Origin of the sequence: Pelagicoccus enzymogenes (assembly GCF_014803405.1) — a bacterium.
Classification (GTDB): Bacteria; Verrucomicrobiota; Verrucomicrobiia; order Opitutales; family Opitutaceae; genus Pelagicoccus; species Pelagicoccus enzymogenes.
In genome coordinates this window covers 346,030-401,858 of record NZ_JACYFG010000007.1, presented here as the reverse complement: position 1 = coordinate 401,858, position 55,829 = coordinate 346,030, and the positions used below count along the sequence as shown (strand labels likewise).

The 55,829-nt window shown below is 56.4% G+C and carries 58 protein-coding genes (2 of these 58 only partly in view); 17 read left to right on the top strand and 41 right to left on the bottom strand.

Annotated elements, in window-relative coordinates; translation table 11 throughout:
* Both purD and IEN85_RS07725 read left to right on the top strand, forming a co-directional pair.
* Nucleotides 1-804, top strand: partial view of a phosphoribosylamine--glycine ligase gene (gene purD, locus IEN85_RS07730; RefSeq protein ID WP_191616508.1) — the 3' portion only. It extends 489 nt beyond the left edge of the window; the window shows 804 of its 1,293 coding nt (coding positions 490-1,293); the start codon falls outside the window, past its left edge; it ends in the stop codon at nt 802-804.
* Nucleotides 805-958: 154 nt separating this feature from the next.
* Nucleotides 959-2,347 (top strand): hypothetical protein, encoded by a 1,389-nt coding sequence (locus tag IEN85_RS07725; protein WP_191616507.1) that lies wholly within the window; start codon nt 959-961, stop codon nt 2,345-2,347.
* Between the two features lie 69 nt (nt 2,348-2,416).
* On the opposite strand, the gene IEN85_RS07720 is transcribed toward IEN85_RS07725, so the two are convergent.
* From IEN85_RS07720 to IEN85_RS07695, 6 genes are all read right to left on the bottom strand, one after another.
* A complete protein-coding gene (locus IEN85_RS07720) occupies nt 2,417-3,250 on the bottom strand; it encodes an HAD-IIB family hydrolase (RefSeq protein WP_191616506.1) in 834 nt (277 codons plus the stop codon).
* Between the two features lie 41 nt (nt 3,251-3,291).
* A complete protein-coding gene (mpgS, locus tag IEN85_RS07715) occupies nt 3,292-4,494 on the bottom strand; it encodes a mannosyl-3-phosphoglycerate synthase (protein WP_191616505.1) in 1,203 nt (400 codons plus the stop codon).
* A gap of 155 nt (nt 4,495-4,649) precedes the next feature.
* Complete coding sequence (locus IEN85_RS07710) at nt 4,650-5,075, bottom strand: GNAT family N-acetyltransferase (RefSeq protein ID WP_191616504.1); 426 nt, start codon at nt 5,073-5,075, stop codon at nt 4,650-4,652.
* Nucleotides 5,076-5,077: 2 nt separating this feature from the next.
* Nucleotides 5,078-5,743 (bottom strand): esterase/lipase family protein, encoded by a 666-nt coding sequence (locus tag IEN85_RS07705; protein ID WP_191616503.1) that lies wholly within the window; start codon nt 5,741-5,743, stop codon nt 5,078-5,080.
* A 6-nt stretch (nt 5,744-5,749) separates the two neighbouring features.
* Complete coding sequence (locus tag IEN85_RS07700; protein ID WP_191616502.1) at nt 5,750-6,955, bottom strand: energy transducer TonB family protein; 1,206 nt, start codon at nt 6,953-6,955, stop codon at nt 5,750-5,752.
* Nucleotides 6,956-6,967: 12 nt separating this feature from the next.
* Nucleotides 6,968-7,543 carry a Maf family protein gene (locus IEN85_RS07695; RefSeq protein ID WP_191616501.1) on the bottom strand — a complete coding sequence of 192 codons (576 nt, stop codon included), beginning with the start codon at nt 7,541-7,543 and terminating at the stop codon, nt 6,968-6,970.
* 297 nt (nt 7,544-7,840) lie between these two features.
* Between IEN85_RS07695 and coaD the strand changes: the two genes are divergently transcribed.
* Together coaD and IEN85_RS07685 are read left to right on the top strand one after the other, a co-directional pair.
* Entirely contained in the window at nt 7,841-8,320 is a 480-nt protein-coding gene (coaD, locus tag IEN85_RS07690) for a pantetheine-phosphate adenylyltransferase (RefSeq protein WP_191616500.1), read from the top strand.
* A 21-nt stretch (nt 8,321-8,341) separates the two neighbouring features.
* On the top strand, nt 8,342-9,499 hold the full coding sequence (locus IEN85_RS07685) for an iron-containing alcohol dehydrogenase (RefSeq protein ID WP_191616499.1): 1,158 nt from the start codon (nt 8,342-8,344) through the stop codon (nt 9,497-9,499).
* A gap of 73 nt (nt 9,500-9,572) precedes the next feature.
* Here the strand turns inward: IEN85_RS07685 and recF are convergent, their stop codons facing one another.
* Genes recF through queC form a run of 4 tightly spaced genes read right to left on the bottom strand, consistent with a single transcriptional unit; the run spans nt 9,573 to nt 12,599 of the window.
* Nucleotides 9,573-10,649, bottom strand: a complete 1,077-nt coding sequence (recF, locus tag IEN85_RS07680) for a DNA replication/repair protein RecF (RefSeq protein ID WP_191616498.1) — start codon at nt 10,647-10,649, stop codon at nt 9,573-9,575.
* Nucleotides 10,650-10,659: 10 nt separating this feature from the next.
* Nucleotides 10,660-11,355, bottom strand: coding sequence for a 7-carboxy-7-deazaguanine synthase QueE (locus IEN85_RS07675; RefSeq protein ID WP_191616497.1), 696 nt, complete (start codon nt 11,353-11,355; stop codon nt 10,660-10,662).
* A 13-nt stretch (nt 11,356-11,368) separates the two neighbouring features.
* Nucleotides 11,369-11,818 (bottom strand): 6-pyruvoyl trahydropterin synthase family protein, encoded by a 450-nt coding sequence (locus IEN85_RS07670; protein WP_191616496.1) that lies wholly within the window; start codon nt 11,816-11,818, stop codon nt 11,369-11,371.
* A 49-nt stretch (nt 11,819-11,867) separates the two neighbouring features.
* Entirely contained in the window at nt 11,868-12,599 is a 732-nt protein-coding gene (gene queC / locus IEN85_RS07665; RefSeq protein WP_191616495.1) for a 7-cyano-7-deazaguanine synthase QueC, read from the bottom strand.
* Between the two features lie 128 nt (nt 12,600-12,727).
* Here queC and IEN85_RS07660 point away from each other — a divergent pair, with 128 nt between their 5' ends.
* Entirely contained in the window at nt 12,728-13,693 is a 966-nt protein-coding gene (locus IEN85_RS07660; RefSeq protein ID WP_191616494.1) for a hypothetical protein, read from the top strand.
* Nucleotides 13,694-13,711: 18 nt separating this feature from the next.
* Here the strand turns inward: IEN85_RS07660 and lepB are convergent, their stop codons facing one another.
* The 6 genes from lepB to lysS all read right to left on the bottom strand — a co-directional run bounded on the left by lepB (nt 13,712) and on the right by lysS (nt 20,147).
* The gene (gene lepB, locus IEN85_RS07655) at nt 13,712-14,407 is read right to left on the bottom strand and encodes a signal peptidase I (RefSeq protein ID WP_191616493.1); all 696 of its coding nucleotides are present in this window, start codon (nt 14,405-14,407) and stop codon (nt 13,712-13,714) included.
* A 102-nt stretch (nt 14,408-14,509) separates the two neighbouring features.
* On the bottom strand, nt 14,510-15,682 hold the full coding sequence (lpxB, locus tag IEN85_RS07650) for a lipid-A-disaccharide synthase (protein WP_191616492.1): 1,173 nt from the start codon (nt 15,680-15,682) through the stop codon (nt 14,510-14,512).
* A 15-nt stretch (nt 15,683-15,697) separates the two neighbouring features.
* On the bottom strand, nt 15,698-16,630 hold the full coding sequence (locus tag IEN85_RS07645) for a Gfo/Idh/MocA family protein (RefSeq protein ID WP_191616491.1): 933 nt from the start codon (nt 16,628-16,630) through the stop codon (nt 15,698-15,700).
* Between the two features lie 27 nt (nt 16,631-16,657).
* The gene (locus tag IEN85_RS07640) at nt 16,658-17,335 is read right to left on the bottom strand and encodes an ABC transporter ATP-binding protein (protein ID WP_191616490.1); all 678 of its coding nucleotides are present in this window, start codon (nt 17,333-17,335) and stop codon (nt 16,658-16,660) included.
* A complete protein-coding gene (locus tag IEN85_RS07635) occupies nt 17,328-18,557 on the bottom strand; it encodes an ABC transporter permease (RefSeq protein ID WP_191616489.1) in 1,230 nt (409 codons plus the stop codon). The genes IEN85_RS07640 and IEN85_RS07635 overlap by 8 nt, the downstream gene beginning before the upstream one ends.
* A 123-nt stretch (nt 18,558-18,680) precedes the next feature.
* Complete coding sequence (gene lysS / locus IEN85_RS07630) at nt 18,681-20,147, bottom strand: lysine--tRNA ligase (RefSeq protein ID WP_191616488.1); 1,467 nt, start codon at nt 20,145-20,147, stop codon at nt 18,681-18,683.
* Nucleotides 20,148-20,289: 142 nt separating this feature from the next.
* Here lysS and lipA point away from each other — a divergent pair, with 142 nt between their 5' ends.
* The 7 genes from lipA to IEN85_RS07595 all read left to right on the top strand — a co-directional run bounded on the left by lipA (nt 20,290) and on the right by IEN85_RS07595 (nt 26,799).
* Nucleotides 20,290-21,171, top strand: a complete 882-nt coding sequence (lipA, locus tag IEN85_RS07625) for a lipoyl synthase (RefSeq protein WP_191616487.1) — start codon at nt 20,290-20,292, stop codon at nt 21,169-21,171.
* 39 nt (nt 21,172-21,210) lie between these two features.
* On the top strand, nt 21,211-21,672 hold the full coding sequence (locus IEN85_RS07620) for a RidA family protein (RefSeq protein WP_191616486.1): 462 nt from the start codon (nt 21,211-21,213) through the stop codon (nt 21,670-21,672).
* A gap of 539 nt (nt 21,673-22,211) precedes the next feature.
* Nucleotides 22,212-22,988 (top strand): DUF3450 family protein, encoded by a 777-nt coding sequence (locus tag IEN85_RS07615; protein ID WP_191616485.1) that lies wholly within the window; start codon nt 22,212-22,214, stop codon nt 22,986-22,988.
* A gap of 38 nt (nt 22,989-23,026) precedes the next feature.
* The gene (locus IEN85_RS07610; protein WP_191616484.1) at nt 23,027-24,424 is read left to right on the top strand and encodes a MotA/TolQ/ExbB proton channel family protein; all 1,398 of its coding nucleotides are present in this window, start codon (nt 23,027-23,029) and stop codon (nt 24,422-24,424) included.
* A 93-nt stretch (nt 24,425-24,517) separates the two neighbouring features.
* Nucleotides 24,518-24,925, top strand: a complete 408-nt coding sequence (locus tag IEN85_RS07605) for an ExbD/TolR family protein (protein WP_191616483.1) — start codon at nt 24,518-24,520, stop codon at nt 24,923-24,925.
* Nucleotides 24,926-24,937: 12 nt separating this feature from the next.
* Nucleotides 24,938-25,348 (top strand): ExbD/TolR family protein, encoded by a 411-nt coding sequence (locus IEN85_RS07600; protein ID WP_191616482.1) that lies wholly within the window; start codon nt 24,938-24,940, stop codon nt 25,346-25,348.
* Nucleotides 25,349-25,383: 35 nt separating this feature from the next.
* A complete protein-coding gene (locus IEN85_RS07595) occupies nt 25,384-26,799 on the top strand; it encodes a tetratricopeptide repeat protein (RefSeq protein ID WP_191616481.1) in 1,416 nt (471 codons plus the stop codon).
* A gap of 125 nt (nt 26,800-26,924) precedes the next feature.
* Here IEN85_RS07595 and uvrB read toward each other — a convergent pair whose 3' ends face one another.
* The 8 genes from uvrB to IEN85_RS07555 all read right to left on the bottom strand — a co-directional run bounded on the left by uvrB (nt 26,925) and on the right by IEN85_RS07555 (nt 35,089).
* On the bottom strand, nt 26,925-28,928 hold the full coding sequence (uvrB, locus tag IEN85_RS07590; protein WP_191616480.1) for an excinuclease ABC subunit UvrB: 2,004 nt from the start codon (nt 28,926-28,928) through the stop codon (nt 26,925-26,927).
* A gap of 27 nt (nt 28,929-28,955) precedes the next feature.
* Complete coding sequence (locus IEN85_RS07585) at nt 28,956-30,224, bottom strand: dicarboxylate/amino acid:cation symporter (RefSeq protein WP_191616479.1); 1,269 nt, start codon at nt 30,222-30,224, stop codon at nt 28,956-28,958.
* A gap of 95 nt (nt 30,225-30,319) precedes the next feature.
* Entirely contained in the window at nt 30,320-31,720 is a 1,401-nt protein-coding gene (locus tag IEN85_RS07580) for a hypothetical protein (RefSeq protein WP_191616478.1), read from the bottom strand.
* 9 nt (nt 31,721-31,729) lie between these two features.
* Nucleotides 31,730-32,332, bottom strand: a complete 603-nt coding sequence (gene cysC, locus IEN85_RS07575; protein WP_191616477.1) for an adenylyl-sulfate kinase — start codon at nt 32,330-32,332, stop codon at nt 31,730-31,732.
* 55 nt (nt 32,333-32,387) lie between these two features.
* On the bottom strand, nt 32,388-33,134 hold the full coding sequence (locus tag IEN85_RS07570; RefSeq protein ID WP_191616476.1) for a tetratricopeptide repeat protein: 747 nt from the start codon (nt 33,132-33,134) through the stop codon (nt 32,388-32,390).
* Nucleotides 33,124-33,942 carry an ABC transporter permease subunit gene (locus IEN85_RS07565; RefSeq protein WP_191616475.1) on the bottom strand — a complete coding sequence of 273 codons (819 nt, stop codon included), beginning with the start codon at nt 33,940-33,942 and terminating at the stop codon, nt 33,124-33,126. The genes IEN85_RS07570 and IEN85_RS07565 overlap by 11 nt, the downstream gene beginning before the upstream one ends.
* Nucleotides 33,939-34,802, bottom strand: coding sequence for an ABC transporter ATP-binding protein (locus IEN85_RS07560; protein WP_191616474.1), 864 nt, complete (start codon nt 34,800-34,802; stop codon nt 33,939-33,941). The genes IEN85_RS07565 and IEN85_RS07560 overlap by 4 nt, the downstream gene beginning before the upstream one ends.
* A 2-nt stretch (nt 34,803-34,804) precedes the next feature.
* Nucleotides 34,805-35,089, bottom strand: coding sequence for an acylphosphatase (locus tag IEN85_RS07555; RefSeq protein ID WP_191616473.1), 285 nt, complete (start codon nt 35,087-35,089; stop codon nt 34,805-34,807).
* Nucleotides 35,090-35,272: 183 nt separating this feature from the next.
* Here IEN85_RS07555 and IEN85_RS07550 point away from each other — a divergent pair, with 183 nt between their 5' ends.
* Entirely contained in the window at nt 35,273-35,926 is a 654-nt protein-coding gene (locus tag IEN85_RS07550; RefSeq protein ID WP_191616472.1) for a hypothetical protein, read from the top strand.
* 62 nt (nt 35,927-35,988) lie between these two features.
* Nucleotides 35,989-36,801 (top strand): hypothetical protein, encoded by an 813-nt coding sequence (locus tag IEN85_RS07545; RefSeq protein ID WP_191616471.1) that lies wholly within the window; start codon nt 35,989-35,991, stop codon nt 36,799-36,801.
* On the opposite strand, the gene IEN85_RS07540 is transcribed toward IEN85_RS07545, so the two are convergent.
* The 15 genes from IEN85_RS07540 to IEN85_RS07470 form a co-directional block, all read right to left on the bottom strand.
* Complete coding sequence (locus IEN85_RS07540) at nt 36,798-38,537, bottom strand: response regulator (RefSeq protein WP_191616470.1); 1,740 nt, start codon at nt 38,535-38,537, stop codon at nt 36,798-36,800. The two genes, IEN85_RS07545 and IEN85_RS07540, sit on opposite strands and share 4 nt — an antisense overlap.
* A 132-nt stretch (nt 38,538-38,669) precedes the next feature.
* Complete coding sequence (locus tag IEN85_RS07535) at nt 38,670-39,518, bottom strand: universal stress protein (protein ID WP_191616469.1); 849 nt, start codon at nt 39,516-39,518, stop codon at nt 38,670-38,672.
* A gap of 12 nt (nt 39,519-39,530) precedes the next feature.
* On the bottom strand, nt 39,531-40,811 hold the full coding sequence (locus IEN85_RS07530; RefSeq protein WP_191616468.1) for a glucose-1-phosphate adenylyltransferase: 1,281 nt from the start codon (nt 40,809-40,811) through the stop codon (nt 39,531-39,533).
* A gap of 277 nt (nt 40,812-41,088) precedes the next feature.
* Entirely contained in the window at nt 41,089-41,433 is a 345-nt protein-coding gene (locus IEN85_RS07525) for a hypothetical protein (protein WP_191616467.1), read from the bottom strand.
* Between the two features lie 141 nt (nt 41,434-41,574).
* Complete coding sequence (locus tag IEN85_RS07520; RefSeq protein ID WP_191616466.1) at nt 41,575-42,861, bottom strand: sulfate adenylyltransferase subunit 1; 1,287 nt, start codon at nt 42,859-42,861, stop codon at nt 41,575-41,577.
* A gap of 46 nt (nt 42,862-42,907) precedes the next feature.
* Nucleotides 42,908-43,813 carry a sulfate adenylyltransferase subunit CysD gene (gene cysD / locus IEN85_RS07515; protein ID WP_191616465.1) on the bottom strand — a complete coding sequence of 302 codons (906 nt, stop codon included), beginning with the start codon at nt 43,811-43,813 and terminating at the stop codon, nt 42,908-42,910.
* Nucleotides 43,814-43,868: 55 nt separating this feature from the next.
* Nucleotides 43,869-45,131 carry an aminotransferase-like domain-containing protein gene (locus IEN85_RS07510; RefSeq protein WP_191616464.1) on the bottom strand — a complete coding sequence of 421 codons (1,263 nt, stop codon included), beginning with the start codon at nt 45,129-45,131 and terminating at the stop codon, nt 43,869-43,871.
* 82 nt (nt 45,132-45,213) lie between these two features.
* Nucleotides 45,214-47,244: an ATP-dependent zinc metalloprotease FtsH gene (gene ftsH, locus IEN85_RS07505; protein ID WP_191616463.1), complete on the bottom strand. Its 2,031-nt coding sequence runs from the start codon at nt 47,242-47,244 to the stop codon at nt 45,214-45,216.
* Nucleotides 47,245-47,275: 31 nt separating this feature from the next.
* Nucleotides 47,276-48,712 (bottom strand): tRNA lysidine(34) synthetase TilS, encoded by a 1,437-nt coding sequence (gene tilS / locus IEN85_RS07500; RefSeq protein WP_191616462.1) that lies wholly within the window; start codon nt 48,710-48,712, stop codon nt 47,276-47,278.
* Nucleotides 48,713-48,730: 18 nt separating this feature from the next.
* Entirely contained in the window at nt 48,731-50,002 is a 1,272-nt protein-coding gene (gene serS, locus IEN85_RS07495; protein ID WP_191616461.1) for a serine--tRNA ligase, read from the bottom strand.
* Nucleotides 50,003-50,099: 97 nt separating this feature from the next.
* Nucleotides 50,100-51,053: a glycosyltransferase family 9 protein gene (locus IEN85_RS07490; protein WP_191616460.1), complete on the bottom strand. Its 954-nt coding sequence runs from the start codon at nt 51,051-51,053 to the stop codon at nt 50,100-50,102.
* 2 nt (nt 51,054-51,055) lie between these two features.
* Complete coding sequence (locus IEN85_RS07485) at nt 51,056-51,520, bottom strand: TrmH family RNA methyltransferase (protein WP_191616613.1); 465 nt, start codon at nt 51,518-51,520, stop codon at nt 51,056-51,058.
* 4 nt (nt 51,521-51,524) lie between these two features.
* Nucleotides 51,525-52,439, bottom strand: coding sequence for a homoserine kinase (locus IEN85_RS07480; RefSeq protein ID WP_191616459.1), 915 nt, complete (start codon nt 52,437-52,439; stop codon nt 51,525-51,527).
* 39 nt (nt 52,440-52,478) lie between these two features.
* Nucleotides 52,479-52,967, bottom strand: coding sequence for an SsrA-binding protein SmpB (smpB, locus tag IEN85_RS07475; RefSeq protein ID WP_191616458.1), 489 nt, complete (start codon nt 52,965-52,967; stop codon nt 52,479-52,481).
* A 107-nt stretch (nt 52,968-53,074) separates the two neighbouring features.
* On the bottom strand, nt 53,075-53,272 hold the full coding sequence (locus IEN85_RS07470) for a DNA-directed RNA polymerase subunit omega (protein ID WP_191616457.1): 198 nt from the start codon (nt 53,270-53,272) through the stop codon (nt 53,075-53,077).
* Between the two features lie 130 nt (nt 53,273-53,402).
* Between IEN85_RS07470 and cutA the strand changes: the two genes are divergently transcribed.
* Together cutA and IEN85_RS07460 are read left to right on the top strand one after the other, a co-directional pair.
* Nucleotides 53,403-53,744 (top strand): divalent-cation tolerance protein CutA, encoded by a 342-nt coding sequence (gene cutA, locus IEN85_RS07465; RefSeq protein WP_191616456.1) that lies wholly within the window; start codon nt 53,403-53,405, stop codon nt 53,742-53,744.
* Nucleotides 53,745-53,762: 18 nt separating this feature from the next.
* The gene (locus IEN85_RS07460) at nt 53,763-53,918 is read left to right on the top strand and encodes a small basic protein (RefSeq protein ID WP_191616455.1); all 156 of its coding nucleotides are present in this window, start codon (nt 53,763-53,765) and stop codon (nt 53,916-53,918) included.
* A gap of 140 nt (nt 53,919-54,058) precedes the next feature.
* On the opposite strand, the gene IEN85_RS07455 is transcribed toward IEN85_RS07460, so the two are convergent.
* Together IEN85_RS07455 and IEN85_RS07450 are read right to left on the bottom strand one after the other, a co-directional pair.
* On the bottom strand, nt 54,059-54,964 hold the full coding sequence (locus IEN85_RS07455; RefSeq protein WP_191616454.1) for a M23 family metallopeptidase: 906 nt from the start codon (nt 54,962-54,964) through the stop codon (nt 54,059-54,061).
* 97 nt (nt 54,965-55,061) lie between these two features.
* On the bottom strand, nt 55,062-55,550 hold the full coding sequence (locus tag IEN85_RS07450) for a hypothetical protein (protein WP_191616453.1): 489 nt from the start codon (nt 55,548-55,550) through the stop codon (nt 55,062-55,064).
* A gap of 75 nt (nt 55,551-55,625) precedes the next feature.
* On the opposite strand from IEN85_RS07450, the gene IEN85_RS07445 reads away from it, so the two are divergent.
* A protein-coding gene (locus tag IEN85_RS07445) for a SanA/YdcF family protein (protein WP_318186592.1) crosses the window boundary here: on the top strand, nt 55,626-55,829 show its start. It continues 438 nt past the right edge of the window; the window shows 204 of its 642 coding nt (coding positions 1-204); the start codon lies at nt 55,626-55,628; the stop codon falls past the right edge of the window.

The window sequence follows — 55,829 nt, the reverse complement described above, 5'->3', positions numbered from 1 at the left end:
GACTTGGACGAAGCCACAAAGACTGTGACCGACATGATCGACGGCGGCGCATTCGGGGACGCCTCTAAGGAAGTACTCATCGAAGAGTGCCTCTTCGGCGAGGAGACATCCATCCACGTCATCGTCTCTGGAAAGGACTACGTCATTCTCCCCACCAGCCAAGACCACAAGCAGGCCTACGAAGGCGACATCGGTCCCAACACAGGTGGCATGGGAGCCTACTCCCCAGCTGACCTGATCAACGACGCCCTCATGGCCGAGATCGAAGAGAGCATCGTAAAACCTTCAGTGGAAGGCATCGCCGCTGAGGGCATTGACTTCCGCGGCACCCTCTTCATCGGGCTCATGATCACCAAGAACGGACCCAAGGTACTCGAGTTCAATACCCGCTTTGGGGATCCCGAGACCCAGGTGCTGCTCACTCGCCTGGAGACTGATCCCGTGAAAATCATGCTCGCCGCCGCGAAGGGCGAGCTGGGTAAACTCGACGTCAAGGTGAGAGACGACTACGCTATGGTTGTGGTGCTCGCCAGCAACGGCTACCCAGGCTCCTACCCGAAGGGCGAAGTTATCTCCTTCCCGGATTCCGTAGGAGAGCAAGAAATCATCTTTCACGCCGGCACGAAGTTCGACGCGGACAAGAACGTGGTTACCAACGGAGGGCGCGTCCTCGGCGTTACCGCCCTCGGCCCCGATCTGAAGACCGCCGCCGACAAAGCCTACGCTCTCTGCGACAAGATCGACTTCAAGTCTAAGTACCTTCGTCGCGATATCGGTTTTAAGGAACTGAATCGGCAGAAGTAGCCAATTCCAAGAAAGCTCGAGCAATCGAAGCCCTGCTGGAATCACTCCTGAGGCGACCTAGAAAAGGTCGCCTTTTTCGCGCCATCACCTCAACTTCCAAATAAGCGTTTCTACTTTACAAAGTCCATGTCATTAGCTAGTTTGAAACAAGGCCATGAAACAGGAACATGCAGGCGCGAAACTGCTGTTTTTCGTGGCGGCTCTTGCCCTCTCGGCCTGTAGCGACCAAAGACAAGAACCGTCCCCCAAAGCGGCGGAAATCGAGGAAGTCACCAACGTGGATGACGCGAAGTCTCATTTCCTCAAGGGAATTGACTGGAGCGAACGCAGCGGGGCCCGAGCAACTTTGTACTACGATCTGCTCAAGAGGAACGATTCCCTCGGAGAACGTTCCTCCTCCGCGATGTATCACCCCAGCGAATACGAATGGTTCGCGTTCATCGACTACGAGCCGGGCGCCTACTTCAAGCATCCCACTGCTTTTGCGGTACTCACTTACGAGGAACCGAAAATCAAGGTCTACCGCAGATCCCACCTCCCCCTCCTCAACGAGGAGAGCATCTGGAGCAGCGCATCCGAACTATTGCGGGACGAGAACGTCTTCTACGACAAGTCATGGACACAGAGGACTCCATTCCGCGACACGGAATCCATCCTAGCTCACAAAGCGGAACACTGGCCTCCCCGCATGTCGAGCGACCGCTGTCCAAACGAGCAGCGAGCCTACGCCGTGCTCATCCATAACCTGACCGACCTCAGCCGAAGCCCTGAATCCATCGACAACTTGGACGCGATGGCCGCAGCCTTGACCGCGAACGGCTACTACGTTCAGGAGTTCATCCACGATCCAGCCACAGGCGAGAAACGAGCTTACCTGGATCTAGCCGCTCCCAAAGGCGCCGGCATCTACCAATTGATCAACTTCATAAACATACACCAAGACTTCAACGACTGCTGCGAAGAGGTGCTGGTATACATCACAGGGGAAACCTCCCTCGAGAAATCCGACTATCGCGAAGAAGTCTCTTTCGATATCCCCTTTGCCTACGCTGGTCGCGAACAAAACCGGAAACCAGCCTTGAAGTTTTACCCGGAAGACTTCGCCGTCATTTTCGACGAGCTCAAGACCTGCCACCTTAACTTCATCGTGGATACCAACAATGCAGAAGGCTTCGCCGCTGACCTATTGCGGATTCCCAACACGGAGAGCGTCCTCACCGCTTGCGCGCTCAACGAATACACCTATTCCAGCGCGGTCGAGACCTTGGGAGGTGGTAGCTTCGAGGACGCTTTCGGAATCGCACAAGGGGAGAAAGGAAGCGAATTCACCAGCAGCGTGGTAAAGGCCCTCTTCGAAAACGCCGCCGAACGCAAGGATGGCGATCCGCCGGAAGCGGCCGCAATCCTCGTAAAATCAGCTTTCGAGTCCGTGAAGCTCTTCGACCTCAGCTACCACGGGGGCAAGACAAATCCAAAACTGCAAGGACGTACCTTGAATTCCCGCTGTCCCTGCGGCATCGACCACCAGCTCACCCGCTACTGAGAAAAGGGAAGACAGATACGCGAGTGGCCCGACGTTCTGTCTTGAAATATCTGATACGTCCCTAATTCGCTAAACCTTGGCAGGCGTCTCTCCCAACAGCTGCTTGGCAACCTTCACCCAACCTCTCGGACCAACGCCATTGACGCGTTCGATTCTGCGACCGTCGATCCCAGCCCAAGACCCATTCGGTCGCTTCACCAAGTGCGGCCAGTCAACGTTTTCCAGCAACTCTTGGTCGTTCTCGCTATCGCCCAGTCCAAAAGAGACAAGCGTCTCGCTCGATTGAGCCTTCCACAATTCTGCGAACTTCCTAATGGCTGCGCCCTTGTCCGCGCTGCTGTCGATTACAGTGTGAAAGCGACCACCCGGCAAGCACTTGAGTCCTTCGTATTCAAAAGCTGAATCCAAACTTTCCCAAACGTCCTGCGGGAGCTTCGCGGATAAGGTCTCGCTGTACTCGCGCTCCTGAGCTCGACGGGCTGAACCGATATCCAGGCCAGTGATGCTGGCGACATCCTCCGTCATCATGCGACTAAAGCCGAGAAGGGACTCCCCAAATTTCGACTCGACGCGAGCCAAGCGCTGACGAATTTCCGCCGCCGGCTTGCCGAGCTCCACTCTCTGCCAGCCATTGACAATACGAACCGGCGTAATGGACTCGTCCCAGAAACCAGGCGGCGCAATGATAGCGCTGCCATTTTCCACGATGCACGGCATCTCGATACCGAGTTCCTCCTGGAGCACTCGCTGCTCCTGAAATGTCTTCGACGAACAAAAGACGACTAGGTAGCCGAGCTCGATCAGTCGCTGCACATACGGCCGAGCGAGCTCGCTGGAGTAGTCGTTGAAATCGATCAACGTGCCATCCAAATCAGTGAAAATTGCGGTTTTTCTAGTTTCCATTATCGGGGTCCGAGGGGGATACGAGCGATGAATCGTAAGAGTTATACGAGCGACAAGGATTCAGACTCACTGCTGAAGGCTGCTTCGCAGTGCTCCAAGAAGGTATCCAATTTTAAGTTACTAAGATTACTGTAAACGCGAACCGGAGCGATTCCCTCCGGCTTTTCCAGCCTCATGCGCAGGGCTCTATCTTCAGCGATTTCTCGCTTGAGAAGCTCTGGACACAGCGGCGAGTTGTAAATGACGGAAAGCGAGGCGTCGATCATGTCTTCCACATGCTCGTCGCCCTTCGACTCGTGCAGGTGGGGATTGCGGGACTCGATCTGGCAAATCGTCACCTTGTCACGATGAACAATTTCCTCGTTAGGCGGCAGGATGCCCCCCCAACTCTCGATGATGTTCACGTAGTGGTGAGTCTCCACCGCATAACCGGACGCGTACTCAAGATTGAGCGCAAGGTCTACCGTCAGAGCATGCTCTCCGGCGTTTCCGGTTTTGACGACCTCCGTCTCGTATCCACTGAAATGAGACAGCAATAGGTTCAAAGTCTTGTTGGAGTGCACGGAACTGCGGCCCCACTTAGCGAAGAAGAGCGAATTCTCCATGACCTTCGGCTTCGAGTTCCAAGAGATACGGACGAAGGTGCTCTTGGTATCGAACATCTCGAATCCCGCAGCGTACTCTTGCACGTACTCGTGCACCGCGCCTGGGAAATAGTTGTCGCTGTCGACGAATCCAATGTACTTGTTGTTGAGCCAACGCGCTAGCAAGGTTCCCATGATCATCCCTTCGGCCTTGCCGGAACGAACGAGTCCGTCCTCTCCCAGCAACTCGCCGTAGCCGGCCATCTCGATCGCCTTGGCGATAGCGGCATCCTTTTGATGCACTACCAGCACCTTCTTGTTGGTGAACTTGCAGAAATTAGTAATCGCTTCCTTTTCGATATGGAAGCGATCTACGGGTCCCCTTGGACTGTTTGAAACTACGATGATTTGGCATGGGTGAGGAATCCCTACCAAAACGCCCTCGATTAGCTTGAGGCGCTCGTTCTTGACCGGCACCACGATGGCCATGTCCTTTTGTCGCTCGTAGAGTGCCTCGGACGGGATGCTTCGGATTACATCGTTGTGGGAGGTGTCCGCTCGGCCTGAATTGCCTCCGCTGTCGAGTTCGTAAACTTTCTGGAGGCCGTAAATCTGTACCGCGCCGAGGCGCTCGCATTCTCTGGGTATTTCAATCTTCATAGTATCAGCTCTCAGTTCGTGCTCTTTTCTGAGCAAGTTATCAGGTTGGGGGCCTTAGAGCAGGGCTGATGCCAACTGTAGCTGAATAAACGTTTCTCGACTGCATCTATAAGAAACATTCACGAAACAGAATGCGAAACTGATCGTGGAGGTCCCTAGCAATCCAAGTACATTCGCACGTGAGGGATCCCGGCCTCCTGGTAGGTTTCGCCCTGTTTCACGAAACCGAGTCCTTCGTAGAACGCGACCGCTCGAGTCTGGGCAGACAAGACCAGCCGGCCCATCCCGGCTTCCTTTCCCATCGCAATGAGCTGGCCCATCAAAAGCGCTCCAATGCCCTGGCCGCGGAACGGCGCCAGAACCGCCACGCGACCGATATGCCCGTCTGGCAAAAGACGCCCTGTTCCCACCACCCGTTCTCCCACCTGGGCAAGCACGTGCCGCGAGCGCTCGTCCCACTCGTCCATTTCGATCTCTGCAGGAACGCCTTGCTCGTGCACGAATACTTCGAAACGTAGGGAGCGGATCTCTTCCCGCCGCTCGCTGAATGGAACTTCCGCGACTGTTGCCGAGCGACCCATGCTTAGCTTGCCAGAAAAGCGCCCGTCTGGATGAACGCCAGCGCGTTCGCCTGCACCCGCTGGTTTTTCATGATAAATGGATGCGTAGCAGGGAATACCCGAAACTCTCTCTGACCTTCGACCTGCGTGTGCGAAACCGCGACTTTCCCGTCGTTGGGCTTCGGCAGCAACTGCGAAAGGATCAGGTTGATACTGCGATTCCCCGCGATCACCCCTACTTCGAAGTCGACAGGCCCCAATCCCCTAGGCACCGAGTCCGCTCCCGTTCCCAGTTCGCCTCCCGCCGGACCGTTCACCCACCGAAAAGGAGCCCAATGCCGCAACCTGTCCACCACTTGGCTGCCCCGATTCGGCGGCGCCAGCATCACGCATCGCCCTAGATTCCGGATGCGGCGCGTCGCCTGCATCTGCCGCAGTAAAATGCCTCCCATCGAATGCGTCACGAAATGCACCTGGCTGAAACGATTGCTCAAAGCGTCAATCTCCGGCCGCGTCTGCTCCGCTAGTTCGGATAGGCAATAGCGAGTCGACGGATACCCAATGTTTCGCACCACGTATCCACTTTCCTCGAATACGGACCTCAGCGGCTCCATCGAATGCGAACGGCGACACAGGCCATGCAAAAGCGCCACGCACTGTTCGACCTTCGACGCGTTCCCGTTCTGCATGCCCAATCAGTAGTAATGGAAAGTAAAGGTGATGTCCTCCTCCCGCCCAAACAAGTCCTCCAACCCATCCGGCCAGGGGCCAAAAGGCGAGCCTCGCTCGATCGCTTGCCGGCACATGTGGACGCCAATCACCCGTGCCGTCGTCCCTTCCAAGATTTCGATATCCGTCACGTAGCCGTCGCTGCTGAGCATGAAACGAATCTTGACCGTGCTCTTCCTCTCGATCGCGGAACTTCGCTGTACGAGGTCGTCCCAATTCAGCTTCACCGTCTCGATCAAGCGCTCCATGTATTCGCCAAACTTGCTCGCCTTCGCGTCCACCGCCAATTGCCCCACCGAAGAGACGCCTAGCTTGGACTGGCGAGTAGGAGCCGAGGGCAAACGAGGCAACTGCGGGCGGGCCTTGGGCGATGGGATACCATCGCCGTCCTCCATGGCCTGGATCGGCATACTCGCAATACTGGAGGGCAAAGCCTGGCTCTCGTCACGCGTCTCCTCGTCCTCCCCCTCTGCCTCCTCGCCCTCGATCAGGTCGGTCACATTGGTCGGAGCCTCGTCCAACTTCGTGTAGTCGTAGTCGGCGATTCCCGACTCGTCTTCAGCCTCCTCCTGCGACCCGAAGAGCGGAACTTCCCTTCGCTGAGCGAGCGAACTCGGATCCATAACCTGCAAGAGCGGTTGATTCGGACTTGGCGGCTGAGAAGCCTGCTGCTGTTGCTCCTGGGCTTCCTCCTCCGAGGGATCCGCGGACGGAGGAGGCGTAAAAACCGGCTCGTCCAAGCTGCCGGTGAGCGTCTGATCCGTTTCAACCGTGTCGTCGCTCTCAACCGCAGGCCTGTCCTCCGGATCAAGCTCCTCCGGCCGCTCCTCGTTGGCGGCTTGCTGGTCGCGCGCGGCATAACGATTGGTGTCGTCGGGCTCGTTCTCCGCCACGTCTGGATTGGTCTCCGTGTAAGCCTGTTCCTCCTCTTCCTCCTCGGGCTCCGCAAGCTCGATGCTAAACTCGCGATAAGGATCCTCCGAAGGCGGCAAAGGCTGGGTCTCGAGCAACCCGAGCGAGACCATGTAGAAAAACCAAATGTGCGCCAGCAACGTACCGATGACGCCCACCACGACCTGCTCTCGCGAGTAGCCGTCCCGACGCTTTACCGCCCTTTTGAGCGGATGCTCAAAGGTCTTGGTATCGCGGTCTGGAGGCGGGGAAACGGACATCGGCTCGATGGGTCAAAGCAGCTTGTGACGCTCCAGAAGAGCCTTTGTTTCATCCAAAGGCAAACCCATGATGTTGGAATGGGAACCGACGAAGGAATCGATGATCAGCTCCGTGCCCTCCTGGATCCCGTAGGCTCCCGCTTTGTCGAGCGGATTCACGATCTCGAAATAGGCGTCGATGGTGGCGTCGTCGAGCGGCTTGAAGGTCACCTCGCTGCGCGCTCCATCCACTACCTCCACTCCCCTTTTCCGGCAGATCAGAGCGAAGCCTGTATACACGATGTGAGTACGCCCGCCTAAGGTTTTCAACATGCGACGAGCATCCTCCAAGTCCTCGGGCTTGGCCAAGACACGTCCGTCGATGTGCACTGTCGTGTCCGAGCCAAGCACGAAACGCTGCGGGTGCTTGTCGGCAATCCAAGCCGCTTTTAACTGAGCATTGTGGCGTACCATGCCTTCCGGATCGCCATGCCCTTCCTCGAACTCTTCCACATCCGCCGGCATCACGTCGAAATTCGCTCCAATCCGCTCCAACAGCTCTCGACGGCGCGGTGATTGCGACGCCAAAATAAACTTAGCCAAACTCATGGCCCCGCTTCTCGCAGGGAGCCTCCCCCCTCGCAACTCCAAAGACAGGGTCACCTCGCTCGGGCTTGCGGGTGCGCTTCACCGTGTTGCCTATGGCCTGGAGGGACGACTTCCACGTCGTCCGCGCTGCAGGAGCAAAACCGCTGCAGACGAGGTGAACTCGTCCCACCAGACAATAGCTTCCCCTAGCTTGGAATGCCAGAGGGTCAGGCGACACTTTAGCCCCTAGGCTTCCCCCTCCATTCAAACATTGCAAAGGACCCAACAGGTCCGCAAACTGCTCGTTTTTATCGGCTTATGAAGATTGGCATATATCCGGGCACCTTCGACCCCATCACCCACGGACACCTCGACGTTCTCCAACGCGCATGCCGTCTCTTCGACAAAGTCATCGTCGCCGTCGCCGAAAACGCCGGCAAAGGTCCCTTCTTTTCGACCGAAGAACGCCTCAAGCTCGTCGAGGAAAACATCGCCACGATCCCCAACGCCACCGTCATGACCTTCAGCGGACTGCTGGTCGACCTCGCGAAAAAGCAGCATGCCATCGCCCTCATCCGCGGGCTGCGAGCCGTATCCGACTTTGAATACGAATTCCAAATGGCCTTGATGAACCGGCACCTCGCTTCGGAAATCGAAACCATCTTGCTCATGACTAGAGAAGGCTACAACTACACCAGCTCCAGCCTCGTCAAGCAGGTCGCCCAATTTGGCGCGGACATTTCCCGCTTCGTCCCGGACAACGTAAACAACGCCCTGAGAGCTAAGCTCAAGAAGTAGCCACCCGCCCACCCAGCTTACATGTCCTCCTTCTCTTTCGCTACCTCAAGCAACATCCGGTTCGGCGAGGGCTGTGCCAAAACGATCCCCAGCCTACTGGACGAATCGCTTTCCCCCTTGTTCGTGCTCACCGGCAGCGACTCGAAACGCTACGCCCAGCTCATCGGCCTGCTCACCCAGAGCGGCTTCGAGGTCTTCATTCACCCCGTAAACGGCGAGCCAGATATCAATACAGTCACCCTCGCCAGCGAAGCGGCAAGAGAATCGGGCGCCCAGTGCGTCGTCGCAATCGGAGGAGGCAGCGTCATCGATACCGGCAAGGCGGTGGCCGCTCTCGTCACCAACTCGGGCAAGCTCATCGACTACCTCGAGGGAGTGGGCAAAGGGAAAGCCCTCGTTCACGACTCCTTGCCCTTCATGGCCGTGCCCACCACCGCCGGCACCGGAGCCGAAGTCACGAGCAACAGCGTCATCGGCGTTCCCAAGGCAGGGGTGAAAGTCAGCCTCCGCAGCGCCTCCATGCTTCCGACTTGGGCAGTCGTCGATCCAGAGCTGACTTACAAACTCCCTCCCGAAATAGCCGCCTACACTGGCATGGACGCCCTTATCCAGTGCCTCGAAGCTTACCTCTCGAAGTTCGCCAACCCGCTCACCGACGGCATCGCTCGCGAGGGACTACGACTAGCTGCTCGCTCCATTAGAGCTGCCTGTAGCAAGGAGTTGGATACAGATGCAAAAGCCGACCTTTGCGCTGCAAGCCTCTGCGGCGGCATCGCTCTCGCCAACGCCAAGCTTGGCTCCATCCACGCGTTCGCGGGTCCGCTCGGCGGCATGATTCCCGCCCCGCACGGCGCCATCTGCGCCAGCTTGCTGGTGTCCTGCTTCTCCGCAAACCTCAGAGCCTTCGACACCCGAGACCGCGACAACCCCAGCAGGGAAAAGATGAACGACGTTGCCACACTCCTCACCGGCAACCCTCAAGCCAAGGCCTCCTATGCCCTCGCTTGGTTCGAGTCCCTTTGCAACGACCTGCCGCTCAAGTCGCTCGGCGAACTCGGCCTCGAGCACTCACAAATCGAAGAGGCAGCCCGCAAGTCCGCCTCATCCAGCAGCATGAAGGGAAACCCCATCGAACTCACCAAGTTCGAACTGGTGGAAATTCTGGAAGCGGCCCTCTAAGCAGTTCCCAGAGAAATGAAGAGGGAGCGCTTGTCAGCGCGTCTACGCTGCTTGCCTGAACGGCGAAAAGGCCTTAAGCCAGCGTAAACGCTCCGTCCTCCACAACGTAGACCAACCACTCTTTTCCGCTGGCGGCATCGGGCAGTTCCGTTCCGGTAGCGATTAATTGGATACCCTCGTCAAGAGCATTCCAAAATCGTTCGCGACGCAATGGATCCAACTCGCCCAGGACATCGTCGATCAATAGCACTGGGCATACCCCGAATCGTTCTCGCCAATAGGCGATCGTCGCGAACGCCAGAGAAAGAGCGATACTTCTCTGCTGCCCATCCGAGGCGAAGTCCGCCGCAGATCGCCCGTTCAAACTCAGCTCGAAGTCATCGCGGTGCGGCCCTTTGCCGGTGCTTTGCATAATCTCGTCTCGCCGACGATTCCTCTCCAGCAGCGCCCAATAGGCGTCTTCGTTTTCCGGAGCAGCGTTGGGCCTGTAGGTCACTCCAATCGCCTCTGCCGATCCCGATAGCGACTCGTAAAATCGGCTCGCCATGCTTCCAAGCTCCCCGATCACCTCTTCGCGCTTGCGAATCACCTGCAAACAAGGTGCCACCATCTGGAGCTCGAAGGGTTTCATCAAGTTCGACGGAGCTCCCTTCTTTAGCAGCGCATTGCGTTCTTGGATACACTTCTGGTAGCGCTGCAATGCCACGTAATAGTCACGATCGATACCGCACAGGAACGTATCGATGAAACGCCTACGCCCGCCCGGGGATCCTCGCACGATACTCAAATCCTCGGACGACAAGGTTACCGCCGGAAACCGGCCCACAAAATCGGAGGCGCGCCGCACCGGCTCCCGATCCAGATAAACCTCCTTGCCTTTCTTTTTTATGCGCACCCGAGCTTCCACATCCTCGAAGGTCTCATGCTCGATTTCGTACAATATCTCGGCTTGCGGCGATTCGGGCCCGAGCAAGGTATCGTTCTCGCGAGCGCGAAAAGCCCGCAACGAGGTCACGTAACCGGTCGCTTCCAGCAAATTAGTTTTCCCCTGCCCGTTTCGCCCCAAGAAAAACACCCGATCCGCATCCACATTCAAACGGGCGAACTTGATGTTCCGATAATTGGATACAGCGATTGTCTTAAACCTCATAGCAAGGACGCTAGTAGCCCTTCGACTCGTCGCCGCCCAATGGAGCGGACTCGCGAGAGTTCGGATCCAGCAGGTCTGCCCGGTAAAGCTTGTGCACTTGATACCCTGCTCGATAGGGATCGCCCCGCTCCTTCACGCAACGCGTAATCGTCTCCAGCACTTCCGCATTGCCGTGCTGCGACCACTCCGGGTGCAACCATACCGGCCGCCCTTCGCTGAAGCTCGAGCCAATGGTCGATATCCATTTACCGATCGACTCTGCGTCCTCAACAATCAACTTGAATTCGGAAGCTAGCGGGAGGTTGTCCATCAACGGCAACTTCTGCCATTTCGGGCTGAGAGTGATCCAATCGAAGTCGCCGCGGATAGGAAAACCGCCGCAGGTCTCGATGTGGCGCCCAATGCCTCGCTCTTTGAGAGCTGTCGTCAAGTCGCTCAAATCGTGAATCGTAGGCTCCCCACCTGTGATCACCGCGAACTTCGCGCCGCTCTTCGATGCCTCGTCCGCAAGCTGGTCCGCAGTGAAACGCTCCACGTTTTTCGGAACATAATCGGGATGCCAAGTACCCGCCGAATCGCACCAAGGGCAATGCACCGGGCAGCCAAACAGACGAATGAAGAAAGCGGAACGCCCTAGATGAACGCCCTCTCCTTGCCACGAGTGAAAACGCTCGTGAACCGGCAAGGTCTTAGCTTTTCCTTCCATATCCAATCCGTAACTACGAGCGAACGGGCTCGTAGGAAGCGCTGTTTTTCGTGTCCTCCGTTACCTCGACCGAAGTCAAGAAGGCCCGCCCTTTGGTCATGTCCTTCACGATCGGGTCCATCACCTCGAACAAATGCCGGGCGATTCCTTCGCTGGAGCAAAGGTCAACGATGTAGGGCTGGTAGACTTGGCAGCCACTTTGCTCGTTGATGGCCAGAATGTCCTTCAAGAGCGGATCGTCGTGGTTGAACACGCAAGCGTGGTCCAAATTTTCGTCGATCCACGCCTTGATCGGCTTCAGCTTGCCGAAGTCCACTACAAACCCGCACTCGTCCAGCTCCTCGCATCCGAAGGTGAAGGTGAAGCTCCAGTTGTGACCGTGAATCTGAGCGCAATGCCCGTCGTGACGATGCTGCCGGTGGGCGAACGGGATGTCCGCATATGTCTTTTTGCAGGTGAACATAGAATTCAAGGGCTACCACCGCCCATCCCTCTCTACCTAGCAATCCAAATTAGAGTTTCCAGCCTGATTTCACCAGATCCGCTACCGATGGGGCCGATCCCTGGTAAACCGTCTTGTCTTCCACGCCCGCTAGATGAAACGCCTCGCGACGCTCCACACAGGTGCCGCAACGGCCGCAGTGCAGCTCTCCGCCCTTGTAGCACGACCACGTTTTCTCCAAGCCCGCTCCTAGGCGACTCCCCAAAGCAGCGATCTCCGCCTTGTTGGAACTCACGAACGGGCGATAAAGGCTCACCTTGCTCCAATCGCAGAGCTGAATCGCCTTGTCCAAAGCGGCGGCGAACTCCTCGCGGCAATCAGGATAGATCGCATGATCTCCCCCGTGGGCCGCGTAAGCCACTGCCTCGGCTTCCAAGGAAATCGCCCAGGCGGTGGCTGTCGCCAACAAAATCATGTTTCGATTCGGCACTACCGTAGACTTCATCTGCGCTTCCTCGTAGTGACCCTCGGGTACCGCTTCTCCGGAATTCGTCAGACTACTTTTCCCGAACAAATCCTGCAAGCCGCTCAGGTCCGCAACCTTGTGCAAAATCCCCAATTCCCGACAGAAGCTCGCGGCGACCTCCAGCTCTTTGGCATGCTTCTGCCCGTAGTTGATGCTCAGAGCCCCCTTCACCTCAATGCCCAGCTCTCGCATGCGGTACAGCATCACCGTCGAGTCCATTCCCCCCGAGTAGACGGCCACTGCCGAGCGTGGAGTCGAATTGTCACAAAAATCCATACCGCCCAATAACCGCTCCACAAAAGCCAAGTCAACCAACCAAAACGCGGCTTCCCTCCACTCCGGTAACACGCAGGTAACACTTCTCCCGTAGATTATCCGAGAGAACGATCCAACCCCTGACCCGAATGAAAACCGTCACAGCGCTACTCACCATCGCACTTGCCGCCCTTGGCTTCTTCGCTTTCAAGCTCTATCAAGAGCAAAACGCCCTGCACACCCGCCTCGCCGAACTCGAAGCTCAACTTCCAGAAAAACTGGCCCAACAAGGCAGCCCCGCCCCAAGCGAAGCCATCGCAGAGAGCCACACTCGCCCAAGGCCGCAGCCGGCCCATTTCCAAGCGGAAACCATCCCCGCGACTCCCGTAGAAGAGCGGGCCGAGGGACGCATCATTCGCGACTTTTCCAAGATAATGGACAATCCCCAGGTCAACGAAATGATGCAAGCCAGCCAGCGGGCCACCCTTGAGGTCATGTACAAAGACCTGCTTGACGCCTTTGAATTCACTCCCGAAGAGCGTATCCACTTTATGGATCTTCTGATGGCTCGCCAAATGTTTCGCGTAGAGACCAGCATGAAAATGATGGGCGGAGCCTCAGGCGCAGAGGAGATGAAGCTCCTTGGTCAAGAGATGAAGGAGTACGACGAGCTGGTTAAGTCGGAAATCGAAACCTTCCTCAACGACGACAAGGACGCCGGCGAATTCGCGTTCTACGAAAAAACGCTCGCCGAACGCATGTCCCTGTCCGGGTTCAAAAAATCGCTCCAGACTGCGGGACGTCCCATCGGCTCCGAAACCGAACGATCCCTCCTGCAAATCATGGCGGAGCAAAAAAGCGCCTTCGACTTCTCTAGCGATCTCGCCGAAGAACCCAACTACGACCTCAGCCCCGATCGATTCAGCCCCGAAAACATCGAAAACTTGGAATCCGACATGCAATCCCTGCACGCCCTCATCGCAGAAGAGGCCGAAAGCCTTCTCGACAACGAGCAATTGGCAGCGCTCATCCAAAGCTTGGAAGCAATGCGAGAGATGCAACTGTCCCAACTTCGCATGGCCGCCAACATGTTCTCCCAAAAATCGCAGCCGTAGCGCCCCGGATGCAAAGACCTACCGCAACTCTGTGAAAAAGCGGCCGAGGCGAGGCTGATAACGGTCCAGAATGTTGAAAGACACAATTACAGCAGTCGCTTCGCCCACAATCTGCTCGCGATCTGCGAAGCCAAAATAGCGCGAATCTTGGCTGAGGTCTCGATTGTCCCCCATCACGAAGTACTTGCCTTCCGGGACCTGCAGCCGGGCAAAACTACGCCGCTCCGTCACTACAGCCGGAATCGCCATCACCGCATGCTCCCGGTCTCCTAAGCTTTCCTTGGCAAAAACGGCGCGGGCCCTGAGATCCGCCTCCAATCCATCGAACACGCGTTCGGGCAAAACTTCGTAGCGAAGGCGCTGCCCGTTCACGAACAAGATATTGTTGCGCATTTCCAAGGTGTCCCCCGGAACCCCGACGACCCTTTTCACCAGACGCGTTCCGTCTTCCGGCGAAAAGAGCACCACGATGTCCCCCGCCTCCGGATCGCCCCAACGACTCAGCCGCTTCAAGGTCAAAGGCACCCGTAAATCGTAGGCCAGCTTGTTCACGTAAACCAAGTCGCCCTCCAAGATCGTAGGATTCATCGAACTGGTCGGGACCCAATTCCAATCTGCGAAGCTAGATTTCAATGGCACTATCCCTAAAAGAATTACCAAGATAGTAGAACGCCACTCTGACCACTGGCGACGAATAAAAAGAAAGCGCTTCATAACCAATCAATTCTGAGCTAAAGAAAATTGATCCCACGCTAGGCGCAGGATGTTTCCTCTCGCTACCCACTCGAATGGCTCCGGTTACAAAAAAGAGCCTGCTTACCAGTAGTCGAGAAGCCACTCCGCAGGACCGCCGGACCTTGGCTTATCCAACAACTCTCGCAACTCAGCCGCCCAGTTCCGCGTCTGTCTGATACGTTCCGCATTCTCGATACAGTCCGTAATCTCGGCCGCGAGGCGCTTTTTGGTCGCAGCTCCTTGGATAAATTCAGGATAAAGCGGCTTACCTAGGAGGATGTTCGCGATTCCAATGTAAGGAACTTTTACGAGCATTCTTCCCATCAAATACGTGAGAGGGTGCGTACGATACACGACCACACCAGGGATGTTGGCAAGGGCGCAATTGAGCGACATCGTCCCTGAACTCGTTAGTACTGCTCGAGCTCCAAGCTCGTCGGTATTCGGGCGCAATTCGATCCGTCGCTCCACGTCCGGAAATTTCCTGAGAATACTCTCCAGTAACTTCTTCAGGTCTTCCGAGGCATAGATGCAAACCGCCCTCAACTTGCTCTTGCTCTTCAAGCATTCGCTAAAGGCAGAGAAGAGAATCGGAGCGATTCTCCCAATCGCAGCCTTACGGCTTCCCGGAAGCAGCAGGATAGGCCCGCTCGGATCATAGCTTACCGGCAAGTCATAATCGCTGGATAGAAACGGATGCCCAACGAAGCGCGTGTCTAGCTTCGTCCCTTCAAAGACATCGACTTCAAACGGGAATATAACCGCCAGAGAATCGAGCATTTGGGCCATCTTGTACTTACGCTTCGCCTTCCAAACCCAAACCTGCGGGCTGATGTAATAGAGCAGCTTAACATCTCCCCCAGCCTTGTTTGCAATTCCCTTGCTCATAAGGGATTTGGCAATCCGAAGATTCATCCCGGGGTAGTCCACAAAGACCACCATCTTAGGACGGTATCGTTGTATCCAATTTATGGTTTCGTCAAAAATTTGCTTGTATTCGCCGTAGTGCTTCAGCACCTCGACTAAACCAATAACCGAGTATTCAATTAGATCGAATATCACTTGGGCGCCTGCGGCTTTGAGATGCCGCCCGCCAATGGCGCAGACCTTGAAATCCGGCCTTTGAGCCATGACGGATTTCATCATCCGAGCTGCGTGCTCATCTCCCGAGTGCTCGCCAGCGATGACGAGAATATCAACCCACCCTCCCTCGGCGGGAGGGAATGAAATATCTACTGATCCAGTTTTTGACATCGAGAAAAACGAGCTTCACATCGCCGCCCGCTCGCGGATCTGCTGGGTAATGGTGATCGCCAATTCCAAGGCCGTCTTGCCAAGCTCGCCACCTACTTTGGGCTGCTTGCGCTCGTTCACGCTTTCCACGAAGCTAGCCAGCTCCAGCTTGAGCGGTTCGCCCTTTTCGATGGGCACTTCCGAAGTCTTCATGGCGCCACCGTCGATGTTCACCACGTGCCCTGCTTGATTCATGAAATCCAGCGAGAGATAGCCGGTCGGCTGGAATACGCGAATCTCGCGCAGTTTCTTGCTACTAACGCGGCTTGTATTCAAATTTGCCACACAGCCGTTTTCGAACTCGATTCGAGCGTTGGCGATATCCTCGGTCGGCGAAAGGGCGCTCACCCCCACGCTTTGAACCAGTTTCACCGGCGATTTCACGAGCTGCAGCACTATGCCGATATCGTGAATCATCAGATCCAGAGTTACGCCGACTTCCGTGCCGCGGGGCTGGAACGGCGCCAAGCGATCTGCGGTGATAAACTTGGGAGCCGACACCGCCTCCTCCAGGAAGCTCATCACCGGATTGAAGTGCTCGATGTGACCCACCTGCACCAGCAGGTTCGCCGCCTTGGCTTTTTCCAAGATGTCAGCCGCCTCCTCCAAACTTTGGCAAATCGGCTTTTCGATCAGCAAGTGGCAACCGCAGTCCAGCAGCGGCAAGGCCACCTCATGGTGCTTATCGGTGGGCACCACGATGCTCACCGCATCGCAAACCGCTCCCAACTCCTCGACCGAGTTGAACACCGGGCAGCCAAACTTCTCCGAAATCTCCGCAGCCCGTTCCGGGTTGGTCTCGAAGATGCCCGCAAGCTCCACGTTTTCCAGCTCGTTGTAGATTCGCGCGTGGTGTTGGCCGAGGTAGCCGACGCCCGCTACGCCGCATTTAAGTTTTGGTTCGCTCATGGTGATAGGAGGTTGAGGAAAGAAAGATTAGTGAATGATGCCCTGAGATAGAGTGAGTTGGCGATCCGCAAGGGCCGCGTGCTCGGGGTTGTGGGTAACAAGTACAAGCGACGTTCCCAATTCGCGGCAAAGTTCGCGCAGCTGGTCCATCACGCGATTGCCGGTGGCTTCGTCGAGATTGCCGGTAGGCTCGTCCGCAAGGATGACCGCTGGATTCGTCAGCAGAGCTCGCGCGATAGCCACCCGTTGCCGCTCGCCACCCGAAAGCGTATTCGGCATTTGGTGACAACGGTCCCCTAGTCCCACTTTCGCCAACATGGCTTTCGCCTCTTCGATCTGAGACTTTCCCACGCGCCCATCGACGATGCGTCGCGCCATCAAAACGTTCTGCAGAGAATCGATTTCCGGCACGAGATAGTAGGATTGAAAGACGATTCCGAGGAACTTGCCGCGCTTTACGGCGAGGGCATTTCGCCCCAAGCTCTCGATCCGATCCGATCCCCATTGCACGTATCCAGAGTCTGGCGACTCGATTCCCGCCAAGACATTGAGCAAGGTTGTCTTGCCGCATCCGGACTCTCCTTGAATGCTGACGAATTCTCCTTTGGCCACAGAAAGCTCAACCGACGTCAAGACATGCAAGGTCGAATCGCCAGTAACGTAGGTCTTGGCCACTCCACTGGCAGTGATGGCGTACTCACTCACTGCGCAAGGCCTCCACCGGTTTGAGCAAGCCTGCCTTGATGGAAGGCACGAGTCCTGCCAAGGTTGCGATGGTGATCGTCAGAACAGCGATGACAATCAAGTCACTCGACTTGTAATGCACCGGCAGTTCGGAGAAAAAGTAGAATTGCATGGTTTGCTCCCTGCCGCCGATCACGCTGAATATGGCGTCTATGATCGTCTCCCGCACGGCCAGCAACGCAAAGCTCAGGGCAAAGCCGATCCCTGTACCCACCACGCCTACCGAAAAGCCCTGCAAGCAAAAGCACGCGATGATCTGGCGGCTGGTCGCTCCCATCGAGCTGAACAGACCGATCTCGCGGGTCTTCTTCACCACCGAAGTGAAGAGCGACGTCGCTATCGAGAACGATGCCACCAGCACGATGATCAGCAGGATGAAGAACATCATGCGTTTCTCGAATTCAATGATCGCGAGATAGTCGGCGTTGCTCTCCAACCAAGTCGAAACGCGAAACGGAGGGGCAAACAAACCCTGCAGCTCGCGGGCCGCCGCTTCCGGATCCACTCCGTCCTTGAGCTTTACTTTGAGGGCGTGCACGCCTTCGCCAAGGCCGTACAGGTCCTGCATGCTACGCAGCGTGGTGATGATGGTATTTTCGTCCACCTTGGTGAATCCCGTCTCAAACACGGCCGCCACTCGCATCAATCGCGGCAGCAGCACTTCGTTTTGATTGAGCCGTTGGATCATGAGCGGCGTGTAGAGTTCGACTTCGTCCCCCACTCGCAGGCGGAGCGTGTTGGCGATTCCCGAGCTGATCAGCAAGGAATCGTCGTCCAACTCTTCCAGGTCGCCGTAGCGGATATAATCGTCGAGCGGCACGATCTTTCGCTCCGCGTCCAAATCGATTCCCTGCACCTGCGGCACGATGGGACGGTTGCCCGTTTGCAGCATGACCATGCCGAAGGCAGAGGGCGCAGCCGCTTCGACCAGAGGGGACTCTTCCAGCAAATCAATCTTGTCTTCGTAGCCTTCGAAGATGCGGCCATTCATGACCTTCAGGTCGCCGGTGGTGTCCGCTACGACCTCGCGAATGGCATGCCCGAAGCCGTTGAAAACGCTCAGCACCACCACCAAAGCCATGGTCCCAAGCACCACGCCAGTGACCGACATGATCGTGAAAAACGGCAAACGTTTCCCTTTGGGAAAGGTGTGTCGAATCGCGATATAGAGGTACCAAGGCATTGGCCTGCAAGAATCAGTAAGAGGCGCCGTGAGGCAAGCTAGTTATGGAAGCGTATGAAAAAGGAAAGGACGTCCTCGAAGAAGACGTCCCACCTGTAAAATAGTTCCGTATCCGGCTTGTCCTTACGAACGCAGCTGAGGATAGAGAATCACGTCGCGAATGTTTTCCGCCTCGGTGAGCAGAATGACAATGCGGTCGATGCCCATTCCGAGACCACCAGCCGGGGGCATGCCGTACTCGAGGGTCTCGAGAAAATCCTCGTCCATGTCCTGCGTCTCTTCGCCAGCCTGCTTCTCGAACATCTCGCGCTGCACGTCCGGGTCGTTCTGCTCGGAGTAAGCCGGAGCGATCTCCATGCCGCCGATGCAGAGCTCGAAGACGTCAATCGTGGAATCGTCGTCCTTGGTGATCTTGGCCAACGGGCAAAGCTCCTTAGGCAGATGCGTCACGAAAGTTGGCTGGATCAGGTAAGGCTCGATGAGCTTGCCGAACACTTCGTTGGAAACTTCGTAGTCCTCCCAGTCAGGCTGGCAGTCGAGGCCGAGTTCCTTGGTCTTGGCCAGCTTCTCTTCCTTGCTCCTGGAAAACCAGTCCGGATCGCCCACCTTTTCGCAGACGAGATCCTTGTACTTGGCTTCGCGCCATTCGCCCATGAAGTCGATCACTTCGCCATCTGGCATCTTGATTTCCTTGCCGCCAAGCACGTCGGTCACGAGGTGGCGGATCAAGCCTTGGATGAGCTCCATCATGCCGCGGTAGTCGGAGTAGGCCTGGTAGACTTCCAGCATAGTGAACTCCGGATTGTGGCGGCGGGAAATGCCTTCGTTGCGGAAGTTACGGCCGATTTCGAAAACGCGGTCGAAACCGCCCACCAGCAAGCGCTTCAGGTAGAGCTCCAGCGAGATACGCATGAAGAAGTCGCGATCCAGCGTGTTGTGATGCGTCACGAAGGGCTTGGCCGCCGCGCCGCCGGCAATGTTCTGAAAGACAGGCGTCTCAACTTCTAGAAAGGAACGATCCTCCAGATAGCGGCGGATTCCGCTCACGATACGGCTTCGGTTGAAGAAGCGCTCGCGGGATTCCTTGTTCATGATGAGGTCAAGGTGACGCTGGCGATACTTCTGCTCCGTGTCGGTGAGTCCGTGAAACTTCTCGGGCAAGGGACGCAGCGACTTGGAAACGAGCGCGTACTTGGTGGCGCGGATGCTAATCTCGCCGGTCTTGGTCTGGAAGAGCTGGCCCTCAACTCCGATGATGTCACCGAGGTCGAGCTTCTTGAAATCAGCATATTCCTCGGCGCCGATTCCATCCAGACGCACGTAGAGCTGGATGATGCCTGCCTGGTCCTGAATCTTCACAAACTGAGCTTTACCCATCTTGCGGATAACGATGAGCCGTCCCGCAACGCTTACGGTCGGCTGCTCTTCCGGTTCCGCTCCATCAACGAACGCAGCGATCGCTTCAGAGGAGAAGTGAGTCGGCTGGAAGTCGGTACGGAAAGGGTCCACGCCTTTTTCACGCAGGTCCGCAAGCTTTTGGCGGCGCACTGCCAATTGGTCGTGAGAGATGTCAGACAGGTTTGAACTCATAATCGTAAAGGAGAGGATTAGGCGACTCGTCGCCAAAAGATCAAAGCCTTTCTCCAAACCGCCTAAATAAGCGGGGCTATTCGGCTTTCTCCTACATTTGAGGGTTGAGTTTTCCTCAGTCCGCCTAATCTCCTCCTTCCTTATGACTACGCGTAAGCCAGACTGGCTCAGAGCCAAACTGCCTAGCGGCAAGCAATACAGCGCTGTCCGCAAACTCGTTGACGACAAGGGGCTACACACCGTTTGCCAAAGCGCCCAATGCCCGAACATGGGAGAATGCTGGTCCCGCGGAACCGCCACCGTGATGATCCTCGGCAACGTCTGCACGCGTTCCTGCAATTTCTGCGCGATCCAAACCGGTCGCCCCACCGAGTACGACATCGGAGAACCTGCCCGCGTCGCGGAAGCGGTTCACACCATGAACCTGAAGCATTGCGTGATCACGTCCGTGACCCGCGACGAGCTCAAGGACGGCGGCGCCAGCGTCTGGGCCGCTACCATCCGTGCCATCCGCCATCGTTGCCCCAGCACCGCAATCGAGGTGCTCACGCCCGACTTCCGCGGCAAAACCGAACAGCTCGACATCGTTCTCGACGCGGAGCCCGACATTTTCAACCACAACGTCGAGACCGTGGAGCGCCTGCAGAAGCCCGTACGCGTACAAGCTCGCTACGAACGCTCCCTAAAGATTCTCGAACACGCAGCCAAGCGCGGCTTCGTCGCCAAGTCCGGCCTGATGCTCGGCCTCGGCGAAACCAAGGAGGAAGTCCAGCAGAGCATGCGCGACCTGCGCGAGATCGACGTGAAGATCCTCACCCTCGGCCAGTACCTCCAGCCGACCAGCAAACACCTGCCAGTCGAACGCTGGGTCACGCCAGAAGAGTTCGCGGAGTACAAGGTCTACGGCGAATCCATCGGTTTCACCAAGGTCGAGTCCGGTCCGCTAGTCCGCTCCTCCTACCACGCGGACGAGCAATCCGCCCATTTCACCGGAGTGGATAAACTCCGGGCCGAAGCGAGCTGAGGCTTTTCGCCAAGAGCGTTTCCCGCACCCCACTTTACCATGATCGATAAGATTCTGACTAAACTCGACGCCCTCGGCCTATCTTTGCCCGCCGCTGGCGAAGTCAAAGGCAACTACCTCCCCTACGCTATCAGCGGAAAACTGCTCTCGCTATCGGGCAGCCTTCCCGTAAAGGACGGGGCCATCATCACCGGGCGCATCGGCGGAGACCTCACGGTCGAGGAAGGCTACGAAGCCGCTCGCTGGTGCTTCCTCAACGCTCTCGCCCACGCCCGCGTAGCGACCAATGACTTCGCTACCCTCGGCCGCATCCTCCATATAGACGGTTTCGTGAACGGGGTAGATGGTTTTGCAGACGCGCCCAAGGTCATCAATGGAGCGTCCGACCTGAGCGTCGAACTCTTCGGAGACGCCGGCCGCCACACTCGCGTGGCTCTTTCCTCCAACGGCCTCCCCCTCAATTCCGCCGTGGAAACCAGAGTCCTGGTCGAGCTCAGCTAGGCCGTAGCGCCCCTGCACCCCTTAGCCCCCAGAGTTTGAATACGTTCGAACGAAGCGCCTGCTACACTCCCCTTGTTTATGGGGCAAACGTCCCCAAGCCTATCGAAAGTTAATTGCACAAATCCCCGAAAAGCGGATCTTTTCCGCCAGATTGTTGACAAAGAGTTACAATTCCTACAATTGAAGGAATTTAGAGAGCGCTAAAGACTTGCAGAAACCCCAAGGCATCGCCTTTTTCTTCAGCTTTCGTACGACCCAAATCCCCAAAGTAACCCAAAATTCGTTTGATTCTAGAAACTCACACCCCTGGAACAACAGTTCGGATTCCGCAGGAAACCGGCCTCGATGGCGAATGCTCCCCTAAAGCCCTCTAGAATCAACCGTGAAGCCGCCCCGCTCCCACCCCCCTCCTTTCCCCAGTCCCATTGGTGCCCTGTGCCTCGGCAAGACGCTCCGCTCGGACTCAACCCACAATCTGAAGTTTTAAGACTAAGACTAATAGCTATAGAAAATCCTTACGACTAAACGTAGACCGTACTATGACTAAGAACAAAGTAGTAATGTTAATCGCCGCAGGCATAGCGCTTGCCGGCCCAGCAGCGCTCAGCGCAGCCCCGCAACTCGCAGAAACGCGCTCGACCTTGAAAGAATGGGTCGAACTGAAAAAGATCATTTCTGAAGAGAAGAACAAGTGGGTCGTTGAGAAGCAGTCTCTCAACGAGTCCATCAACCTGCTCAAGGACGAGATCACCAAGATCGAAGAAGCCATCATCGAGTACGAAGCGGACGCAAGCGATGCGGACAAGGTTCGAGAAGACCTCACCCGCCAGGAGAACGAGCTGAAGGAAGCCTCCGCGATCGTGAAGAACACGATCGTAGACTTGGAAGCCGAAATGCTCGAACTCATCAAGTACTTGCCCGCCACTCTGCAGGAAAAGGTTGCGATCCCAACCCGCCGCATCCCTAAGACCAAGCGCGAAATGGATGCCGCCCGCCTCACGGACCGCATCCTGAACGTTATCGCGATCCTGACGGAAATCGAGAAGTTCAACAGCCAGCTGACGGTCGTGAACGAAATCCGCGACATCAAGGGCGAGCGCGTTCGAGTCGACACCCTTTACATCGGATTGGCCGTAGCCTACTACGTAGACGGAACCCGCAGCGAAGCCGGCTACATGACTCCAGCAAAGGGCGAATGGAAACGCTTCGAGGACAATTCCCTTGCAGACGACATCGCCGACGCGGTCGCGATGCAGAAGCGCGAAGCGACAGTACGCTTCGTCGACCTCCCCATCACCATTACGGAAGTCGAATAAGCCCGTACTCGAACCCACTTCAAAAGGATCAATTTTAGATGAAGACTTTGAAATTCACATCAATCGCAGTCGCTGCCCTCATCGCAGCCGGTACCGCGAACGCACAAAAAACATTCGCCCAAGTAACAGCAGAGGCAAAGGCGGACCTCATAGCCGCAGAAGCCGAGCTCTCCTCCCTCCGCGAATCCATCGCCAACGAGAAAATCCCACTCTCCAACGAGCTCACTCGACTCGAGAGCGAAGTACTCGAAGCGCGTAAGGAGCGCGACGAAAAGAAGTCCGTACGCGACAATCGCGACCTCAGCCTCGACCAGCTGCGCGAGAAGGTTAAGGCCTACAGCGACCAAAACGTCTACCTCCGCAACACGATGGGAGCCTACGTAAAGCAGTTCTCCACCCGCATCCACGCGGCCGAGCTGCAAGACTACAAGGAAATCGCGGACGAAGCAGAGCAGCTCAACGAAAACGAGAATGCTACCGACTCCGAAAAGTTCGCCGCACAGCTTCAGGTCGTCAAAGCCTCCATGGAACGCGTTCGCAACATCATGGGTGGTACCACCATCAAGGGCGACGCACTCGGCAAGAACGGCGTACAAGTTAGCGGTACTTTCGTTCTCGCAGGTCCCTTCGCCTACTTCGGCGACGGCGGCGAAAACATCGGCTTCGCAGAAGGCGACCACACTAACGTTGGCTACCCACTCGTAGTAAGCCGCGGCGTTCCACCAGAAGTGGTTGCCACCATCGCCAACCTCACGCAGTCAGGTTCCGGAATGATTCCAGTCGACCCAACTGAAGGTGACGCCCTCAAGCTCGCCTTGGTGGACGAAACGCTCTTCGAGCACATCGAAAAGGGCGGTATCGTGATGATCCCTCTCCTCGGCATGTTCTTCGTAGCGCTCCTCCTCTCCGTCCTGAAGCTCTTCGAGATCAAGTCCGTTAAGAGCCCGAAGGCTGGCACCCTCCAGCGCATTCTCGACAGCCTCAACGCTGGCAACAAGCAGCAAGCTCTCGAAGCAGCAAACTCCGTGGACGGTCCCTTCGGCGACATGCTCGTCGCTGGCGTAGAGCACGCCGATCAGGACAAGGAGCTCCTCGAGGAAGTCCTCTACGAGCGACTCCTTGCAGCTCAGCCAAAGCTCGAACGCTTCATCGCTTTCATCGCCCTGACCGCTGCCGCTTCCCCGCTTCTCGGACTGCTCGGTACGGTTACCGGTATGATCCAGACCTTCAAGGCAATCACGGTCTTTGGTACTGGTGACCCAGCAACACTCTCCACCGGTATCTCCGTCGCTCTTATCACAACTGAGTACGGTCTCATCGTAGCGATCCCATGTCTCCTCTGCCAGGCGCTTCTCACTCGCCTTGCCAAGGGTAAGCTTGGCGAAATGGAGCAAGCTTCCGTGGCCTTCGTCAACGGCCTCAACGGCAAGAAGTAGAAGATCAATCTGTCCTAAGTTCTAATTGGCGGCGCGGAGCAGCGCTCCAGCCGCCTAGACCACTAGGGATCAAATAGAAGGAATTAAACGACCATGATGAAAAATAAGAGAGCCCGCTCCGCGGGTGAAGCAGCAGAGGATATCAATATCTCTCCGCTGATCGATATGGTGTTCATTCTTCTGATCTTCTTCATTGTAACTACTGTATTCGTCAAGGAGCCCGGCGTAGAAATCGAAAAGCCTTCCGCCATCAACTCCCTCGACCTGCCCAAGAACGTCATTCTGATCGCCGTAACCGACCAGAATAACATCTTCTACGGAGGAAGGGACTACGGACTCGGAGGCATTCGCTCCCAAGTTCGCAGAGTCCTCGCAGGCAACGAAGACTATCCAGTAATTATCCAAGCGGATCAGAACGCAAGCGCCGGGACGGTTGTTCGTCTCGTAGACGAGTGCAAGCTGGCCAAGGCCCGCAGCATCTACGTTTCAACACTGAAATAGCACGGAAGAGACATGAGAAACCGCAAAAACTTAAACTCGGACGAAGAATCAACTGACATCAACATCTCCCCGTTGATCGACATGGTCTTCATTCTCCTGATCTTCTTCATCGTTACGACGGTGTTCGTTGAAGAGTCTGGCCTGTCAGCCAATACGCCAGACCCGACCAGCAACCCGAATCAAGACGACGACAAGGAACTGGTGTCCTTTCTCGTCCGAGCCAACGGCGAGGTAATCTACAAAGACCAGGACGTGGGAATCGGAGCCGTGCGCGGCATCGTTGCCCCCGCTATGCGCCAGGACGAGCACCCGATCACGGTAAACGTGGAACCCAATGCCCGCATGAGTCTCGTCGTCGCAGTAATCGACGAAGCCGAGTCCGGTGGGGCCCCGCAGGTTACCATGAAAGCCGTATCCGAATAAGACTAACCACTAATATTTAAAGAAAAGCAGTTAAAATGATTTGCAGCAAAACAATCAAATTAGCCACAACAGGCATTCTCTGCCTGGCCGGCGCCGCGTCGCTGTCAGCGCAATTTAAGACAGACCAGGAATTCTGGAACCAAGCACACATCCGCAAGACCTTCGAAAAATCCTACGAGATAAGGTCAAAAGTGGAGCCAGACCTCACCGAAGAGGAACAGGTCCTCCTCAAGGGCGTTATCACCATGGTGACCGGAGATCCAGCCACTGGAATCCAGCCGGACAAGGACAAGGCTCTGCGAGCCATCCTAGACGCCCTCGCCGCCAATCCAGACGCGACCGCAGCGTTCGACTTCATCGCCGCCAACTTCTACGCCGAAAAGGGCGACTTGAAGAACGCGATCAAGTACTACGACAGCGCTACCAAAAAGTTCTCCAGCTTCCTCCGTGCCGTTCGCAACGGCGCTATCATGAAGGTAAAGGAGGGCAAGTACGAAGCGGCCCTCAAGGACTTCACGAAGGCGATCGAGCTGGGAGCCAAGGACACCACCACCATGGGTCTACTCGGACTCTGCTACGTAAACACTGGCAAGTACTTCTCTGCGGAAACCGCTTACCGCGAAGCCATCGTTCTCGACCCTACCGTCAAGGACTGGCAAGTCGGACTCGCAAAGTCCCTTCTGCAGCAGCGCAAGTACGAAGAAGGCATTGCGGTACTCGAGCAGATCCTCGTTGACGATCCCGAAAACGACATCCTCTGGTCCAGCGCGGCAAATGCCTACCTCGGCCTCGAAGATGCGGAAACAGCGGTCGCCATCCAGGAAATCGTCGACCGCCTCGGCAAGTCGACTCCTGAGTCGCTCGTTTTCATGGGTAACATCTACATGTCCCGTAGCTTGAACGACCTCGCTCTCGAATACTTCCAACGCGCCATCAAGATGGATCCGAAACAGGATCCTGAGGTTTACGTGGCCGTTGCCGAGACCATGACCGCACGCGGTACCTACGATCAGGCAACCAAGATCATCAGCGACATCGAGAAAAGCTTCACCAACAACTTGTCGGACAAGGACCAACTTACCCTGCTGCGCCTCGAGGCCCAAATCGGTCTCGCTACAGGCGGCGGCGAAAAGGTTATCCCGATTCTCGAAAAGCTCATCGAGCGCGACCCGATGGACGGCCAAGCTCTCCTGCTCCTCGCAGAGTTCAACGCGAACAAGGGAACCACCGACGGCTACTCCCGCGCTGACCTCTACTTCGATCGGGCGACCAAGGTTCGCGCCTGGGAAGTACGTGCCCTCATCTCTTGGGCACGTTCCTACGTTTCTCGCGAACGCTTCGGCAAGGCGATCCCGCTGCTCGAGCGCGTGCAGGTCATCGACCCGCAGGACCATATCGGTCGCTACCTCGACCAGGTTCGCAAGGTCTACATCGCATCCCAAGGCCTCTAGCCTCGGTTTAAATCAATTTGTTCTTAGTCAAACTTTCAGCGGAGGCTTCGGCCTCCGCTTTTTTTGTGGCAACTCGCCCCCACCGGGCCGAGTTCACCCTCTTCACTTTTGGAGAACCAAAGGAATCAGCGTCTCTTCCTGCGCCCGTATCCAGATTTAGCTGACGGCGCAGCCGCCCCACCTGACTTTAAAGAGTCAATTTGATCTCTCAACAATGCGGCCTTCTCGAACTCAAGCCGCGCCGCCGCTTCGTCCATTTCGACGGTTAATTCGTCGATTACCGCTTGCACGTCGTCGTCCTCGCCAACCATCGGGGCTGCCTCATCAGCCTCCTCCTGCAGCTCTCGCAAGCTCTGCTGGTCGCCGCGATTGACGCTCTTCGGCACGATCCCATGAGCCTCATTGTATTCGATTTGCTTGGAGCGGCGGTACTCGGTGGTTTCCATCGTTCTTCGAATCGAATCCGTGATTACATCCGCATAGAAGATGACTCGACCTTTCTCGTGGCGAGCCGCCCTCCCAGCTGTCTGCACCAAACTCGTTTCGCTGCGCAAGAATCCTTCCTTATCCGCATCCAAAATCGCAACCAAGGCAACCTCCGGCAAGTCGAGCCCCTCCCGTAAAAGGTTGATTCCAACCAATACATCGAATCGCCCGGCTCTCAATCGCCTCAATATCTCGACGCGTTCCAAGGCATCAATATCCGAGTGCAAATACTCGACGCTGACATCCTTTTCGCGCAAATACGCGGTAATATCCTCGCTCAAGCGCTTGGTCAGCGTGGTGACCAAGACACGCTCGCCCGCCTCGATAGCCTTGCGAATCTCCGCAACCAAGTCTTCAACCTGGCCTTTCGTCGGTCGAATGGTGATCACAGGATCGAGCAGGCCCGTTGGACGGATAACCTGCTCCGCTATCACTTCGCTTTTTTCCCGTTCAAACTTCGCCGGTGTAGCCGTCACGTAAATCGTTTGCCCCGTCACTTCCATGAATTCCTGAAAATTCATAGGCCGATTTTCCAGGGCGGAGGGCAGGCGAAAACCATGCTCCACCAGGGTCGTCTTGCGCGATCGGTCCCCCGCGTACATCGCTCCCACCTGGGGAATAGTCACATGGCTCTCATCAACAAAGGTGAGGAAGTCCTTCTGGAAAAAGTCGATCAAGCAAAAGGGTCGCTCGCCGGGAGTACGTCCCGAGAGGTGCATCGAATAATTTTCGATGCCGTTGCAGAAGCCTACCTCTTGCATCATTTCCAAGTCGTAGTTGGTACGCATGGAAATCCTCTGCGCCTCCAGCAGTTGCCCTTTCGCCTCAAACTCCGCAACTCGCTCCTTCAGCTCAGCCTTGATGACACCAACTGCCCGCTCCATCTTCTCCTTGGTGGTCACGAACTGGTTGGCTGGATAAAGGTCGAAACGCTCCAAATCTTGAATGACGTTCCCAGTCAGCGGATCAAACTCAGAAATTCTCTCGATCTCGTCGCCCCAAAACTCGACGCGCAAGCCCTTTTCCAAGTAGGCAGGCATGACGTCCACCACATCGCCCCGAACGCGAAACCGGCCTCGCTCCAAATTGACGTCGTTTCGCTCATACAGGATTTCGATTAAGCCATTGAGCAACTTGTCGCGTCCGTATTCTTCGCCTATCCTGAGCGGGATCATCAGCTCCTGGAAATCGTCAGGCGAACCCAATCCATAGATGCAAGACACGCTCGCAATCACGATCACGTCACGGCGACTGATAAGGCTGCTCGTAGTTGAAATACGGAGACGGTCGATCTCATCATTGATAGACGAATCCTTTTCGATGTACGTATCCGACGACGGGACGTAGGCTTCCGGTTGGTAGTAGTCGTAATAGCTTACGAAGTACTCCACCGCGTTCTCAGGGAAGAAGCGCTTGAACTCGGAATAGAGCTGAGCCGCCAAAGTCTTGTTGTGCGAAATGATCAGCGCCGGTCGATCCAGATCGGCGATAATGTTCGCCATGGAAAACGTCTTTCCCGAACCGGTTACGCCGAGCAAGGTCTGGAACTTGTTCCCCGCTCGAATAGAGCCCAGAAGCGAAGCGATCGCCTCGGGCTGATCGCCCATCGGCTTGTAGTCTGAATTGAGCTTGAACAATCCCATCCTAGCTAACAACGAAGCCTCCAGCCTTCAGGCTGCGTTTGGATCCGCGTTGTACTGCTCTTCGTCAAGCTGCCCTTCGCTCTTCGCCACGATACAGGTCACCGCGGCATCCCCCGTCACGTTGACCGCAGTTCGCAACATATCCAGCACGCGGTCAATTCCGACGATCAAGCTGACCTTTTCCACTGGCAAGCCCACCTGGTTTAGCACCATAGCAAGCATCACCAGACCAACGCCAGGCACGCCAGCAGTCCCGATTGAGGCCAAGGTTGCCGTGACCACGACCATCAGGATCTGGCTCAAGCTGAGATCCATCCCCGAGAGCTGAGCGATAAAGACTGTGGCGACCCCTTGCATGATGGCCGTTCCGTCCATATTGATGGTTGCCCCCAGCGGAATAGTAAAAGAGGCAGTCGAGTTCTTAACGCCCAGCTTCTTTTCCGCAGTCTCCAAAGTCACCGGCAAGGTAGCATTGCTGCTCGCCGTACTGAAGGCGAAGATCTGCACCTTGTAGAAATTTTTCAGGAACTGGACCGGGCTGAGACCACTGAACACCTTCAACAAAGTCGGATAGACAACCACGGCATGAATGACCAAAGCGAGAATCACCAACAAGAAATACTTACCCAGTTCGATAATCGCATCCACTCCTTGCTCCGCGAAGACGATGGTTATTTTTGCAAAAACGCCAAATGGAGCGATCAGCATCAATACCAAAACCAAGTTCAGAACGATCTCGTTGAGGTCCGAAAAAAGGCTCAGGACACGTTGTCCTGCTTTTCCCGATACGACCATGGCCAGTCCGAAAAGGATCGAAAAAACGATGATCTGCAGCATGTTTCCCTCTGCCATAGCGCTGACCGGATTGGTCGGAAACATGTTGGTGATCACCTCCCAGATTGTCGGGGCCTCCGTAGCGACGTAGTCTTCTACGCCAGTGGGATTGACGCCAACACCCGGCTTGAAGATGAAGGCCAACGCCATCGCGATAGATATAGCGATGCAAGTCGTCAGCAAATAGAGCGACACCGTTTTAAGACCGATCTTTCCCAGCTTCCGAACATCGTCCATCGCCGCCGTACCACACACCAGCGACACAAATACCAGAGGCACAACTAAGAGCTTGAGGGAGCGAATGAAGATGTCACCCACGACTCCCAAGGCGCCGTCGAGGATATGGTCGTTGACGAAGGCGTTTTCCTGCAAGCCCAGCACGTTTAGCACGATGCCCAGAAACAAGCCTAGCACCATGGCGATCAGGATGTTGCGAGTCAGTTTGGTATTCGAGATCTTCATAGGCGTTGTATTGGGACGAGGCAGGGTCATCGAACACTGAAGCGGCTACCTCCTTCCGCTTCAAAGCAAATATCTCTTTACAGCAAATCCAGCGCCTAGACGCCGAGCACTTTCAACATTCCACTCCATACAGTACTCCAAAAGCGTGAGGCCTTGGTTGCGTCCTCCTCCGAAATCTCTTGGCACAGAAAAACGCCCTTCCCTCGAAAGACATCGTCGAAGAGCGGGTTGAATCCGCGAAAGTAGCCCCAAAACGTTTCCGCCCTTACCACTCCGTATCCAAGATCTGGAGTAAAACCGATAGTAGCGATTTGATTGGAGCGACGCCCCTTGTTCTCGTCTGTATCCATTACCTCCAAGCGCACGCCTCGAATGCCAGAAACCACAAGGGAACACTCGCCCTGAAAGACGAAATAGCGGAATTGGAAGGTGAGCCAAGCCTGCGGATGAAACAAACGCCAACGACGTTGGATCTGTACCGGCTCGCCGTTTCTCGATACGATTCCTGCGATGCTGCTGGGGCGCGCTACCAGTTGACCACCCGCCGGCACGTTTACGATCGCAACTTCCAATTCCGCCTTCCTCTGAGGCGAAACAGTGACTTGCCCCGTCCCTCCTTTCGGCGCCGCGAGCTCGATCATCTCGATCAGGCCCGCCGCAAGGCAAGTCGCCGGAATGCTCCAGTCCAGAACAAATCGTGTCTTGCGCTTGAGGCTTTCGTCCGAGGCTTGAAGGTAGGATTCCTTCACCCATAGCCGATCCCCCTCATCTAAAGTAACGCGGGCTGACACTCCCGCTTCGCCCAAGCTCGAAACCGGTAGCGCCTCCTCCACAAGCCGGATCGGCCCCGAGAGCGAAAGCATCGGAGCCCATACGTAAAACGCGAACAGCTTCCAAGCAATCGGTGCCAATATGGCGATGGCCAAAGCGGCTAGCAAATAAGGCTTCAAGCGCTTCCAAGCCTCCTCCATGTGCTCGAGAAAACCGGAGGCCTGCCCCTCCAGCTCGCCGATCCTCCCTTCAAGCGACTTCGCTTCTTCGCTGAAAGAGATGCGCTTCACTCTTAAATCTGACTGTTCGTTGACGAGCGCCTTGCGGGCTTCTGCCAGCGAGGCGCGTTCCGCCTTCGCCTCCTGCAGGCGGCGTTCGCTCTGGGCACGCTCTTCCGAGCTCATTGTAATGAACCTTTCGATACGATTCAAAATCCCATCGAAGTACTCGATCACTTGGTTTGCGGCTTCGATGCGTTTCCGCGTCTGCTCGATTTCCTCACCCAATTCAATCAAGCGTGTGTGCGCCGTCTCGAGTTCCGCGTAGACGACCGTCGCTCGCTCTTGCAGGTCCGCAAGTTCGGATACGCGACTCCCTTCCGAGCTACGGCTTTTTTGGACAAATATCCAAAATGCCAATACTGCTACCGCCAATGCCGCAATGACCGCCAAGACGATCCCCTTGCTCAGGATCCACTTGGCTAGTTTCAGCAAAACCAGCGGCATACCCTTTCCCTATTCGCCTCTCTCCACGCGTGGAGCAACGAAATCGACGAGCGCCTGCAGGGATTCCTCCACGGATTGAGCTTCCGTGTCGATCACCAGATCCGTCACCTTCGGCTCCTCGAATCCGGAATCCTTGCCCGTAAAGTTGGGCACCAAGCCCTTCTCCATTTTCGCGTAAAGGCCTTTGACGTCGCGTTGCTTGCAAGTTTCGAAGGATGCTTTCACGTACACCTCGATCAGGTTGTCCTTCCCGATTATCTCCCGCGCCAACGAGCGCAGCTCCTCGCTGGGCGTAATGAAGGAATTCAAAGTGATCATTCCCGCATCCGCGAAAAGCTTGGAAACTTCTGCGATGCGTCGAATGTTCTCTCGTCGATCCTCGTCCGAAAAACCAAGGCCCGCATTGAGTCCCGTGCGAATGTTATCTCCGTCGAGCACATACACGTGCTTTCCGCTCTGGTGAAGCGACTTCTCCAAGGCAATGGCCAGCGTGCTCTTTCCAGATCCAGAGAGTCCACAAAGCCAAACGACCTTCCCCTTTTGACCAAGCGAGGCCTCACGGTCAGCTTGGTTCAGCAATCTGTCGGAAATGGGATGTAGGTTTTCGTCCATAGTCACCGCAAATACTCCAGCATGTGCCCGAGAGGGCAAGCCCAGAGCTTTGCGCTCAGGAGCCTTCTCCGAGCTGAGCCCCTAGGGCCTCGATACGCCTTGCTACAAACGGCTTCAAAGCCGTGCGATCATCGTCGGAAAGCGTGGCGTAATGACTTTTCAGATACTCGTACGCCTCCCGTACCTGACCGTTTTTCACCAAGATCTCAGCGTAAACGCGACAGATATGGTTCGGTACCTCCTCTTGTTGTACCGCCTGTTTGAAGAATACGAGAGCCCGATCCAAATCCGCCAACCGCTGCCAGCAAATCGCGGCCTTCTCCACAAGGATGGGAATCTCGTGCGACATCGCTTCCGGAGCCCGCTCTAGAAAAGCGAGAGCTTGCTCCCCGTACGCCTTGCGAATCTCGATTCCTTCTTCGCTCTCGAAGAGGCTCTCCATAAAGTCGTCCCCGACCTGCCAGACTGGCATGTCGTTGGCAATTATGCGCGATCCATCTACCCAGAAGTACACCGATTCTGGATTGAGCGAGACAGCGAGCTGCATCTTTTCCAGGACCTCCTCTTTCAGACGGTATCTCCAATCTCCGTACATGCTGATCCAGACGAAATTGGCCGCCACGTTCCGATAGCCGCCCAAAGCGGCAAGAGTGATTCCATGGCCGAGGCCTTGCGACAAGGAGGCTAGCGAATTCCCTGCATCCGCCTCGTCAACCGCCCGCTGCCTCACCGGTTGCAGCAAGAGTCCTGCCCCTAGGGAGGACAGAAACCAGAGGACTGCCAATCGTTTCTTAAAGTTCACGGTGCTTCAGGACCAAGGCCGCCAAGCAGCCGTACAAGACCGAATAGACAAATGCGTAGACCACCAGGCTGAGGACCGACGCTCCAAGAGGCTCCGAACGATCCAAGGCCTGATAACCCAAGTCGAAAACGCGCAAGTCCGGAATCAACAGGGTGACCACCTTGAGCGCGCTCTGGCCAATCCCGTCGCCCCACTCTGCAACGAGAGAGCCTCGCAACTGAGCGATCACCCAGACGAAAAAACCCATGAAAACAGCGAACATAGAGGAGCTCGCGTAGGACGAAAAGAAAGCGGTTATGCTGGCGAGGACCATCAAACGAAGGCACTGCATGGCCGCGAATAAAAGAACTCCGGAATAGCTCACCGACTGTCGACTCAAGGTGTCTTCAACGCCCCAATCCGGCATTTGCAGCTCTCGAATCCACAAGGCCAGTATCAGCGCCAAGGTCAGAATTCCGATGAAGGAGCAAATCGTCAGCCATGCCCCGAGAAGTTTTCCTATCAAAAACTCCCCGCGACTCACAGGCTTGGAGAGTATCGGCAGGATGGTCCGCTGCTCAATTTCCCCGTAGCAGAGCTGCACTGTAGCCACCACGGCTACGATCGATCCTAACAAGGTCATCGCCCCGAAGCCAAAGTCAGCGATAAAACGCAGCTCAGAGCTCCCGAGGTTGAATTCCTGGAAATACAATCCGCCGGCCAGGGAAACCACGCCACTGACCACTAGCAGCAGGATCAAGCGCATACGAATGGCCTCGCGAAAGGTGTTTCCGGCGATTGCCGCGATCCGGTCGATGATCCCCTTCACTGTCCCTTGCTCCTTTCGTCGTCGTTGCTGACAAGCTCGCGGAACAAAGACTCCAAATCTTGCCCCATCGGCTTCATTCGCCCGCCTTTCAGTTCCACCAAACGCGCCACTTCCGCCTGAGCAGACTCCTCTAGCCCCTCAAGCGAAAAGCGAGGATTCTCGCTCGGGCGCAACAGCTGCTCGATTCCGCCGCTGGCCAAGAGGCGGCCTTTGTTCATAATGCCAACGGCATCGCACAAGTCCTGTACCTGCGTCAAAAGGTGGGAACAAAGAAGCACTGTTTTACCACGCTCCCGCAGGCCACGCACAAAATCCCCAACTTCTGCCGCTCCCACCGGATCGACCCCGGCAGTTGGCTCGTCGAGCACCAGTATCTCAGGGTCACCTAGGAGCGCCTGAGCGAAGCCCAATCGCTGCAACATCCCTTTCGAGTAGGATCCCAGCTTTCTATCCATGGCATCCGAGAGTCCGAACTGCCCCAGAAGCTCAACGGACTGCTGTTCGAGCGAAACCTTCGACAGTCCCATGAGCTTACCGAAAAAGCGGAGCAACTCCTTTCCTGTCAGAAATTTATGATAGTATGGGGCATCCGGGAGATAACCGACTTGGCGGCGGATCCCCGGATCCTTTGGAGAACCTCCTAGAATACGAACTTCACCCTTGGAGGGTTCGCTAAGCCCCAGCAGCATGCGGATCGTCGTGCTCTTCCCAGAGCCATTCGGGCCCAGCAGCCCGAAAACGGAATTGCGTGGAATCTCCAGACTGAGAGAGTCCACCGCTCGCAAGTAGCGCCCCCTTTCCATGAGGGGAAAGTCTTTCGTCAGCTCCTTGAGCTGAATTGCCTGCCCCAGCTCGTTCAAGACTAAGCGATCCTGAAAGTAGTAAAGCTTTTGGCCCGACGTCCTTCCGAGGATTCCGTCTTGCGCACGTAGGCATCCAGCTCGTCCACCACGCTTGCCAGCATCTCTCGGCATTCCTCTTTCTCGCCTTCGATTTCCAGTTCGACGCGTCCGTCCGCCAAGTTGCGCACGAAGCCAGTCACTTCATAGCCCTTGGCAAGCTGAGCCGTGGAGTAGCGAAAGCCCACCCCTTGGACGTGACCTGAAAAGTAGGCCGTGAGATAGAATGTGGAATCCGGCTCATTCATAAGCTCCTAATAAACAGTCATAAACGCACGACTCCAGCGAATTATCCGCTTTCCTGATAAATCGTAAAGGCCCGCGCTTGTTAACAACGTATCGGGAATAATAACTACCAATATTAAGTTGCATCGCAGAAATCGCATTCTTACGTTTCCGCGTCTTTTAAAAAAAGCCTGTAAACGAACCGAATGGGAAATTACGAGAGCGACTCTAATCCTAACAACGAGTGGGAAGAAAGCTGGGATTCCACCTGGAACGAATTCAACTGGGAACAATACCTCCGGTCCGAATCCGACGAAATCCGGAAGTACCAAGCGATCTACAGCAAGCTGATCCGCAGCGCCAACCGGCTCGATGAAGTAGCGCTTTACATGGGATGGCAGCCAAGGCCAGAGGGCCAAGAGCCTGAAATGGACATCGAAGCGGAGCAAGCCGCTCCCTACACGCTACATCGCCACCCTCTCTTCGTCTCCAGCAAGGCGCTCCACGGCTGGCTCGTGGAACAATGGGGACGTCGCGTCGCGCTCACGCCCGAGGCAGTCGACGCATCTAGAGCACTTTCTTACCAAACCGCACTTACAGAATCAGACTACTACGGACTGCTTGCCGTTACCGCGCTCGATATGGACGACTTCGCCTTGGCGATCGCCTACTTCAAACGCGGCATGGTGTCCCTTAACACCGCTCTCGGCATGCTTTCCGACTTCGAATCACTACAAATCGAATCTGTTTCGCTCTATGCGAAGCATGCTCGAATTCGTCTCTTCGATATTCGGGAAATTTGGCTTCGAGTCACTTCCGATTGTCGCGCGACAATCGCGAGAGGCTCAGACGAGGACTAAGGCGCGCCCCCTTTGCCTGACGCTTCGTCACTCCCAACAGACACACGATCCACCTTAGTAGCATGACTCTCAAAAAGTTCAGGGTCCAGCGCCTGTCGCAGGATTCCTTCTCTCCCGAGCGCCGTCTTGTCCGCTCCCTGCTCCGCAAGGCAGCCCGCGGAAACCTGCACGCTTACGTGCAAGCTTCCTCCAACTACACGAACCTGATCTCGGAATACCTCTACCTAGCCGGCCTGACCGGCAAGGCTGAGCGAATCTTCGAGATGAAGAACGTTCTGGGAGACTGCTGGCGCTACCTCCCCTACACCCGCCGGGTCTCAGACTTCGAACGATTCCTGCAAGTCCGCCTCGAGCGCTACCACAGCGCCAGCGCGCCACACTTCCAAGAGCCGCATCAAGCGCTCAATAATCTTAGCCACGAGGGGCGCTTCTTGCTGGCAGCCCGTTTCCTCAACAACTGGAGCCACAAAACCTTGCGGCTCGCCCTGCGTACTCGCAAGAAGGAGCTTTCCCTCTCCCTCATGCAGCTTCGCTGCCTGCTTACTGGTATCGAAACGGAAAAGCTGACATGGGTCGAGCAAGCGCAAATCCTGCGCATCAGCGAACTCCTTGAGGGCGGGTACTCCAACAAGGACTGCCGCAAAATAGAGAGGGAAATCAGCGGGCAATACCACGCCTTACAGTTCAAGACCGACTGGTTGAGCTACCGTTGCGAACTGGCCCACTTGAGATCCGAGATGATTTTGGACGACTCCGAACAAGCTGAACTGAACGCTGCGATGATTGACTTGATCAAGCTTCAGCCCATGGAAAAGCCCCGGCTTTACGACAGCTTGGTCAACCAAATCTCTTTCGTCCGCCTTCCGCTTCTCTAGGATTCCTTGGGCGCCACGGGCCGCTCGCTGCAATAGTGGTTCACCGCCCCGAGCAAGGTCTCTTTCTTGACCGGTTTAGCGAGAAAGTCGTTCATACCGGACTCAAAGCAGAGATCCCGGTCGTGCGCGAAGGCGTTCGCGGTCAAGGCAACGATAGGCACACCTCGGTTCACGTGATCGCTGGGGAGGGAACGAATACGTTTCGCCGTCTCGAACCCGTCTAGCTTCGGCATGAGGCAATCCATAAAAATCAGGTCGAATTTGAATTCATCCACGAGGTCCAAAGCTTCCAAACCATTGCGCGCCAAATGCACGGTATGCTTCGCCCGCTCGAGCAGCGACTCGATAACATGCTGGTTGATCCGGTTGTCCTCAACCACTAGGATCCTAGCATTCTCAACCGTCGCCGTCGCCTGGGCAAGATCGACCTCCCGCTCGACAGGCGTACCTTCAATCAAGGGAATCCAAAAATCGAATACAGAACCTGCTGGCACATTGTTCCGATAGGTAAGCTCACCATCCATCAAGCCAGCAAGACGCTTGGAAATCGCCAATCCCAGACCAGTGCCCTTCTCCTCGAGTCCCGTCTCCGCTTGACCAAACGCCTCGAAGAGCCGTTCGAACGAGTCAGAATCAATCCCCAATCCGGTATCTATCACCGACATCAGGAGACCTTCCCTTTCCCTCGTCTGCTTCGATATCGTCAGAGTAACACCCCCTTCATCGGTGAACTTCAGGGCATTGCTGAGCAAGTTAGCCAATACCTGCCTCACACGAACAGAGTCACCACGGAGGTACTGAGGCACCTGCGGGTCGATGAAGATGTCGTAGCGAAGCCCTTTTTCCTTCGCAAGCGCGGTGAAGAGCGCGTAGGTCGCGTTGCAAGCAAAAGCGAAGTCGAAGGATTGCTGCTTCACGTCCAGCTTGCCTGCTTCGATTTTTGAAAAATCGAGCACATCGTCGAGGATCCTGACAAGAGACTCTCCCGAGAGCTTGATCATTTCGACCTTCTCCGATATCTCTCGATCAAGATCGTAGCTGAGCAGATCATCCGCCACCGCCAAGACTCCATTCATGGGAGTGCGAATCTCGTGGGACATGGTTGCAAGAAAGTCGCCCTTCTTGACGCTGAAATCAACCGCAGACCGAGCGTCCTTCGACTTTTCCGAGAGTCTTTCAAGCAGGGAAAAACGCTCCTTCTCCAACTCGGTAAGAGCGTCCGTCCGATCGTTGTTCAACCTCTCTATCCAATCGTCGAACTGTGTCATCCTCAGCCTGAACTCCTTCTCGATTTCTCGAAAGATTTGCAACCGAGCCCCACTCTCCAAACCAAGCTCTGCGGCTCCGGACTCGCCCAAGGCTAACAGCTTTAGCCTTTCCGCATCCCCGTCAACCGATCGAGCGAAACGGAGCAATCCATACAATCCGAGAGCAAACACGCACAGGCCGCTCAGAAAGCAGGCGACTCCCAACCCCGAAAGCCCCATGAAATCCGTACGCGATTGAGCGCGCGAAGCAAATGCCTCCAGCTGCGCTCGAGCAATGGAAAGAGCCTCACCAGCAGATGCAGTTTCAACGGATTGGCTCCTGCGATTGAAGGCTGCGACCAGTTCATTGGCATCTTCAGAGACCGAAGCCGCCTCCGCATCGACCTGCGCCAGAGCGATCCAAATGGGAGCGACCATCAAGACGCCGCCCAACACAAGCATCAGGCAGTAACGTATCTGGATTCGCATACCGGTATTCATCGATTCAATGCCGCTAGGCAATCGATCCAGAAGGGCTTGGCTCAAATTCCCAGTTAGCAGCGGCAAAAGAACGGTATATGCCGCGCAAATGCAAATACTAGCGTAAGTTCACTACGCAATTCAACGGAACAATAGCGTCGGCAAGCGGCAATCCCGCAGAATTTCCGTGGTTGTGCTCCCAATAATGAGATGCCTGATCTTGGAATGCCCATAGGCTCCCATAGCCAGCAAGCCGATACCCGTTTCCTTGGCATACTCCGACAACTCCGGAGCCACGGCCCCATGCAACATCTGGCAGTTTACCTTGAGGCCTGCCGATCCGAGACGATCCTCAGCTGCCTTGAGCTCGCTAAGCACTCCCGCCTCGTCGTCTTTCTTCGAAACGCTCACCAGATGAAGCTCGATATCTGAGAAGAAGATCGAATTGCAAAAATAGTCGATGGCTGCGTTGCAACTAGGCACGTTTTCGTAGGCCAACATAACCTTGTCCACTGGCTGGAAGGCTCTGGAAGCGACAAGACAAGGCTTGCTCGAAGCGCGCACGACCCGCTCCATGGTCGAACCCAAATGCTCGGCCGCAAAATTCGCGTTTTCGCCCCGTTTGCCGATAACGATGAGTTCCGCGGTCTCCTCCAACTCGCTCAACGAGTCGACGAGAAAGCCCGTCTTATGGATTCGCGAGACCTCCCCTTCGAAACCTGCCTTCCTGACCAGGTCCTCCGCACGTTCGAGAACGAGAGACGCCTTCTGCTCTTCGAGCTGCTGCAGCTCTCCCATTATGGACTGATAAGGCTGCAAGCCAAGGCTGCCACTGAGATCCGCGACAAACGGAATTTCGAACTGCCGCAGATCCGTGACGTAAACGACGTCGATCTGAGCCTTCATTCGCTGCGCCACCCACGCTGCGTATTCGCAGCAGCTTTGAGAATACTGGGAGCCGTCTATGCAAGCGAGGACCTTCATCGACATGTGTAATGGAGTTTACAATACAGTGTTCGCGGGGACGCAGGTGTTCTTCGTAACAATCACCACGCCGTCCCTCACAAAAACACCGTTCTTTTCATACATGTCCGGCTTGCCCTCGGGATTCAACTTCACGTTGTCTCCGATTCGAGCGCCCTTGTCGATAATGGCGTTCTTGATCTCGCAGTTCAAGCCGACCCCCACGTCCGGGCGGCCCAACTCGCGATTGAGGCGGCGATCCTCGGCGCTCTCGAAGTCGTCGGCTCCCATCATTATCACGTTTTCCAAGCGCGTTCCTTCACGCAGCACGGAACGGATGCCAATCACGCAGCGCTTGAGGTAAGAGTCCGTGATGATGCAACCGTCGCCGATGATCACGTGATTGATCGAGCAACGATTGATCTTGCTGGCAGGCAGGTAGCGAGCGCGGGTGAAAATGGGACGTCCGCGAGAGAAGAAGTTGAACTTCGGCATCGGATCCGCCAGCTGCAGATTCGCATCGAAAAATGCTTTCACGGTTCCGATATCTTCCCAGTAGCCCTCGAAAATCGTGGCCCTGAGCTTGGACGAGCCAAGCAGGGAAGGTATGACTTCCTTGCCGAAGTCGGTCATCGAATTGTCCAAGGCATCGATCATCGTTTTCCGATTGAAAACGTAGATGCCCATGGAGGCCAAACAACACTCCTTAGGATTGCTCGTCTTGAGCGTTCCCGCGATGTTTTCCGGAATCTTCAAGCCATCGATCACCTTCGGGTCAGTCGGCTTTTCCACGAACTCAGTAATCTCCAGCGACTCCGACACTCGCATCAGCCCCAAACCGGTGCAGCTCTGGGCCGGAAACGGGATGGCAGCCACAGTCACTTCCGCATCGTTCTTGATGTGCTCTGCGATGATCTTGTCGTAGTCCATCCGGTAAAGCTGGTCTCCCGAAAGAATGACCACGTAATCGTATTCGCTGTTCGTGAAATGATGGATGTTTTGGCGAACCGCATCCGCTGTTCCTTGATACCAGTTGTCCCCTTTCTCCGTCTGCTCAGCCGAGAGGATATCAACGGTACCGCCTCCAAATGGATCGAAACGATAGGTCTCCTGGATGTGGCGGTGAAGCGATGCCGTATTGAACTGCGTCAGCAGGTAGATGTTGTTTATCCCGGAATTGAGGCAGTTGCTGATGGGGATATCGACCAAGCGGTACTTACCAGCGAGCGGCACCGCGGGCTTGCAGCGCTCTTTTGTGAGTGGATAGAGTCGCGATCCACGGCCCCCTCCCATAATGACGGCGATTGCTTTCTTTTGCATGATATATCTCTAAGCGTATTAGGAATCAACTAGTTCCACTGAATACCCTATTCAGGATCGCAAACTTCACAACCACAAAACCCAGAACGCTTTGTGAATTTCCGAAGACTTGCGTCCCGAGCCGTGCCGATTCACTGGAGCGCATGGATGCGCCAAGGATCAATAGCCCCGGACATCGACCAGAGCCCACGACCCGCGTATCCAATAATTAGTACAAAGACTCTCCCTCCCAGACGAGGGCGGGCCTACATTATTGCCGAGGGACGCGCCAAGGACCTCAACCTACCGCGTTGATCCGATCGCAAACAAGCTTGGCCGCCGTCTTCACAGCGCTACGCGTCGATCGAATCTGCAGCCATTCAAGTTGAGTCGTCAGGATCGCCTTCACGTTAGGCCGCAAGTCCTTCGCGGTACCCAGCGTTTCGATTTCCGGCAAACCTGCCAGCGAACGAATCTTTTGGATATTCGTCAGCTGAAAAAGCATGAAATCGCGAATGCTGACGCGACGGTCCGCATCGACTGGACAGCCGGCGTCGATGGAAAGCTGAACCCAGCCTCTCGAGCACTTGAGTCTCGCTGCGATTTCATCGATCGACATGGGTTGTTCATCAGCCTTTTGCATAGTGTTTACACTAATTTTAAAGACCTACCTGTAAAGACTTTGTAAACAAGGATACACTCTAAGGGAGCTCCTGACAAAAAAAAGACGCTGCTTCCCGACTGGCAGGATGGCAGCGTCCGAAAAAAACAGGCAATCGCCTCGCTAGCGGATCATTCCCGCAGCGACCGTCTCGTTGGTGAACGCGTCGACGAGGATGAAGGAACCGGTGACGCGGTTGCGCTTGTAGCTGTCGTAGCAGAGCGGAGAGGCGGTTCTGATCGTGATGCGCCCGATGTCGTTGAGCTGGAACTCGTTGTCGCCTTCGATCTTGTGCAAGGTGTTGATGTCCACCTTGTACTTCACCTCGCGCACGAGCGCCTTAGCTTCCTTGGCGCAGTGGCGGATGATAAACTTTCCGCGCGGGTTGAGCGGCTTGTCCGAGAACCAGCAGATCATGGCGTCGATGTCCTGCCCGACCGTCGGCGGGTTGTTCGGCTTGGCGATCATGTCGCCCCGGCTGATGTCGATCTCGCGGTCAAGCGTCATGGAGATGCTTAGCGGGGAAAACGCTTCCGGCAGCTCTCCGTCTGCGGTATGCAGCGCCTTCACCTTGGCCTCGAAGCCGGAAGGATACACTACCACGCTGTCGCCCGGCTTGAAAACGCCGCCAGCGACACGGCCCGCGTAGCCGCGGAAGTCGTGGAACTCGTCGCTGTGCGGACGAATCACCCACTGGACCGGCAAGCGGGAGTCGACGTGGTTCGCGTCCGGCCCGACGTAAAGCGTCTCGAGATGGTAGAGCAGCGTCGGCCCCTTGTACCAGTCCATGTTCTGGGACTTGTCCACCACGTTGTCGCCCTTAAGGGCGCTGATGGGAATGAAGGAAACCTCCACGATGTTGTCCAGGCGAGACGCGAACTTCTGGAAGTCGGCCTTGATCTTGTTGAAGGTATCCTCCGACCAGTCCACCAGGTCCATCTTGTTGACCGCGATCACCACGTGCTGGATGCGCAGCAGGTTGGCGATGAAGCTGTGGCGGCAGGTCTGCTCTATAACCCCCTTGCGGGCGTCGACCAGGATGATGGCGAGGTTCGCGGTGGAAGCGCCGGTCACCATGTTTCTGGTGTACTGGATATGGCCCGGCGTGTCCGCGATGATGAACTTGCGGCGCGGGGTGGCGAAGTAGCGGTAGGCCACGTCGATCGTAATCCCCTGCTCGCGCTCGGAGCGAAGCCCGTCCGTGAGCAAGGCGAGGTTCACGTGCTCGTCGCCGCGCTGCTTGCTGGTTCTTTCGATCGACTCGAGCTGGTCCTCGAAGATCGCCTTGGAGTCGTACATCAGGCGCCCGATCAAGGTGGACTTTCCGTCGTCGACCGAACCTGCGGTCGTGAAGCGGAGCAAGTCCATGTCGAGGTAGCCTTTTTCCGAAGAGCTGTTTTCTGTGCTCATAGTGTTGGGAAATTCGTATTAATGTTTTGGTTACGGCAGCGACGGATCAAAAGTAGCCGGCCTTCTTGCGGTCTTCCATGGCGCTTTCGCTTCGCTTGTCGTCGGCGCGGTTGCCGCGCTCGGTCTGGCGGGCGGCGGCCACTTCCTCGATGATCTTGTCCATCGTGTCGGCGTCGGATTCAACCGCGCCGGTGATGGTAGCATCCCCCATGGTGCGGAAGCGAATCCGCTTCTTCTCCACCGTCTCGCCGTCGCGCGGCTGGACGAACTCGGACACGGCCAGGATGGTGCCGTTGCGCACCACGACCTCACGCTCGTGAGAGTAGTAGAGGCTCGGCAGCTCGATGTTCTCGGCCTTCATGTACTGCCAGACGTCCATCTCCGTCCAGTTGGAGAGGGGGAAGACGCGGAAGTGCTCGCCGTGGGCCATGCGGCCGTTGAAAAGGTTCCACAGCTCGGGCCGCTGGTTCTTGGGATCCCACTGCCCGAACTCGTCGCGATGCGAGAAGAAGCGCTCCTTGGCGCGGGCCTTCTCCTCGTCGCGGCGGGCGCCGCCCATGGCGGCGTCGTACTGCCCCTCCTCGAGGGCGTCGAGCAAGGTCTGGATCTGCAGCATGTTGCGGGACGCGTTGGGCCCCTTCTCCTCCACGACGCGCCCTTCCGCGATCGCCTTCTCCACGGAAGCGACCACCAGACTGGCTCCCAGCCCTTCCACGAGATCGTCGCGGTACTGGATGGTCTCCGGGAAGTTGTGCCCGGTATCCACGTGCAGCAGGGGAAACGGGATCTTCGCGGGCCAGAAGGCCTTGGCCGCAAGATGCGTCATCACGATGGAGTCCTTGCCGCCGGAGAACATGAGCACGGGACGCTCGAACTGGGCAGCCGTTTCGCGGAGGATGTAGATCGCTTCGCTCTCGAGCTGCTTCAAATGCGTTACTGAGTAATCTTGCATATCTTAGTAAAGTTAAAGGAGATTTCTGAATTCGGGTTGTCAGTCAACTGTGTTTTCAGGAAATTCTCGTAGGCGTAAAGCGTTGGGCTGCCGCGCAAAAGCGGCAGGCCGCCTCGCGAAGCTCCGAAGTTCCAAGCACCCCAAAACTGAGCCTCACGCGATTCCGCGGCTTCCCCTCCGCATGGCATAGCTCTCCGGGCACGTACATGACTCCCGCCTCTATCGCAGACTCGTGGAAAGCTGAGTCGAATCCGGTCTGCACTCCCTCCGGAGCCGTAAGCCAAAGATAAAGCCCTCCATCAGGTCGGGACCAGCTCCAGCCCATATCCACAAGCGAGGTTTCCAAGCGAGAGCTCAACGCCTGCATCTTTCCCTGGTAAGACGACCTCAGAACTGCCAAGTGACGATCAAACAGTCCCGTCTCAAGCGACTTGGCTAGCAACGCTTGATTGTAGTTCGCCGTCCCGAAGTCCTGCTGCCCCTTGATCGCCATCATGCGAGCAAGCCAGTCGTCGTGCGTGCAGTAGCCAAAGCCAACCTTTAGTCCGGTCGCGAAGGGCTTGGTCAAGGTAGTCGAATAAAGAACCGGTACCGCTCCGCATTCATCGAGTAGAGCGATCGCGCTTTCAGAGTCGTGAGGCTCGCTGTAGTAAAGCTCCCGGTAGGCGGCATCCTCAAGAAGCGCAATCCTCCCGTCGTAGCGCTGCAAAAGCCCCAATACCGCACTTTTGCTCGCTCTCGAAACGCTCCGCCCACTCGGATTCGCGTAGTAGCTGATCATGTAAACCGCTTTCAGGCGGTCGATATCGCCAGAACTCGAGAACTCATCCAAGAGCCTTTCAAGCCCATCCGTATCGATTTCTCCACTACTCGTGGTCGGCATCGAAATCGCTTCCACGCCCAGGCCTCGCAGCATCTCGAGGAAAACGAAATAAGTAGGCTGCTCGACAAGCACGATGTCACCGGCGTCGCAGAGACTCTGCACCGCAAGGTAGAGAGCTTGCTGTGAGCCGTTGGTCACAAACGACCGATCGACCGTATAGGTTTCCATCGCAGAATCTTGTCGCTGCAACCTCTCGGACATGAGTTGACGGAGCCTCGGATTTCCCTGGTTCGCTCCATACTGCAAGACAGAGCGATCTCCTTCTTTCTCCAACTCCACCGCCATGGCAGTGAGTTCTGCCAGGGGCAAAGTCTGGTTGTCCGTGAAACCTGCGGCGAGGCTGAGCAAGTCGGGGCGTTGCAAAGCAACGGTCATCAAGCGAGCAATATCCGACTCTTTTTGACGCAAGCCGAGTTTGGAGAAATTCAGTGACATGAGGAGGAGGCTTTAAAACCAAAAAGACAGCGGCGAGTCCTTCGCCACTGTCTGATTAAGAATTTTGATACAGCTAATTCGTCTAAGCGATCGATGGTGTGCCGTCTACGGCCGGCGGAGTGACGTCCTCCTTAGCCTTTTTCTTAACGGCTTGCTCGTTGGCCTTTTTCTCAGCTTCCCGCTTCTCATCCAGTTCCGTCTTGGAAGAGACCACCTCGGAACGGATGTCACCATGCTCCAAGATCTCTTCCACGTGTTTACCATCGATCGTCTCGTACTTGAGCAAGGCCTCCGCGATCGTCACCAAAGCATCCTTGCGTTCTTCGATCATCCCGCGAGCCCGTTCGAATTGCTCGTGGATAATTTCGCTGACAGCTTCGTCGATTGCCTTCGCTGTGCTTTCGCTGTGGTCTTGAGTGCGGTTGATGTCTCGACCTAGGAAAACCTGATCTTGGTTTTCGCCAAAAGATATCGGGCCGAGCTTGCTCATGCCGTACCGGCAGACCATGTCGCGAGCGGACTTGGTCGCTTGAGAAATGTCCGCTACAGCTCCAGTGCTGTAATCGCCAGTAATAATCTCTTCCGCAAGACGGCCGGCCATGCAGACCGCGATGTAGTCTTCCAGCTGCTTTTTGGACATGCCCAGGCTATCCTTAGTGGGAGCCATCATAGCCATACCGAGCGTGCCCCCGCGCGGGAGGATGGTAACCTTGTGCAAGCGAACGTCCTTGTCCTTCAAGAGGACGCGAACCATCGCGTGTCCGGCCTCATGATAAGCGGTCGAGCGCAAGTCATCCTCGTCCACCACGCGTCGCCGTTCGCGGCCGAAGGAAATCTTGTCGCGAGCCTCGTCCATGTCGATATTCTCGACCTTATCCTTGCCCTTGCGAGCCGCCATCAAAGCGCCTTCGTTGAGCAAGTTGGCAAGGTCAGCGCCCGCGAAGCCGGGAGTAACGCGAGCGATCGCAGACAAATCGACCTCTTCGCTGAGACGAATCTTCTTGGCGTGCACCTTGAGAATCTCTTCGCGTCCCTTCAGGTCCGGCAGCCCCACTTCCACCTGACGGTCAAAGCGTCCCGGACGCAACAACGCTCGGTCGAGCACATCGGCACGGTTTGTCGCAGCGATGATGATCACGCCCTCCGTGGTGTCGAAGCCATCCATTTCCACGAGCAGCGAGTTCAGCGTCTGCTCGCGTTCGTCATTGCCGCCACCTAGTCCCGCGCCACGCTGGCGACCGACCGCGTCGATTTCGTCCACGAAGATCAAACAAGGGGCGCTCTTGCGACCTTGCTCGAACATATCGCGCACGCGGCTGGCACCTACGCCGACGAACATCTCCACGAAATCGGAGCCGCTGATGGAGAAAAACGGAACGTCCGCTTCGCCCGCAACTGCCTTCGCTAACAAGGTTTTGCCCGTACCTGGAGGACCCACCATCAAGATGCCCTTGGGAATCTTGCCGCCCATGCGTTGGAAGCGCTTGGGATCCTTGAGGAAATCTATGACCTCGCTCACCTCTTCCTTCGCCTCGTCACAGCCCGCTACGTTGGCGAATGTGATCTTGTCTTTGTCGCGAGTGAGCAACTTGGCCTTGCTCTTGCCGAAGCTTAGAGCTCCCTTGCCCGCCATACGGAGCTGGCGAACGAAGAGGAAGTAAAGCAAACCGATCACTAGCAGGAAGGGAATGATGCCGGCCAACAGCTGCGGAAGGAAGGTGTTGGGGCTGGTTTCCTTAAAAACGCCGCTCGACTGCAAGATCTCGTAATTTGCCTCCGAGAGACGCCCGTTGGCCACGAATCCCTTGTTGGCGATCACCTCGTCCCCCAACTCGTTGGTCGTAGGGGATGCAACCGTGCCCCTGATCTCATACCAATCCATGCCGCCATTGGGCATGGGGGCGATCTTGCCGGCAAGGACGCGTCCTTGCTCGGTCATTTCGATCACTTTGGTGACCGGCAGGGTTTCGACTTCGCCGGTGTCGGTGGAGTTCTGCCAGATGATCAGCATCAGTGCGATGAGGACCACCCAGAATATGATTACCTTAGGTTGGAAACGCTCGGGCCCGCCTTTCATGGGGCCGCGTCGGTTGGAACTATTTTTATCGGGCATTAAATTCTAATGGAGACCTGTAGGTTGAGTCTCATCTAACGTAAGTCAATCGCAAGGCGGCATCACTGCCAAAACCCAGCTTACCGTCCGCATAGGGCGGGATTCCTGGCACCCAAAGGATTCCGGACTCCTCGCTGACAAACACCGGCAAGCGGTCCCTATCCATTCGGTCTATCTTACGATCAATGAACAATTTCTTAAGTTTCTTTGGCGACGATTTACCGAAGGGCTTGAATGCGTCGCCCGGAGCTCTCTTACGGACCCAGAGCCGGTCGCTCTGGTTCCCTCTGTCGTCCAAGTACACGTTCCAAGCGTCGTCGTTACTGCCGGAAACGATCTTTTCGCGAAGCGCTCCGTCCAAACGCAGCCGTTCAGCCGAAACCCGTGCTCCGTCAGGCAAGTAAGCAATCGTCCCTATTGGCAGGGTAAACGCTTCCCAATCAGCGAAGCCGCTTCCCTCTTCCGTTTTCGAAATACGCAGCCAATCGGCAGAGAACTGGTAACTCGAGCCCTGCCCCACGTCCAGCTTCAGCGGATCGCCCGCTTGAACAGCCGCCAAGGCCAACTCCAACGCCTCCGCCGCAACTCCAGCCCCTCCCGGCATCAACAGCAACAGGCGCCGCTGCAAGCCGCGCGGCAACGAGGCGACCTCACGCCGATCGAGAGCCGTTTCGCTCTTATCCCAACACTGACGCCAAAAGTAAGCCGCCGCCGCGTCCAGGGCCTCCGCGTCCTCAGCCAACAAGCACCGACTTCTTCCCACCCCCTTGCGAAGGGGCCTATCCGCCGCTCGCTCCCAAGCAGGCACCGCCTCCTTTCGCAAGCGAGCTCGATAGTTCTTGTCCGATCGATTGCTTTCGTCCTCCCGCCAAGGCACCTCAGCAAGCTGAAGCTCCTTGCGAAGCTCGTCACGCCCCCAATCCAATATCGGACGCAGGAAATGCAAGCCGCTCCCCGCGCTGGAAACGTCTCGCGGAGCGCAAAGCCCTTGCAGGCCCGCTCCTCGCGAAAGGCGCATCAACATCGTTTCCACCACGTCGTCGGCATGATGCCCCGTGCAGATCCAAGCAGGTCGCGCCTCGCAAGCCCCGCTCGCTTGGCGAAAAAAAGCGAGCCGCGCCTCGCGCGCCGTAGCTTCGCTGACTTGGTCCAAACCGCCTGTCCACTCTGCCCGAGCATCCATAAACTGAATACCAAGAGCGTCCGCCATTTGGCGCACATACGCAGCGTCCCCGACCGAGGCTTGCCCCCGCAAGGCATGGTCAAAGTGCAGAACGCAAAGACTCCCCGCCCTCTTTTGCCGGACCAAGTACGAGCGCAACAAAAGCAAGGCGAACACCGAATCTGCCCCACCCGAACAGGCGAGATAGACGGACTCCAGCCTATCCAGCCTCTCGATTACGTTTCTCGGAATACGGGAGAGGTCGAGTCTCGACTCGAGCCGACAAGCTGCCTCTTCCCAATCCAATACGCTTCGCCTTCCCGCTTAAAGCTTTTCGATAAACTGCTTGCCCACGTAGGGAACGAGCGCATCCGGCAAACGGATACGACCATCCTCCTGCAAACCGTTCTCGATGATCGCAACGAAAACGCGCGGCACCGCGAGCCCAGAACCGTTGAGCGTATGCAAAATCTCCGGCTTTCCGGTTTCACCGTTACGGTAGCGTATCTTGGCGCGACGCGCCTGGAAGGAACCGAAATTGCTGCAGCTAGAAACCTCCAGCCAACGCTTCTGACCTGCTGCATACACCTCGAGGTCGTACTGCTTGCAGTTGGTGAACCCCATGTCGCCTCCACACATCAGCAGCGTGCGGAACGGCAAGCCTAGCTTTACTAGCAGGCTCTCCGCATAGGCGCGCAGCGACTCCAGCTCGTCCATGCTCGTCTCCGGCTTCACCCACTTCAAGAGCTCCACCTTGTCGAATTGGTGAACGCGATTGAGCCCCCGCACCTCCTTGCCGTGGCTTCCGGCCTCGCGACGAAAACAGGCGGAGTGGCCGCAACGGTAAATGGGCAAGTCTGCCTCTTCGATGATCTCGTCGCGGAAAAAATTAGTCAGCGGAACTTCAGCAGTCGGGATCGCATAGAGCCCATCCTCGACCGTCTGATACATTTGCCCTTCCTTGTCCGGCAACTGGCCCGTGGCCGTAGCGCTGTCTGCATTCACCAAGAAAGGAACGCCAATTTCCTGGAAGCCTGCCTCGTCGGCTTCGTTGAGGAAGAAGTTAATCAGGCCGCGAGCCAACTTCGCGCCATCCCCCACGAAAAACGGGAAACCCGCGCCGCTCACCTTCGCCCCGCGACGCAGGTCGAGGATCTGCTCGATCCACTCGATGTCGTAGTGAGCCTGCTGATAATCCGCATCAGCCGGCACTTCACCGTGCTCGCGCACGACCACATTCTCCGACTCGTCACGCCCCTCCGGTACGCTTTCGTCAGGCAGGTTCGGGATGTTGAGAACCGCCTCGTTCCACTCAGCCTCTATGGCGCTGAGCTCCGCGTCCGCGGCCTTTACCTCCGCAGAGACCGCCTTCATTTCCTGAACCTTGGCAATGAATTCCGGACTCCCCTTGGGCAGCTGAGCCATCTCGTTGTTAGCGGACTTCTGCTTGGCCCGCAGCGACTCCGCATCGGCGATGAGAGCGCGTCGCTTCTCGTCGAGAGCGAGGATAGCGTCGAGGTCGCACTTGATGTGCTTCTTTGCGATACCCGCGCGAACTGCGTCTGGGTTTTCTCTGAGGAATTTCGGATCGATCATCTTCGATAGGGCTAAGAGCTTCGCTTTCCGAAAGGCTTATCAATTCGAAAAACGAGACCACGCCTTATCGGCGCCCTGTCCGCAGAGTCAAGCCAGCTCAGAGAGCCAACAGCTTTTCCGATGCCTCGAGAACCTGGTCAACCGCCAGCAAGCTCACCTGACCTCGAGGAACTCGCAGCGCCGCGTTGTTTTCCGCATCGACGGGAAACACGCCCCTCACCTCCGGCGAGACGAACGTGTAGAGCGTCAAGTTTGCCGTTCCCAGAGCCCCGCCCAAATGACCGAGTCCATTGTCGTTCGAGACGACCAACTCCGCTTCAGCAACAATCGAGCACAGCTCGCCCCAAGTGAACTTCCCCTGCCAGTCATGAGCTCGCTCTGGTAGTGGACCTTCCAATACAAACGGCACCATTCCCAAAAAGATAACCTCCACATCACTGCGAAGCTCCACAAGGCGCGAAGCCAGCTCTTCCATTCCCCGCCACGACCGCTCCGCCTTGAATCGCCCCGGAAAAAGGCAAACCAGCTTGCGACCGCCCGCCAGCAATTCCTCGACGCAGGCCGGCAGCAAGGCTGGAGAAACCAAAGGAAGCCGCTCGCGCAACTCCGGCCTGAATCCGAAAATGGAGCCAAAATCGAGGAAACGCTCCAGCAAGTGACGTTTATCGTCCGCCGACTTCGAAACCACTTCCCCGTAACAAATGCTCGCTCCCTCCCGAGCCGAGCGCAGACCGATCTTGCGGCCGCCCCGGGCAAAAAAGCACATCGCCCCCGTCCGCGCGTAACCCTCGAAATCCAGCACATAATCATAGCGTTCGCGGCGGATCTCCCGAAGCAGACCCGCAAAGCTCGTCAACGCTTCGCTGCGCCGGAACACGATTGTTCGGTCCACGAACCCGAAAGAGGCCACCAAGGGCTCGTAGAAGCGTCGCACCACCCAGGTAAACTCAAGCTCCGGCTGCTGGCGCTTGATGGACTCGACGACTCTTAAGGCATGAACGATCTTGTCGAGCGGCGAGGTCATAAGAATCAGGACCTTCGCAGAGCTCATCGCTAAGGATTGCCTCGCAACTGCCTCATCACCTCGAAAACGGCTACCCCTGCAGAAGTAGCCAAGTTCAAGGAACGCAAGCTATCGTTGTAGTGCGGAATCTTCAGGCGACGGTCTTCGCCGATCTCCTCGTGCAACCAGTCAGGAGCGCCATAGCCTTCGTTGCCAAACAGCAAACCATCTCCGTCTTCGTATTGAATATCCCAATACGGCTGACTCGACTTGGTCGTAAACAAAAACAACCGCTTGGGCCCGACCTCGCTCGCCTTGAAAGCCTCCCAATTTTCATGGTGATGCACGTCGAGCGACTTCCAATAGTCCATTCCGGATCGCTTCAAGTGCTTGTCCTTGATCGCAAACCCCAAGGGATGAATCAAATGCAAGCGCGATTCCGTGATGGCGCAAGTGCGTCCGATATTCCCCGTGTTTTGGGGAATCTCCGGCTGGAACAAGATAACGTGAAGCAGCGGTTTACTCACTGGATGAAATTTGCAGACCCGTGTTTTCGGCGCTCAAGTCCCGCCCGACGCTATCAAGTCCCGCTTCGCTGAACTTCTCCCGCATGGCTGCCATCACCGCCTCGGCCCTTTCCGCCGCACAGGCGCACAAAACACTCGAGCCACTTCCGCTCAACCATCCGGTGTAGGCTCCCGCTTCGATACCAGCCGCGATCGCCGCCGCTGCGCCGGGGATGTTTTTGAGTCGGTAGGGCTCGTGCACGCTGTCATGAACCGCATTTGCCAGCTCCGCGTAATTTCCCGAAGCCAAGGCGCCCACGACACAGGAAACGCTGTTGATGCTCGATACCACCGAGGCGAAATCAAGCGATTGCGGCAGCACGCCTCTCGACGCTGAAGTCAGGACCTCGAACTCCGGCGAAACCACTACCAGGCGCAGGGCCTCGCTCACTTCGATCTTGTTGACCGACTCAACCTTGGCGGGGCTGTCGAGAAAGCGGGAAACCGTAAATCCGCCCAAGATGGAGGCGCTTGCGTTGTCCGGATGCCCCTCCAATTCCGTGATCACCTCGACCAGCTTGTCCTTTCCCCAGTCCGCGCCCGAAAGCTTCGAAAGACCGCCCAAAATCCCACCACGCACAGTTACGCTGGAACCGAGACCGCGAGCTTGCGGGACGTCGCCTCGTATCCGAATTCTAACTTCGAACGGAGCTACGCCGCTTTCCTCGAAAAAGCGGGCCACCGTCTCGCGAGCCATCTCGCTGAGCGGATAGATGTCCGGACCGAAGCTGTCGTCGCCGTCGCGATCCGCTCGCTCCACCGCGACTTCGTTGAAAAGAGCCACCGCCATTCCCAATGTATCGAAGCCCGAACCACAGTTGGATGTGCTTCCGGGAACTTTGCAGACGACGCGCGAGAGGGATGACATGCGAAATGGATGAAAAAAGATGAGACTAAAAACGGGAAGCTAGCGCACGCGAAACGCCTTCATCGTACGATCGATGTCTAGCATTTGCGCTTTCTTCTTCAGGTCCTCACGCTTGTCAAAGAGCTTTTTGCCCGTGCAGATGCCGATCTCGACCTTGATGAGCGCTTCCTTGAAGTACATGCGGGTCGGTATCGCCGACTTGCCACCCGCCTCCAAGGCCCGCTCAATCTTCTTCAGCTCGGACTTCTTGAGCAGCAGCTTCCGCTCGCGACGCACCACGTGGTTGTTGATGTTCCCGAAGGCATACTCGTCGATATGGATCCCGTAGATGAAGAACTCGCCCTTTTCGAAGCGGCAGAAGCCATCGGAAATCTGGGCCTTGCCGGCGCGGATGGATTTGACCTCCGTACCCGTCAAAACGATGCCCGCCTCGTAAGTGTCGCCAACCTCGTAGTCGCGTCGCACCTTGGAGTTGCGGATATCCTGCGGGGCCGATCCCTTGCGGCCTTTTCTGTTCTTGCCTGCCATTTCAGGTTCCTCTCGTGATTTGGGTATAAAAAGGGCGCGGCGGACAATGTCTACCGCGCTCTGTCAAAGTGATCGGAAAGCGCCTGCACACCCGCCGCGAGCGCCAACTACTCGGCGAGCTCGTAGCTGATCTTGCCCTCGATGATCTCGCGGAGAGCGATATCCTCGGGATTCAGCTTCTCAAGCGATTCGACCAGCGGGCGGTTGCCATGGCGTAGCTGCTTAACGCGGCGGGAAACCACGTTAATCAAGATGTTCGGGTCTTTGATGACCTTGCGTGCTTCTTTAATATAATCTTCTCTCAAAGCTGCCTCCTAATTAATGGAATCCGCCCTTTTACCTTGCTGCCAAGGTGGGTCAAGTGCTTATTCCGGCTTTTCGCTTCCGCATTTTGTCGCGGAACCCTAGGAATCCCAAGCAAGCATCACTGTTACCATGCCCAAATCCGACAATCTATTCGTGTGCTACACCACCGTGTCGCGAATTCCGGAGGCCGAGTCGCTCGCCGAAGACATCGTCAAGAGCCGCCTCGCCGCCTGCGTGCAAATCGACTCCCCCATCACCTCCGTCTACCGCTGGAAGGACAAGGTCGAAAAGGAGGAAGAAATCCGAATCGTGCTCTTCGCCCTGGAATCCGCCTTGCCAAAGCTGGAAACCTTCGTGGCCGACAGGCATCCTTACGACACGCCGAAGTGGGTCTGCTGCAGAGCGGAAAAAGTTTCAGAAAAGTACTTGAAATGGGCGAATGAAGTCTGCAACCTCCGCGGCTTCATTTAACCGGAACCATTTTCGACCATGTCACAGCATCCTAGCTACAAGTCCAACGCCGCTACCGGCGCCAAGAGAAACGTACTCAAGCGCTTCGAGCGCGTAGAGCTTCTGAAGAAGCGCGGCGAGTGGAAAGACGGCGACCGCGTTTCCGGCCTCAAGAAGACCAAGCCCGAAGCCTAAGCTTCTCGAAAACACTTTACTAAACGTCGTGCCGGCAACGGGACGGCGTTTTTTTTGGCCGTATTCGCCCATTGAAGGATGCTAGCGATCCGACAACCGGGTACTGCCCCGGCCCTACCGGCTTCGCCCCCCATTCCCACTCACTTTACGAACATCCGCTTCATCAAGCTGTTGAGCTTCGAGCCAGCGCCGCCAAAGGCGTTCTCCTCCGCCAAGTCCAGACAAAGGTTTCCCTCGATCAAGTCCGGACGCAGGGCATGTACCGTCAACCAACGCTCATAGCCCTCCATCTGGGCCGCAGTCAGAGCCTTGAAACGCGTAGGCAAGCCGTACCAAGTGAGCTCCACTCGCCAACCCGCGTGATCCGGCGGGATGACATCATTGTGCATCAAATTCGGATTCACCTTCAGCAAATCGGGAATCGCAGTATCTCGCACGAAAGCTTCGACCGCGATTTGCTCGCTCATCAGGTATTCCCAGGCATCCGACGCCTCGCCACGCCGCAACGCTCCGCACAAGGCCCAAGCGTCGACTCCGACGATGTTCATGCCATTGAAGGAACCATGCTCGTTTTCCGAGTCGTAGGGTTGCTGGTCGTACCACTTCTGAAAATCTGGACCGAGCCAAAAACCGAGCTCGAAGTGCAAGTGCGCCCGGCTGCGAGGGATGGAGTAGCCGCCCGCGCTGCGCCCCATCACGGCGATGCGTTGTCCCCCTCTAACGGATACACCCGCTTCGATCCCATCGTCCACCGTGCTCAGGTGAGCATAGAGACTAACGAAGCCCGGAGCGATCTGCGGGTGCTCGATGACCACGTAACGGCCATAGCTACTGTTGCCCGCCACCTCGTTCACGTAGCGCACAATGCCCTCGTCGAAGGAAAAGATGGGATCCGTGGCCTCGTTGCGACGATCCCGCGCGATCGACCGCAAGTCCAAGCCCTCATGGAATCGGTGCCCCCCATTGCGCACGCACCCGAACAAGCCGGACGTGATCCGACCGGAAACCGTCGGCTGCAAAACGCCTTCCATCTTTCCATGCTGCAAAAAAGCAGGATTTGGCGTGGGCCAAAAGTGAGGACCCAATCGAAGCGCCTCCTGCGCCTGTCCCCAACAAGCAAATACAAAGAAGAAAAGAAGCGCCCTAGCGCTTAAGCTTTTTTTGAATGTCAAAATTAGTTTCCTTCAGTTTCCTCGCTAACTCCATGAGGTTGCTGTCGCTAACCTCCAGGAACACGAAAATTCGTCCATCCGCGATCGGTCCGTCAATCAGACGCACCCCCAACGGTTCCCCATTCACTATCAGCACCAAGCGCTTCCCCTGGTTGCCAACAGAGATCTGATAAAACTCACGGGCCGCTGCCGGTTTCAAGGTAAATACCAAGCAGCGCCCCAAATCCACATCCACCACATCCACTGCCAGGTAGTCGTACTCCGAGACGATCGCTTGGCCTTGCAACGGTATGTGAATTCCGCTCACCGGCAAGGCAACCGCCGCGCCGTAGCCCTCGCTCGACACCGACTCGAGAAAGAAACGGGCTCGCGTATAGGCAGCCGAATCCATTCCCGTAGTCTGACACCCGACCATCGCCAAAAAAACGAGCAGCAAGGGAATGGTCGCGGATTTCAACATGCTGGAACTATCCTCTTCGACACGGCGTCTAGGCAAGCGAAGAGTTTTGCATCCCTACCAATCAAACTAAACGCCGTGACCCGTCTCAAAAAGTTCGCACTCCTAAGCTCCAGCCTACTCCTAGCTGGCATCGCCTCGACCTTGGTCGCCCGGGCCATGATCGAGCGAAAGGCGCATGGCCATGTATACAACGAACTCGCCAAACTTCCCTTTTGCGAAACTGCCGTCGTGCTCGGCTGTTCGAGCACCTTGTCCGACGGCCGGGCCAACGCATTCTTC

Coding starts and splice junctions, on each gene's coding strand:
- IEN85_RS07555 (WP_191616473.1), bottom strand. CDS start 35,089: ATGAATGAGCCGGATTCCACATTCTATCTCACGGCCTACTTTTCAGGT.
- IEN85_RS07720 (WP_191616506.1), bottom strand. CDS start 3,250: ATGGAAACTAGAAAAACCGCAATTTTCACTGATTTGGATGGCACGTTG.
- lpxB (WP_191616492.1), bottom strand. CDS start 15,682: ATGTCAAAAACTGGATCAGTAGATATTTCATTCCCTCCCGCCGAGGGA.
- IEN85_RS07675 (WP_191616497.1), bottom strand. CDS start 11,355: ATGGAAGGAAAAGCTAAGACCTTGCCGGTTCACGAGCGTTTTCACTCG.
- IEN85_RS07595 (WP_191616481.1), top strand. CDS start 25,384: ATGATTTGCAGCAAAACAATCAAATTAGCCACAACAGGCATTCTCTGC.
- lysS (WP_191616488.1), bottom strand. CDS start 20,147: ATGAGTTCAAACCTGTCTGACATCTCTCACGACCAATTGGCAGTGCGC.
- ftsH (WP_191616463.1), bottom strand. CDS start 47,244: ATGCCCGATAAAAATAGTTCCAACCGACGCGGCCCCATGAAAGGCGGG.
- mpgS (WP_191616505.1), bottom strand. CDS start 4,494: ATGAAGATTGAAATACCCAGAGAATGCGAGCGCCTCGGCGCGGTACAG.
- IEN85_RS07510 (WP_191616464.1), bottom strand. CDS start 45,131: ATGTCACTGAATTTCTCCAAACTCGGCTTGCGTCAAAAAGAGTCGGAT.
- IEN85_RS07700 (WP_191616502.1), bottom strand. CDS start 6,955: ATGTCCGTTTCCCCGCCTCCAGACCGCGATACCAAGACCTTTGAGCAT.
- IEN85_RS07605 (WP_191616483.1), top strand. CDS start 24,518: ATGATGAAAAATAAGAGAGCCCGCTCCGCGGGTGAAGCAGCAGAGGAT.
- IEN85_RS07685 (WP_191616499.1), top strand. CDS start 8,342: ATGTCCTCCTTCTCTTTCGCTACCTCAAGCAACATCCGGTTCGGCGAG.
- IEN85_RS07725 (WP_191616507.1), top strand. CDS start 959: ATGAAACAGGAACATGCAGGCGCGAAACTGCTGTTTTTCGTGGCGGCT.
- IEN85_RS07710 (WP_191616504.1), bottom strand. CDS start 5,075: ATGGGTCGCTCGGCAACAGTCGCGGAAGTTCCATTCAGCGAGCGGCGG.
- coaD (WP_191616500.1), top strand. CDS start 7,841: ATGAAGATTGGCATATATCCGGGCACCTTCGACCCCATCACCCACGGA.
- IEN85_RS07535 (WP_191616469.1), bottom strand. CDS start 39,518: ATGTCGATGAAGGTCCTCGCTTGCATAGACGGCTCCCAGTATTCTCAA.
- IEN85_RS07530 (WP_191616468.1), bottom strand. CDS start 40,811: ATGCAAAAGAAAGCAATCGCCGTCATTATGGGAGGGGGCCGTGGATCG.
- IEN85_RS07600 (WP_191616482.1), top strand. CDS start 24,938: ATGAGAAACCGCAAAAACTTAAACTCGGACGAAGAATCAACTGACATC.
- smpB (WP_191616458.1), bottom strand. CDS start 52,967: ATGGCAGGCAAGAACAGAAAAGGCCGCAAGGGATCGGCCCCGCAGGAT.
- recF (WP_191616498.1), bottom strand. CDS start 10,649: ATGAGGTTTAAGACAATCGCTGTATCCAATTATCGGAACATCAAGTTC.
- IEN85_RS07660 (WP_191616494.1), top strand. CDS start 12,728: ATGAAAACCGTCACAGCGCTACTCACCATCGCACTTGCCGCCCTTGGC.
- lipA (WP_191616487.1), top strand. CDS start 20,290: ATGACTACGCGTAAGCCAGACTGGCTCAGAGCCAAACTGCCTAGCGGC.
- IEN85_RS07540 (WP_191616470.1), bottom strand. CDS start 38,537: ATGCGAATCCAGATACGTTACTGCCTGATGCTTGTGTTGGGCGGCGTC.
- IEN85_RS07645 (WP_191616491.1), bottom strand. CDS start 16,630: ATGAGCGAACCAAAACTTAAATGCGGCGTAGCGGGCGTCGGCTACCTC.
- IEN85_RS07460 (WP_191616455.1), top strand. CDS start 53,763: ATGTCACAGCATCCTAGCTACAAGTCCAACGCCGCTACCGGCGCCAAG.
- IEN85_RS07615 (WP_191616485.1), top strand. CDS start 22,212: ATGACTAAGAACAAAGTAGTAATGTTAATCGCCGCAGGCATAGCGCTT.
- uvrB (WP_191616480.1), bottom strand. CDS start 28,928: ATGGGATTGTTCAAGCTCAATTCAGACTACAAGCCGATGGGCGATCAG.
- cysC (WP_191616477.1), bottom strand. CDS start 32,332: ATGGACGAAAACCTACATCCCATTTCCGACAGATTGCTGAACCAAGCT.
- cysD (WP_191616465.1), bottom strand. CDS start 43,813: ATGCAAGATTACTCAGTAACGCATTTGAAGCAGCTCGAGAGCGAAGCG.
- cutA (WP_191616456.1), top strand. CDS start 53,403: ATGCCCAAATCCGACAATCTATTCGTGTGCTACACCACCGTGTCGCGA.
- IEN85_RS07580 (WP_191616478.1), bottom strand. CDS start 31,720: ATGCCGCTGGTTTTGCTGAAACTAGCCAAGTGGATCCTGAGCAAGGGG.
- IEN85_RS07490 (WP_191616460.1), bottom strand. CDS start 51,053: ATGAGCTCTGCGAAGGTCCTGATTCTTATGACCTCGCCGCTCGACAAG.
- IEN85_RS07635 (WP_191616489.1), bottom strand. CDS start 18,557: ATGCCTTGGTACCTCTATATCGCGATTCGACACACCTTTCCCAAAGGG.
- IEN85_RS07585 (WP_191616479.1), bottom strand. CDS start 30,224: ATGAAGATCTCGAATACCAAACTGACTCGCAACATCCTGATCGCCATG.
- IEN85_RS07610 (WP_191616484.1), top strand. CDS start 23,027: ATGAAGACTTTGAAATTCACATCAATCGCAGTCGCTGCCCTCATCGCA.
- IEN85_RS07550 (WP_191616472.1), top strand. CDS start 35,273: ATGGGAAATTACGAGAGCGACTCTAATCCTAACAACGAGTGGGAAGAA.
- lepB (WP_191616493.1), bottom strand. CDS start 14,407: ATGAAGCGCTTTCTTTTTATTCGTCGCCAGTGGTCAGAGTGGCGTTCT.
- IEN85_RS07520 (WP_191616466.1), bottom strand. CDS start 42,861: ATGAGCACAGAAAACAGCTCTTCGGAAAAAGGCTACCTCGACATGGAC.
- IEN85_RS07620 (WP_191616486.1), top strand. CDS start 21,211: ATGATCGATAAGATTCTGACTAAACTCGACGCCCTCGGCCTATCTTTG.
- IEN85_RS07480 (WP_191616459.1), bottom strand. CDS start 52,439: ATGTCATCCCTCTCGCGCGTCGTCTGCAAAGTTCCCGGAAGCACATCC.
- IEN85_RS07695 (WP_191616501.1), bottom strand. CDS start 7,543: ATGAGTTTGGCTAAGTTTATTTTGGCGTCGCAATCACCGCGCCGTCGA.
- IEN85_RS07670 (WP_191616496.1), bottom strand. CDS start 11,818: ATGTTCACCTGCAAAAAGACATATGCGGACATCCCGTTCGCCCACCGG.
- queC (WP_191616495.1), bottom strand. CDS start 12,599: ATGGATTTTTGTGACAATTCGACTCCACGCTCGGCAGTGGCCGTCTAC.
- IEN85_RS07525 (WP_191616467.1), bottom strand. CDS start 41,433: ATGCAAAAGGCTGATGAACAACCCATGTCGATCGATGAAATCGCAGCG.
- IEN85_RS07450 (WP_191616453.1), bottom strand. CDS start 55,550: ATGTTGAAATCCGCGACCATTCCCTTGCTGCTCGTTTTTTTGGCGATG.
- IEN85_RS07705 (WP_191616503.1), bottom strand. CDS start 5,743: ATGCAGAACGGGAACGCGTCGAAGGTCGAACAGTGCGTGGCGCTTTTG.
- IEN85_RS07545 (WP_191616471.1), top strand. CDS start 35,989: ATGACTCTCAAAAAGTTCAGGGTCCAGCGCCTGTCGCAGGATTCCTTC.
- serS (WP_191616461.1), bottom strand. CDS start 50,002: ATGATCGATCCGAAATTCCTCAGAGAAAACCCAGACGCAGTTCGCGCG.